Here is a 56609-nt window from a genome sequence, read left to right as displayed (position 1 = left end):
CGGTAAACCTATCCGCAAGTCCGCGAGTTTTCCCAGGGCAGAGTTCGGCATGCCGGTGACGACGGCCAGCCGCGCGCCGTTCTGCTTGGCGGTCCGGGCCGCCCACAGCGTCGACCGCGACCCGCCCGAATAGGAGACGGCGATGGCGATGTCCTTCGGGTTGAGCAGAGCAGCGAGGGTCACCTGCGTGTGATACTCCTCGGCAAAGTTGATCGGCAATCCCAGCCTCACCAACCGCATGTAGATGGCGCTGCAGGTAGCCGCCGATTCGCCCGCCCCGAAGAGCGAGATGGACCCTGCCCCGGCTATCCATTCGACCAGCGTTTCGATTGTGCCATTATCGCCAAGAGTCTCGGCCATCGACTCGGCGCGGGAGGCCACTGCCGACATGATGCGTCGAGCTATGGCAGCGGGGCGTTCAGCGGCGGCCCCGACGCTCGCGGGCCGGCGCCGGTCGCGCGCCTCCTCCAACAGCAGCGCCTTGCGCATCTCCTTGAGGCCTGGATAGCCAAGTTTGCGCGACAGCCGGTCGATGCTGGAGCGGCTGGCGCCGGACCGCTGCGACAGGTCCGACGAGGTCATCGCCCCGAGCTCATACGGCGGTATGGCGAGGAGCTGGGCCACGACGCGCTGTTCGGCCGGAAAAAGGTTCACGGCGCCGGCCCGCTCCCGGAACGGAAGCGCGTCGTCGAACTTGGCTGCCTGGACGTCAGTCACCTGAAGACCTCAAGACACAAAACTTCCCACGTCAAACAAAAATAAACACGTTGCGGGACGTTTTGTATCGCGCTATGAAACGATGGACGGTAGCGGATGACGCCTGCCGGTCAAGCATATCGACAAATTTGGTGGAGGAAAACCAGTATGAGACGTTTTGTGTCGAGGACCCTGGCTGGCTTGCTGTTCGCCGGGACCGCCATCGCGCCGCTTCACGTGGCAACGGCCAAGGATTTGAAATCGGTCGGCGTCACGGTCGTCGATCTCGGCAATCCGTTCTTCGGAGCGATCGCCAAAAGCATTGAGGCGCAGGTCAAGGAAGTCGCCGGCGCGGACGCCAAGGTGCTGGTCGTGTCGGGCGACTATGATCTCGGCAAGCAGTCCGCCCAGTTCGACAACTTCATCCAGGCCGGCGTCGACTTGATCATCGTCTCGGCCGTCGATTCGAAGGCGATTGGCGCCGCCATCAAGCGCGCCCAGGACGCCGGCATCCCGGTGGTCGCCGTGGACAACACAGCCGATGGCGCGCAGGCCACCATCACCACCGACAACGTCACGGCCGGCAAGCAAGCCTGCGAATACATCGCCTCCAAGCTCGGCGGCAAAGGCAACCTGATCATCGTCAACGGCCCGCCCGTCTCGGGCGTGATCGACCGCGTCAAGGGCTGCAAGGAAGTGCTCGCCGCCAGCCCCGACATCAAGATCCTGTCGGAGGACCAGAACGGCATCGGCACCCGCGAAGGCGGTCTCAACATCACGACCGGCTTGCTGACGGCGCATGACGACGTGAATGCGATCTTCACGATCAACGACCCGTCGGCGATCGGCGCCGACCTCGCCGCCAAACAGCTCAACCGCTCCGGGATCATCATCACCACCGTTGACGGCTCGCCCGACATCGAGGCGGCCCTCAGGGGAGAGACCCTGATCGAAGCATCATCCGCTCAGTTGCCCTCAGCCCTGGCTTCTGCAGCGGTCAAGGCCGGCGCCGCCCTGTTGAAGGGCGAGACGCTCGCCGAGCCGTCCATCCTCGTGGCGCCTGAACTCATCACGCGCGAGAACGTCGGCAGCTACAAGGGCTGGAACAGCGGCCAGTAGGTCGAGCCTCCCAGGCGCCGCCGGCCGGACGAGTTCCGGCCGGCGGCTTTTTTCCCATGCCCGCTGATGTCCGGGCCGCATAAGGACTAGCCCATGCCGATCGTTTCCCTGGACCGTCTCCTCAAGCATGCCTCCGACAACCGCTACGCCGTCGGGGCCTTCGTCTCGATGAATATCGAGATCGTCCAGGCCGCAATCGCCGCGGCCGAGCGGCAGAATTCGCCTGTCATCATCCGCATCCATCCGGACTCCCGCCAGATCACGAGCTTCGAGGCGATCACCGCGGTTGCCAAGCTGCTCGGAGGAAAGGCCTGCGTACCGGTCGGCATCAGTCTCGATCACGGCAACACACTCGGCGACACCGTGGACGCCATCCGCGCCGGGGCTACCAGCGTCATGCTCGATGCGGCCGAGGAGCCGCTTGAGGAAAACATCCGCCGCGTCAGGCAGGTGGTCGAGGTCGCCGAGCCGCTCGGCGTTCTCGTCGAGGCAGCCATCGGCCACATGGAGCACGGCGCCGTGCAGACCGCCGACGACCTCGCCGACGTGGCCCAGTCCGTCAAACTTGTGCGCGAGAGCGGCGCTACCATCCTCGCCCCTGCCATCGGTAACGTCCACGGTTCCGCCCACGGCGAGACCAAGGCCACGCCCGATCTCGCGATCGACCGCATCCGCGAACTGCGCGAAGCGACCGGCGTTCCGATCTGTATGCATGGCGGCTCGGGCACGCCGCGCGAGCAGATGCGGCAGGCGACTAAGGCCGGTGTGGCGATGGTAATCCTGTTCTCCGACATCATCACGGCCTACAACACCGAGCTGAAGCGCGTGCTGGACGAGAATTCGATCGGCATCGCCATTATCGACGCCTTGGTGCCGGCGCAGCACGCCGCGCAGGCCGTCATCGAGGAGAAGATGGTCGATCTCGGTTCAGCAGGCCAGGCGCGCGCTTTCAACGAGTGGCTAACGAAGTCTTCTGCCTGATGGCTACATCGGACGTCCTGCTCGTCGGCATCGACATCGGCACCACGAACCTCAAGGCGACGGCCGTGAGGCCATCGGGCCGCGTCGAGGCGGTCGCCCGGCGTCCGATGGTAATCGAGCGGCCCGCCGCGGGCGCGGCCGAATTCGATCTCGATGCACTGGACCGCGATATCGTCGCCGTCCTCACCGAACTCACGGAGGCGCTTGCCGCCAAGGGCGCCGCCCCCCACTCCGTCGCCGGGATCGGCGTCGCCAGTATCGGTGAAAGCTTCGTCGGGCTCGACGGCGGGGACAGCCGCGTCACCCCCTGCCCGACTTGGTACGACCGGCGTACCCGCAACCGGCGCGAAGAATGGGGGCTTTCGCCGTGCGACTGGTTCGATATCACCGGCGTGGTCGACGACGATATCTACACCGGCTATCGCCTCGCCTGGTGGCGCGACGCCGATCCAGGACGCTTCGCCGCCGTGAAGAGTTGGCTGATGGTGGCCGACTACGCCACCTTCCTGCTCAGCGGGCGCAAGGTGTCCAGCCCCTCGCTCGCCGCGCGCAGCGGCCTCGCCGACCGCCGCAACGGCCACTGGTCGTACGATCTGCTTGACCGCCTCGGCCTCCCTGAAAGCGAGCTCGGCGAATTGCTTCCTTCGGCCACCGTCGCCGCCGGCCTGCGCGACGACGTCGCCCGTGCAACCGGGCTGCTCGCCGGAACGCCAATCGTCAACGCGGGCCACGACCATCCCTGCGCGGGGCTTGGCTGCGGGCTTGTCGATCCGGGCCGCATGATCGATTCCACGGGCACTTCGGAAGCGCTGAAGACGGTAGTGGCGATGCCGCTGACCTATGACGAGGCCGGCCGGGGCGCCTACGATTGCTACCCGCATGTGGTGCAGGACCGCTTCCTGCTTTCAGGGCACATCCCCTCCTCGGGCGGCCTCATCGACTGGCTCGTCGATCTCCTCGGCGGCCATCATCCTCGACCGGAGACAGTCGGAGACCTCTGGCGCCGGACCGCGGCCGAGCCGCCCGGCGCACGCGGGGTGCGCATCGCACCTTTTCTCGAGGGCACGGGAGCGCCCTGGAACCAGCGGTCGAGGCGCGCCGACTTCGCCTTTCTTAGCCATACAGCCAATGCCGGCACGCTGCTTCGCGCCGCCGTCGAAGGGTTGGCGGCATGGCTTCATCTCAACCTCGAGCGGTTCGAGGCCATTACCGGCCTGCAGCCGTCCGAGCTGACCCTGACAGGCGGCGGCGCGCGCAACGAGCTGGCAAACACGATCAAGGCCGCGATGCTTCGCCGGCCGCTGGTCATCCCGACTGTCGAGGAGGCGGCAGGCGTGGGCGCTGCCCTGGTCGCGGGCCTCGCAACCGGAGTCTTCGACCATCCTTCCAGCCTGGCGTCGCTGCCTGATGTCTCATGGCGCCGCATCGAGGTGGACGAGGCGCTGGCGGCCGCCTATCGCGACATCGTGCCTTCCCTGCGCGCCCATCTTCTTCCGGCTGGTGGCGGCCTTGACTGAGGCCAAGCCGATCCTGGAGATGCGCGGCATCGCCAAGACCTTCGGCGCGGTCAAGGCGCTGCGCCGCGTGGACCTGCAGGTCTATGCAGGCGAGATCCACGCCCTGATGGGCGAGAACGGTGCCGGCAAGTCGACGCTGATGAAGATCCTCTCCGGCGCCTATCGCGCCGATCCGGGCGGAGAACTGGTCTTCGAGGGAAAGCCGGTCATCGTCGCCAATCCCACCGACGCACGGCGTCTTGGCATCGCCATCATCTACCAGGAGCTCTCGCTGGCGCCCAACCTCACGGTGTCGGAGAATATCGCGCTTGGCCGCGAGATCCACCGGTCCGGCCTCGTCGACCGTGGGGCGATGCGCAGGAAGTGCGCCGGCATCCTTGCAAGGCTCGGCGCACCCTTCGGGCCGGACACGCTGGTCCACACGCTGTCGATCGCCGAGCGGCAGCTCGTCGAGATCGCGCGCGCGCTCTCCATGGACGCCAGGGTGCTGATCATGGACGAGCCGACCACGGCACTTTCGTCGCGCGAGACCGACCGGCTGTTCGATCTCATCCGCAGGCTGCGCGACGAGGGCATCGCGATCATTTATATCTCGCACCGCATGGCCGAGGTCTACGAACTCGCCGACCGCTGCTCGGTGCTGCGCGACGGCCAGTATGTCGGCACGCTGCTGCGCGACGAATTGTCGGCGAAGACGCTCGTGCGCATGATGGTCGGCCGCGAGCTCTTCGACTTCTACCGCAAGCAGCACGGCGCCGCGGCTGACACGACGCGGCCCGCGCTCGTGGTCGACGGCATTGCCGACGGCCGGCGGATCGGGCCATGCAGCTTCGAGGTGAGAGCCGGCGAGGTCGTCGGCCTCGCGGGGCTAGTCGGGTCCGGGCGGACCGAACTCGCGCGGCTCGTCTACGGAGCCGACCGGCCCGCCGCCGGTGTCGTCTCGATCGAGGGCCGCTCCGTGCAGATCACCAGCCCTGCCGACGCCATCGCGGCAGGCATCGTCTACCTGACGGAGGATCGCAGGGGTCAGGGCCTGTTCCTCGACATGACGATCGACGACAACGTCAACATCGGCGTCATGGCGCGCGACGCCGCACCTGGCGGTGTTAGGCGCTTCGCCAAGGCGCGCGAGCGCACCCAGCGCTCCATGCAGGGGCTCTCCATCCGGGCGAGGTCCGGCAGAACCCATGTCGGCAGCCTGTCCGGCGGCAACCAGCAGAAGGTCCTGCTCGCACGCCTGCTCGAGACCGAGCCGAAGGTGCTCATCCTGGACGAGCCGACGCGCGGCGTCGATATCGGAGCCAAGTCCGACATCTACAGGCTGATCGACCGGCTCGCCGCGGCAGGCGCAGCCGTGCTGATGATCTCCAGCGAGCTACCCGAGATCATCGGGCTGGCGGATCGCGTGCTGGTCATGCGCGACGGAGCCATCGCCGGCTCCCTCTCCCGGGGGGAGATAACCCAGGAGGCGATCATCGAAATCGCCACCGGACAGGACGGGACACGATCATGAGCGTTGAGGACAATCAGGCCCGGCCCGCCGGTCCGTCGAACGAAGCTGCCGTCACCCACCCCGAGACCGCGCGGACCCTGCTGCGGGCGCTGGGCATGCTGCCCGTGCTCGTCGCCCTCTGTGTCGCCTTCACCTTGGCCAACGACCGCTTCGCCTCGGTGAGCAATCTGCTGATCGTCATGCAACAGGCCTCGATCAATCTCGTGCTCGCCTGTGGGATGACCTTCGTGATCCTGACGGCTGGCATCGACCTGTCGATTGGCTCGATCCTCGCGGCGGCCGCCATGATCGCGCTGATCGTCTCGCTCGACCCCAACCTCTCGATGCTGGCGATCCCGGCCGCGCTCGCCTGCGGGCTCGGCTTCGGCGTGCTCAACGGCGCGCTGATCGCGGCAATCCGGCTGCCACCCTTCATCGTCACCCTTGGCGCGCTGACCGCGATCCGGGGCGCTGCCCGCCTCATGGGCGGCGACACCACCGTCTTCAACCCCGACCTGCCCTATGCGGTCATCGGCAACGGCAATCTGTTCGGGATCCCGTGGCTGGTCATCATCGCGCTCGCCGTGGTCGTCGCGTCTTGGTTCGTGCTGCGGCGCACCGTGCTCGGCGTCTACATCTACGCCATCGGCGGCAACCCGGACGCAGCCAGGCTGACCGGCATCAAGGTCGGATGGGTTCTGGTCTTCGTCTATGCCGTCTCTGGCCTGCTTGCCGGGCTCGGCGGCGCCATGGCCTCCGCGCGGCTCTACGCGGCCAACGGCCTGCAGCTTGGCCAGGCCTACGAACTCGACGCCATTGCGGCCGTCATCCTGGGCGGCACATCCTTCGTCGGCGGCATCGGTTCGATCTGGGGCACGCTGGTCGGCGCGCTCATCATCGCTGTGCTGTCGAACGGACTGATCCTCACAGGCGTGCCCGACGTCTGGCAATACATCGTGAAAGGCCTGATCATCATAGGCGCCGTGGCGCTCGATCGTTTCAGGCTGGACGGCGGCGCCCGGACTTGAAACCGGCGCGGTTCAGGCTATTCCGCGTTGCAATTTTCAAGCGACTTCAGGCGACAAACGCCGAACAAAGCTTGACGCCTCGCTCTCGTCCTGCGGATTCGCTGCTCAGATAGCCCGATTTGTGCCAGCAGAAGGGATTGTCAGGCGGCCTATTTGGTCGGCCATTCAGCACGACCTGGATGTCGATCATCGGCACCGGGCCGGTGATTTGGTGAAGAAAATCAGCTTGATGTGGGCGTGCCCAGCGCGATGATGTGTCGCTCCAGAAGGTCTCGGCGATGGCTCTCAGCACCTCTGGATGGCGAGGTAATCATTCGCCATTGGCGTCGAACCAATGGCCGTCCCATGGCTCACCATGCGCGGCGCAGAGGGCTCAACTCATACCAGCGGCGGTAGACTTTGACCGCCATCGGCATCGGAACGCCAACGCCAGCGCCGCCAAGCGCGCGGGGCGGATGGCGTTCGCACTGTCGAGAAGCTGGAGCCCAGTCCGAAAGCCGGACGGCAAACACCCGGCCGGCGGTCATGACGTGTCGATGCGTCCCGTGCCGCGAAAGGCCGTTGCGCGCCGCGCCTGCCTTGCGTGGCTCTGCCAGGCAATCGCCGGCACGCTTTGCGCAAGAGGCCGATCCGGCCCGCCGCGAAACGGTCGCCGCCCGGCGGCAGAACCCTGCAAGTCCGCCGTGATGATGGCGGCCAGCACGCGAAAACAGAGAGCAAGGCGCAACGCTTCGGCGCAGCCGTCGCCATCTGGTCCGCAAACCGTAGCCGGAGGCAGCGCGAGCGCGCCGCCCGCCTGTTCCATGGCAAATGCCCGCGCCACGGCCTCGGACGGCCGTAGCAGCGATAGGACAAGGACCCGAACCCGGAACGGCACGATGAAAAGGAGCTCGGCCAGAACGGCCAGGCAAAGCAGCGTCGCCGCGATGCCCTTCAGTTCCTGCTGCTCCTCCTCGTATTCCGCCCTGCCCATTCCAGCCTCCGTCGGAAGGCATAATAGCAGAGCGGCCGGAATGAGCAAGGAAATTTTTCCTATCTACATCTTCTCCGCCCGACATCGCACGATGCCTGCGAGGAAGAACCGGCAGTAGCGGCTGCCGGCGCCGGTCAAATTCAATGGCCGTTGGTATCAGCCCATCTCAGAGCCCCTGGGGACCGGCAGCGTCATGTGCACATCATCCGGCATCAAATGGTCTTCCTCAACACGGCTTTCACGCTGAACAGCCAGCTTGCGCAATACCTCGCCAAGATGCTTCCCCAACTCTCCGTAAAGCGCTTTGCGGCGGCACTGCGGAATGAAAACCACATGATACTTGGACGCCCATCTGCTGTGGCTTAAACTTTCGACTCCGTCCATCGTGACTTGACCTTTCGTGTGCTTGGCGGCTCACAAGCAAGGTCAGCGTCTCCCGGCGGGTCAGGAGCCGCTCGACCACGGTCGTCGAGGCGGTCTGGAAGTCGATCTTCGGCGTCAGGCCCAAATTGTGATAGGCGTCGAGGATACGCTCGCGGCACACAGGCAGGTGGAGGGTCATCGGCTTCTGCGCGAGGTCACCCAGGCTGATTGTGTCCGTGCGGGCTAGCGGATCCTGGTCGGACAGGGCGACGTTCTGCATGCCCTGCTTCTCGAACTGCTTCGTCGCGCGCATCTGCGTAAGGGCAGTCCGACAGCCGCGATTGTGCGAAGCCTCGCCTCCGCATGAATGCCGGTTTTGCGGCCTTACCCCAGAGATACTTTTTACCGGCGATGTGGTTTTTGCTACTCAGTCCACGATCTGCGGGCGAAGCATTGACTGGCATGATCCAATTGACAGAATTGAACCAACGAGTTTCCGGGAAAGAGGGCGAAACATGGTCCGTGCGCGCAAGGTATCCGCGGGAGAAACGCTCTGGGATGAACTCGACGGGGTGAAGAGGGAGCGCATTCTGAAAGAGGCTGCCACCCTCTTCTTCGAACGCGGCTACATGCAGACCACGGTCGATGCCATCGCCGAAAGGGTCGGCGCCACCAAGCCGTTCATCTATTCGCACTTCAAGAGCAAGATCGAGCTCCTTGTCGAGATCTGCGAGCGGGTCAACCAGGACGCTCTGGCGGCGGCGAACAAGGCCGCCGCCCAGAACCTCGGAGCCGTCGACAGGCTCAGTCTTTTCGCCCGCGAATTCACCGACGTCGTGCTCGCCCAGCATCACCATGTCTCGATCTATTTCCGCGAACAGATTCACCTGCCGGCCGCCGATGCCAGACGGATCGCGAACGTCCGCAAGCAGATCGACAGGAAGCTCCAGGAGATCCTGACCGCCGGAAGGAACGACAATGTGTTTCATTTCGACGATCTCGCCATGTGCAGCCTCGTGATCGCAGGCATGCTCAGCTATGCTTTCGCCTGGTACCGTGAGGGCGGACGCTTATCGAACAATGAAATCCGCGAGCAGATGCTTGTCTATGTGCTACGCGTGGCGGGTTGTTGACTGGCTGCGGCATGGTTGGCGTGCAACTGATGCTTCATGATCGGGAACGATTGACGCATCGTATCGAGCTGTAGCTTCCAAGATTATAGGCTATCGGTTTCCTCAGTGGGACGCGTTTCGTCGCCTTCGGCAATCCATGCATTCAGCAATGTATAGGCGACGGCAAGCACGGTGGGCCCGATGAAGATGCCCAGAATACCGAAGGCGATCAGCCCCCCTACTACCCCGGCCAGGATAAGCAGCAGGGGAAGGTCGGCGCCCCGCCGGATGAGGATCGGCCGTATGAACTGATCGATGGTAGTGGCGACAATCGTAAACACGAGCAATACGGTGCCCGAACCGACATCGCCGGAATAGTAGAGCCACACGACCGTGGGAACCAGCACGAGGGCCGGCCCAACCTGAATGAGGCAAAGGACGAACATAAGCGCCGTGAGCAGACCGGCAAACGACACGCCGACCACCGCGAGCCCGATACCGCCGATGACACTTTGCGCCAGCGCCGTCACCACGACGCCAAGCGCCACGCTACGGATAGCCTGGCCGGCCAGGTGAACGGCTTTCTCGCCGCGGGCGCCAGCAAGCCTCTGGCCGAAGCGCACCAGTTGTGCGGCCGCACGTTCGCCACCAGCATACATGACGGCGGCAATAACGGTCGTCAGCAGGAACTGGATGAACATGCCGCCAACACTTCCAGCGGCGGCGGCCAACCATTGCGTAAGTGCTCCGGCGTACGGCATCAGCCGTGAAGCCAGGTCGGTCACGCCGGACTGTCTGATCCGCTCCCACGCCTCCGCGACAGCGTTGCCGAGCAGCGGAATCTGCTTCACCCAATCCGGTGCCGGCGGCACCCGCAGGGAAAGCACTCCGCTGACCAGGTCGCTGATCACATCGATGTTGGCGAGGACAGTGCCGACCGCCAGCCAAAGCGGAATGATCAGCACCAGCAGGATCGCTACCGTCATGACCAGGACTGCCACGGCGCGACGATTGGCGGTATGGCGCTGGACCCATAACATCAGCGGCCAGGTGGCCAGCACCAACGTCGTGGCCCACAGGATCGCCGGAAGGAAAGGCTGCAGGATCCAAAAGCTGGCGAGCAGCAGACCGCCTATGAACAGCACCAGCAGCGTGGCGCGGCCAATATCCTGCTTGTATGGCAACATATCGCTGGCGCCCCTCAGCGCAGAACTGACGATGGCCTCTATTGGCTTGGGTTACCTCGTCGCTGTCAACACCAATGGTTTGGAATCGGCCGTGCTGCCGACGGCCCGCCGTCCTGCTTTCAGGGTGTCATGCATAGTCCGATCCGGGCCCGAGGCTCGTGCGCAAGTTCGACCTCTCCGAAGACATCAGTCGACGATGTGGTATCCGCCGTCGACATAGAGGACGTCACCGGTCATCAGCCGAGCGGCGTCGTGAGCAAGGAAGGCGGTGGCAATGCCGACATCGTCAATGCTGACGAGTTGCCGCAACGGAGCTTTCGTCTTGGCTTTCTCCAGGAGTTCGTCGAATTCGGGGATGCCCGAGGCGGCACGTGTGGCAAGCGGGCCGGGCGAGATGGCGTGGACGCGGATGCCCTTGGGACCGAGTTCGGCAGCCAAATACCGTACCGCGCTCTCCAGCGCAGCCTTCGCGACCCCCATGATGTTGTAGTTCTCGACGACCGCTTGCGAGCCGTAATAGGTCATCGTGAACAGACTGCCGCCGTTCTTCATCAGCGGTTCGGCCAATTGCGCCATGCGGATGAAGGACCAGCACGAGACTTCCATCGTCGCCAGAAAGCCTTCGCGGGGCGCGTCGGTGACACGGCCTTGCAGTGTTTCTTTCGGCGAAAACGCAATGGAATGGACAAGGAAGTCGAGTTCACCCCAGGTGTCCATGATCTGCTCGAACACGGCCTCGATCTGACCCGGCACCCGCATATCCATTGGCGCGACGATCGAGGCTTCGACCTCCCGAGCCAGCGGCTCGACATGGGGCCTGGCCTTGTCGTTGAGATAGGTGACCGCGAGCTCTGCGCCGAAGGCGCGAAAGGCACGTGCGCAGCCCCAGGCGATCGACTGATCGTTGGCGATGCCGACGATAAGGCCTTTCTTGCCTTCCAGGAGCTTGGCCTTGACGGCGGGCAGCGGCATGACGGCTCTCCTATCGGCCCCCGGCGAGATCGCCGAGGAGTGCGTGCGTATGGCGCGCGATCATCAGTTCTTCGTCGGTCGGAATGACGAGAAGCGCGACGCGGCTTGCGGACGTCGAGACCCTGACAGCACCGGCCTGGTTTGCAGCCGGGTCCAGTTCAGCCCCCAGCCACGCGAGGCGGTCGGCGATGCGGGCACGGATCGGAGCCGAATTCTCTCCGACGCCGGCGGTGAAGGCGAAGGCGTCGATCCCGCCGAGCGCAGCAGCGAGCATTCCGACATGCAAGGCGCAGCGATGGACGAAATGCTCTATGGCGAAGGCGGCGCGCGGCTCGCCGCTGGCCAACAGGTCGCGCATGTCGTTGGAGACGCCTGACAGGCCTTTCAGCCCCGAGCCGTGATAAAGGAGGTCGGAAACCTCGCCGACGCTCATGCCCCGTTCGGAGATCAGGTGGAGGACGACGCCCGGGTCGAGCTGGCCGGGGCGGGTTCCCATCGGCAAGCCGTCAAGCGCCGTGAAGCCCATCGTGCTGTCGATGCTGCGGCCATCCCTGATGGCACACATCGAAGCGCCGCTGCCGAGATGCGCCGCGACCACGCTACCGCCGGCCACTTCCGGAGCCACCTGATGCAGGCGCTGGGCGATGTATTCATAGGACAGCCCGTGGAATCCGTAGCGGCGCACCCCCGCTTCGTAGAACGCGTAGGGCAGAGCGTAGCAGTCGGTGTGCTTTGCTTGCCCGCGATGGAACGCCGTGTCGAAGCACGCGACCTGGGGGATCGAGGGGTCGCTTTCCATCGCCAGGCGTATGGGCGCGAGATTGTTCGGCTGGTGCAGCGGAGCCAGAGACTCGAGCGCGGTCAGGCGGGCGAGCACACCGGCGTCGATCCGCACCGGCTGGCTGTAGTCCGGCCCGCCATGTACCACGCGGTGGCCGATCGCGACCAACTCGAACCCAGCCAGTTCGTCCAGCCAGCGGCGGGTTTCTCCGCTCGCGGCCGGGAGATCGGCGATCTCCGAGGCAGCGTATTGCCGGTCGACGAGCGGCGAGCCGTCGCCACTGACGGCGCGCAGGCGCGGTCGCGTGCCGATGCCGTCGATCTGCCCGCGCAGCTGCCGCGTCAGATGCTCGCCGTCGATCGAGAATATCTGGAACTTGAGGCTCGACGAGCCCGCATTGACGACAAGGATCGCCTTCATGCCAATCCCGTCGCCGGTACGGGCGCGTTGCGCCGCCGCGCGGCCGCATAGAGTGCGGCGACCGCGCAGGAAGCCAGGCGGGTGCGGACCGAGTCGGCACGGGAGGTCAGCACGATCGGCACCCGCGCCCCCAGCACGAGGCCCGCGGCGTCCGCATGCGCCAGAAAAATCAGGTTCTTGGCCAGCATGTTGCCGGCCTCGAGATCCGGAACCACCAGGATCTGTGCATGGCCGGCGACGGGAGAGGCGATGCCCTTGATCCGCGCGGCTTCCGGATCGACCGCATTGTCGAAGGCCAGCGGACCCTCGAGTTGGCCGCCGGTGATCTGGCCACGCTCCGCCATCTTGCAGAGCGCAGCCGCCTCGATGGTCGACGGGATCTTCGACGTCACCGTCTCGACGGCGGAGAGGATCGCGACCCGCGGCGTACCAAGGCCTATTCCGGTCCACAGATCGATCGCGTTCTGGATGATGTCGCGCTTCACATCCAGGTCAGGAACGATGTTGATGGCCGCGTCGGTGATAAACAGGGTTTCGGCATGGCCGGGGACGTCCATGATGAAGACGTGGCTGATGCGGCGTTCCGTGCGCAATCCGGTGGCGGAGGCAGTCACCTCGCGCATCAGCTCATCCGTATGCAGGCTCCCCTTCATCAGCAGTTCGCCCTTGCCTTCGCGGATCATGGCGACGGCGCTCGCCGCCGCCGCGTGGCTGTGCGGAGCGTCGACGATCTCCTGCCCGGCGAGATCCATGCCGTGCGCGGCTGCGACGGCGCGGATTTTCGCCTCGGGGCCGACAAGCAAAGGCGCGATCAGTTTCTCGGCGGCGGCCTGGAGGGCGCCCCGCAGCGATGGTTCGTCGCAAGGGTGCACGACTATGGTGGCAGGCGGTCGATCGCTGCGGGCCGCCGCGATCAGCCGATCATATTTCGACTGTACGAGCTCTTGGTCGGTCAGTTCCAGCACCGGGGCATCCTCGTTTGCCTGTCACTTTGCGTTATGCGGCGTTCCGCGGCAACCGTCATGCCAGGGGTTGCGCCGCGGAAGCCGGCCGGGCCACAATGGGCCGCAATCGATCCGGAGATTTTTTTGATGCGCCTCGCCTTCGCCGCCCTCGCCACAGCCCTGCTCTTTCCCCTCGCGACGGCCTCGGCCCAGGACTGCGCCAACGCCACCGACCAGGCGACGATGAGCCAGTGCGCGGGAAAGGCCTTGAACGATGCCGACAAGCAGCTCAATGCCGACTTCAAGGAGATCGAGAAGCGGCTGGCCGACGACGCCGGCGCCCGGAAGCAGCTGGTCGCCGCGCAGCGCGCCTGGATCGCCTTCCGCGATGCCGAATGCGATTTTCAGTCGTCCGGCGCGGCCGGCGGCAGCATCCATCCGATGCTGGTCGCCAACTGCAAGGCGGCGCTGACCAACCAGCGGCTGATGGATTTCAAGAATTACCTTGCCTGCGAGGAAGGCGACATGAGCTGCCCGGTGCCGGCGGCCGAGTAGCCGGACATGGGGAAGGTTTTACGCGGCCCGCCCGAAAACCAGAAAACTGGTTCGGAAGTTTGTGGCCGAGAAAGTGCTAACGCCGGGGACAGTTTACTTTTATCCCCTTGTACCAACCCGTCCCGCGCAGAGCCTTTCCGGGGATAAAAGTAAACTGTCCCCTGTATCCAGCCTCCCCCGCCGCCACGCCCTGCTTCGCAGTCTGGCCATTGAGAAGTCGGGAAGACGGGCGGCCGTTCGATCGCCGATCTGGGTATAAACATGCGACCTTGCGGCCGCCCGTCCGGCGCATGCTTTTGCCATCCCGTTCCGCTACGCAAACCATCGCCTTACGGCTTGCACCTGCGATGTCGTTTCGTACTGGCAGACATACTCCAGGTTGTGTATGTGGGAACTCTTGGGACAGCCCCCGGCCTTCACGGCCACGTTAGCCGTTCTCTCCAGGACGCCGGTCCCTCCCCGCAAATCACCGTCATGACCGGCGTTCCCGCGGGAGGAACTGACGGTGAGTATGGGGCAGGTTTTGGCGAGGGGGATCAGAATTGCCAAAAAAGCGATTCCGCGCCGCGCAGGTCTACCGACGCCGAGGGTCAAGCATCAGAAACGGCTTGCTTTTTTCCTGCCGAAAATCGCAGGCGGCAAAAATTTTCCGCAAAACCCCTCCCCGCCGGGAGCCTCGGCGGCGCCATGGGGCGGCATCAGACATCGCCGTTTCACGCCGGCCGCGAACGCGCTATCGTGCCCTATGCCACTGGCCTTGCTTGTCCTTGCCGCGACATTGGCGCTGCCGGCCCTGTCGGCGGACGACCCGGCCGTGCTCACCTGCGAGATGATGGTGAAGGCGAGCCTGCGCGCACCGCAAAGTTTTGCGCGCGCAGCCGAGCCCCTCGTCGACGAGACCACGGTGACGCTCGCCTTCACCGCGCTCGACGCCCACGACCGGACCGTCCGCCAGACGCGGACCTGCCGGTTCAATCTGGAAGGCGACGGGTTTTTTCATCTGGAGCCGTTCCGCCGCGCCACTCTCGAAGCGCGGCTCGACGCCGCCAAGGCCAGGCTTGGGAAAGCCGCGCCCGGCAACGACCTGATGCTCGCCCGCTCGCAGATCCTCGACATCGGCCGCGAGATGTATGTGAACCACGACCGCATGCTCAAGGCCGAGCGGCAGGCGGCCAGGGCCGGCCTCTATCCGATCGCGCCGGGCCTGACGAGGCTCGGACAATGACACGCCATCGTTTGCTGCCCGGCCGCGGGGCAATCGCCTATGGCGCACTCCGTCCAGCACCCCTCATCCGACCTCGCTTCGCTCGGCCACCTTCTCCCACAGGGGGAGAAGGGGGAGCGCTGCACATCCGCCTCTGCCAATCTCCAATGTTGACGATTGGCGGTGAGGTCGGCGCGAAACTCCACCTTCTCCCCTTGTGGGAGAAGGTGCCGAGCGCAGCGAGGCGGATGAGGGGTGCTGGACGGAGTGCAACGCCCCCGCTGGATGCCTCCCCTTTCAATGCTACTCTCCCTCGTCCCATAGAGAATCGGATCATGAAAAAACAAATCGTCGAAGTGCCGGTGCTGTCGCCGCTGATGCGCGAGTTGGGCATTCCCTGTTCGTCGGTGACGAAGGCCAACGGTTTCGTCTTCGTCGCCGCCACCCCGCCGATCGACATGGTGACGGGGAAAATCGTTCGTGGTGACATCGAGACCCAGACCGAGGCCTCGCTCAACGCCGTAAAACTCTGCCTGGAGGCGGCGGGCACGAGTTTCGACAATGTGGTGATGGTGCGCATCTACGCCGCCAATGTCGGCTTCTACAACGCCATCAACCGGGTCTATCAAAAGCATTTTCCCGACAATTTTCCGTCACGCAGCTTTGTGCCGGTGTCGGGGTGGTTCATGGAGTTTGATATAGAGATCGAGGTGCAGGCGGTGGGGTGACCAAATTCAAGGCACCTAAAGCTCCATAGATCAGTGGTGTTCGGGAGTCACCGAATTATCACGTACAGGATTCTGTCGGATACCATCTAATTTATTCGAAATAGGGACAAGATGTAATGTGGAAATTGTCGTTAAAACCTCTGTTTCGGAAGCTCTGCGCAGTAACCTTGATCGGACTATTCTCTTTTGCTGCGAGCATCGCCATTGCTGCGGAAACGCAAGCAACCGTCAAATTTGCAGTCGTGGGCCCCGGGCCGAGCACTGGAGACTGGTCTATTTATGGCGAGGAAATGCGGGAAGGCGCAGAAATGGCAATAGAAGACATAAATGCAAAGGGAGGGATAAATGGACAAAAAATAGATCTTCAGTTCTTTGATGACAAAGGGAATCGAGAGACTTCCGAAAGCATCGCAAAAAAGATTTCATCCTCGGGGGTAAGATTTGTTGTTGGTCACTATAACTCAACAAGCTCGATTTACGCGTCGCCCATATACTCAAAAAGCGACGTTCTGATGGTAAGCCCCGCAAGCACTAATCCAAAATTTACCGACGATGGTTACTGGAATACAATTCGCACCTCGGGCAGAGACGACGTTCAGGGGACCTTCGCGGGTGAATATATTGCGAAGAAATTTCCTGGTGAAAAGGTTGTGATCTTACATGATGGGTCGACATACGGAAGAGGTCTGGCTACAAAAGTGAAGTCTGCCCTGAACGCGGCCGGCACCCAGGAGGAGATATTTTCTTCAGTAAAATTCAGCCCAAAAGACCTTTCAGCGCTTAGTAAAAGATTACAGGCGAGTCAGGTCAAGATTGTTTACTTCGGAGGTTTGGCCAAGCAATTGGGAGAACTGGCTCGAAAGACAAATGATTCCGGCATGAATCTGCAGTTCGTTACGGGCGACGGCGCGGCCTTTATTCGGGATTTAACTTCTAGTGGAGGCGATGGAATCGAGGGCACCCTTATGACGTTCTCGTACGAAGACAGGATCAACCCTAAAGCGGCGCAGGTCGTTGAAAGGTTGCGAGCCAGAGGCGTTGAACCGATCGCCTATGCGCTCAAGTCCTATGCAGCAGTTCAGGTGATTGCGAAGGGAGCGGAATGGGCCGGCACTAACGATCCGCGAGCGGTAGCAACGGCGATACGATCGGAGCGACCAATTCCGACAATACTGGGGAATCTCAGTTTTGACAAAAAAGGAGATCGCCGCGAACCGGATGTGACGATGTACGAATGGAGAAAAGATTCGTCAGGAAATTGGGGATTCTACAGTTTAGACTAATGAAATGCACGGATAGAGTCGCATGATTTCATGCCGACGCCAGGTTGGCGGCTCGAATCGGCAAATTAAAGCAATTCAAACAATAGATGACACCAAAGTGTCATCTATTGTTCGCCTTATACACCCAAGGTGGAATGGATTCCGCCCCTCACTCCCACACCACCTCCGCCGCGAACTCCGGATCGGCCTTCGCCTCGCCGGCCTTGGCGCAAGCGGCGCTGACGTCGTCGGCCATGGCGGCCAGCTCGCCGCCGACCAGGATGCCGTAGATCACCAGCAAATGCTGGTCGTGGTAATCCTTCTGTGCGTCGGTCATCTTGGCGGCATCGGCCGGCGCCAGTTTCTCGAAGGCTTTTCCGACCTTTGCGCCGTCGAGCGTAAAGCCGTCGCAGGCGGCGGCGATCGCCGCCTGATAGGCGACCAGTTGCAGCGTCGTGGTCTGGTCGGGCGTCAGCGCTCCTTCCAGAAGGTCGACGGCGTGGGCGCGCACGAAGCCGGAATCCGGCTGGTCGTCGGCCAGTGCGGGCTGGGCGGCGAACAGGGCGGCGGCGAGGCCGAAGGCCGGTGCAAACGAAAATCTCATCTGGAAAATCCCTCTCTCGGCCGGATCAGAATACGCGGTTGGTCCATTTCGCCGAGTAATAGCCGGCATTGTCGTAGCAGGCGCCCTGGCGGGGATAGCAGATGATGCCGCCCGCCGGGCTGAAGGGCGCCGACGGCCGGTAGACCGGCGCCGGCGGGATGTACTGGTCGCGGTAATAATGGTCGTGCGAGGAGGCGGCGGCCGCGATGCCGCCGATCGCCACGCCGGCGATGATGGCAGCCGCCGTGTCGCCCGAATTCCAGTGCCGGGCAAGGGTGGGCGTCGCCGCGGTTACGGCGAGCGCGCCCGCCAGAGCCAGTGTGACCAGTTTTCCGCGCATCGATGCCCCCGGAGGTTGTAAAGGATTCGGCGTCACATTAGGCCGGCAGGCGGGATGGCTGCAAGCCGGGAATGGGACGGAATTTGGGGTTCGATTTGATTGGTCGACACGGCGCGGCGACTTACCCTCCCCCTTAAGGGAGGCGGAAGGACGGGCGAGACGGGGTGGAGTCGTCGCAGGATGGAGCACTTCGTCGGCGACCCCACCCGGTCGCTGCGCGACCGACCTCCCCTCAAGGGGGAGGTGGACGGCGACGCTTCAAAAATAGCTCTGCAGCGGGCGCACTTCCAGGCTGCCGGCCTTGAGCGCGGCGATGGCTTCGGCCACCGCGCCCATGCCCGACAGGGTCGTGTAATACGGCACCTTCTGCATCAGCGTGGCGCGGCGCAGCGACTTTGAGTCCGACACCGCCTTCTGGCCGTCGGTGGTGTTGAAGACGATCTGCACCTGGCGGTTGCGGATGGCGTCCTCGATATGCGGGCGGCCCTCCAGCACCTTGTTGATCTTCAGGGCCTCGACGCCATTTTCCGAGAGGAAACGGGCGGTGCCCGACGTCGCCAGCACCTTGAAGCCGAGGCCGGCAAGGCGCTTCACCGCCGGCAGCATGCCCTTCTTGTCCTCGTCGCGCACCGACACGAACAGCGTGCCCGAGCGCGGCAGGTCGATGTTGGCGCCGAGCTGGCTCTTGGCGAAGGCCATGGCGAAATCGCGGTCGAGGCCCATCACCTCGCCGGTGGACTTCATCTCCGGCCCGAGCAGGATGTCGACGCCGGGGAAGCGCGCGAACGGGAACACGGCTTCCTTGACGGCGACGTGGCCGGGATTTCGTGCATCCGGCTTTTCGCCGTAATGGGCGAAGGCGGCGTCGAGGGTTTCGCCGGCCATGATGCGCGCCGCGATCTTTGCCACCGGTTTTCCGATCGTCTTGGCCACGAACGGCACGGTGCGCGAGGCGCGCGGGTTCACTTCGAGCACGAAGATGGTGCCGTCCTTGACGGCGTATTGCACGTTCATCAGGCCGCCGACATTCAGCGCTTTCGCCAGCGCGGCCGTCTGCCGCTCCAGTTCGTCGACGAGTTCGGTGGACAGCGAATGCACCGGCAGCGAGCAGGCCGAATCGCCGGAATGGATGCCGGCCTCCTCGATGTGCTCCATGATGCCGGAGACATAGGTGTTTTTCCCGTCGCACAGGCAGTCGACGTCGACCTCGATGGCGCCCGACAGATAGGTGTCGAACAGCAGCGGGTTTTTTCCGAGCAGCGTGTTGATCTGGCCGGTCTTGTCGTTGGGGTATTTCTGCTTGATGTCCTCCGGCACCAGGCCGGGAACCGTGTCGAGCAGGTAGCTTTGCAGCATGCCTTCGTCGTGGATGATCTGCATGGCGCGGCCGCCGAGCACGTAGGACGGGCGCACCACCAGCGGGAAGCCGAGCTCGCCCGCCACCGTGCGCGCCTGCTCGACCGAATAGGCGATGCCATTCTTCGGCTGCGCAAGGTCGAGTTTTCTGAGCAGCTTCTGGAACCGGTCGCGGTCCTCGGCGAGGTCGATCATGTCGGGCGAGGTGCCGAGGATCGGGATGCCGGCCTTTTCCAGCGCGTCGGCGAGTTTGAGCGGCGTCTGGCCGCCGAACTGCACGATGACGCCGACCAGTTCGCCGTCCGCCTGCTCGGCGCGAAGAATCTCCAGCACATCCTCGGCGGTCAGCGGCTCGAAATACAGGCGGTCGGAGGTGTCGTAGTCGGTCGAGACGGTCTCCGGGTTGCAGTTGACCATGATCGCCTCAAAGCCGGCGTCGCGCAGCGCAAACGCCGCGTGGCAGCAGCAATAGTCGAACTCGATGCCCTGGCCGATGCGATTGGGCCCGCCGCCGAGGATGACGACCTTTTTGCGCGCGCTGACCAGAGCTTCCGAGCGAGTCTCGCCGGCGAAAGGAACCTCGTAGGTCGAATACATGTAGGGCGTCGGCGAGGCGAATTCGGCAGCACATGTGTCGATGCGCTTGAACACCGGGTGGACGTCAAGCTTTTCGCGCAGCTTGCCGACCTCGGCCGGGTCGCGCTTGGCCAGCGAGGCGAGGCGGGCGTCGGAAAAGCCCATGCCCTTCAGCATGCGCAAATTCTCGGCGTCCTGCGGCAGGCCGTGCTCGCGGATACGGGCTTCCATCTGGATGATGCCGTCGATCTGCTCCAGAAACCACGGATCGATGCGGCACATCTGGTGGACTTCTTCCAGCGACGTGCCGAGGCGGATCGCCTGTGCCACCATGCGCAGCCGGTCGGGCGTCGGCGTGCCGAGCGCGGCGCGGATGGCGTTGCGGTCATCGTCGCCGCCGGCGCCGGGGATCTCGATCTCGTCGAGACCGGTGAGCCCGGTCTCCAGCCCGCGCAGCGCCTTCTGCAGCGATTCCTGGAAGGTTCGGCCGATCGCCATCACCTCGCCGACCGACTTCATGGCGGTGGTCAGCACCGGCGACGCGCCCGGGAATTTCTCGAAGGCGAAGCGCGGGATTTTGGTGACGACATAGTCGATCGACGGCTCGAACGAGGCGGGCGTGGCGCCGCCGGTGATGTCGTTGTCCAACTCGTCCAGCGTATAGCCGACGGCGAGTTTCGCGGCGATCTTGGCGATCGGAAATCCGGTGGCCTTGGAGGCCAGCGCCGAAGAGCGCGACACGCGCGGGTTCATCTCGATGACGACGAGGCGGCCGTCGGCGGGATTGACGGCGAACTGCACGTTGGAGCCGCCGGTCTCCACCCCGATCTCGCGCAGCACCGCGATCGAGGCGTTGCGCATCATCTGGTATTCCTTGTCGGTCAGCGTCAGCGCCGGGGCCACGGTGATGCTGTCGCCCGTATGCACGCCCATCGGGTCGATGTTCTCGATCGAGCAGACGATGATGCAATTGTCCGCGCGGTCGCGCACGACCTCCATCTCATACTCCTTCCAGCCGAGCACGCTTTCCTCGATCAGCACCTCGGTGGTCGGCGAGGCGTCGAGGCCGGAGGAGACGATGTCGAAGAATTCGGCGCGGTTGTAGGCGATGCCGCCGCCGGTGCCGCCCATGGTGAAGGACGGGCGGATGATGGCGGGAAGGCCGACATGGTCGAGGGCCTGCGCCGCGATGCCGAGCGCGTGGCCGACATAGCGCTGCTTGCGGTCGCCTTCGCCAAAATTCCAGCGGGTCTCGAGCGCGTCGAGTTCGGCGTCGAGATTGGCAGGGCTGGCGGCCTTCAGCGCAGCCCGCTCCGCCTCGTGCGTCTTGCGGTCGGCGTCCTTGGCGGCAGAGGCGTTGGCCAGCATGGATTTCGGCGTCTCGAGCCCGATCTTGGCCATCGCCTCGCGGAACAGCGAACGGTCCTCGGCCTTGTCGATGGCATGGGCGTCGGCGCCGATCATCTCGACATTGTAGCGCTCCAGCACGCCCATGCGGCGCAGCGACAGCGCCGTGTTGAGCGCCGTCTGCCCGCCCATGGTCGGCAGCAGCGCATCGGGCCGCTCCTTGGCGATGATTTTTGCCACCACTTCCGGCGTGATCGGCTCGATATAGGTGGCGTCAGCCAGTTCCGGGTCGGTCATGATGGTGGCCGGGTTGGAATTGACCAGGATGACGCGAAACCCCTCGGCCTTCAGCGCCTTGCACGCCTGGGTGCCGGAATAGTCGAACTCGCAGGCCTGGCCGATGACGATGGGGCCGGCCCCGATGATCAGGATCGACTTGATATCGGTTCTTTTCGGCATTTTTTACTCGCGGTCCGTCGGCTGCGTGCGCGGAAAACCCGGCGGGCGGTCCCGGCCGGGCGGCTGCACGATTCTGATGTCAGGCTAGGCGCGCCTTATAGGGGAGGATGCCGGGGGATGGAACCCCGGAAATCGACATTGAAACGCGCTTTGCTACTGCCGGCGACGGGGCGGATCGTGGAGCGCAGCCGACTTCCTCCCACCAGTAGAAATCATACAGCACAATGCGCCGTTGGTCCGGCAGACGGCGCTGGCTTGCCGGAACGAAACCAATGCCGGCTTCGCCGCAAGAGGAATCCCAGGAAATCCGATCGTTCAGGCCGGCCAGGTTTGCTGCTGCATGTCGAAACTGCGGCGGACGAACTGCGCGGTCCGGTTCCATTTGCCGTTCGGATCGGGGAAGGCCGCAGCCGCCAATGACGGCGGCAAATAATCACTATGCGCGTAGTTGTCCGCATCGCGGATCTGCCACGGCTTTCGCGTCTTCCCCAGCGGCTTGGCCAGGCCCGCATAGCCGAGAGCGTCCGACCACGGATTGGCGCTCGGATCGAGAACATGTCCAATCATATTCCCGAGCGGGAATGCCATCCGAAGCACATTGTCGCGGCGCGAGGCGAGCAGCGAGACGGCCTCGCAATTGGCGAAGGCGTCGGCATACTCCTGCTCCAGGCAGGTTCGCTCGATTGCCGCCGCCATCAGGCATGCGGCGCGCGCCGGACGGTTCAACCCTCTTATCGTTTCGAGGACAACCCTGCCGCCCAGGCTGTGGCTGGCGAAGGACAGGCTGTCGCTGTCCTTGAGCGTCTTGTTGCAGAACGCGGTGAGGTAGCGCCCAACTGCCGTGGCGGTCGGTTTCTCGACGGGATAGCTGATCGCGCCGAAGGACGAGTCCCCCGGCCAGAGCACGCCGATGAAAATCGCCGTGGAAGGCAGGGCCAGCAGGTTGTCCAGCCTGGAAAGCGCGCACACGGCCTCCGCTTGCGAATTGTTGTAGCCGTGGATGGCGAAAAGAACGTCCATGCCGCGCGCAGCGGATGTCACCTTCGCCACCTCGCGCGCCTTCAGCGCGAAGGACGCATCACTGTCCCATGCGACCGGATCCGGGCGGATAGGCCCACCCACCGTCTGATAGCGGAAACTGAGGAACAGGGTCACGGCCGCCTACCGCTTCACAGCTTTGAAGGCCGCCACCGCGGTGGTCATCGCCGACGTGATATCCTTGGCGATGGGTGCAATCGGCACTGCGACCAGCCCGACAAGAAACGCCTTGATAGCGTTGCCTCCATCAAGGGTACCGAACAATTGGAGGGCGCCGACTTCCGCCAGAACAATCGCCACGACGGCCGCCGCCACCTTGCTGGTATTGCGGTATTTCTGGTCGGCGCGTTCGAACGCGGCGTCAAGTCTTGCGTCGACGACCGCCTCGAAGCGGCCCAGCAACGTGATTTCGGCGTCGGCGAGAACTTGCCCGGCATTGATCTTGACGGCGATGGCCGCCAGGGTGGGACCGTCGATATTGGAGACTGCCGCTGCCAAAGCGGGTGCAGTGTCCTTGGTAAGGCCCAGACGGATCAGGCCTTTCACCATCGTCTTCTGCTCGGTCTTGTCCATGCCGTTGAGCCAGTTCGCCTTGGCTACGGCATACGGATTGGTTTTGTCGACCAGCTCAAGGGCCTCTCTGAACGGCAGGAGGGCACCCCTGAGGAAACCGTATCCAACGTTCGAGATGCCGCCGCGAAACACTTTGCTTGTATCAACCAAGCCGTAGGCCGCCGTACCCAGCGCGGCCACCGCCGCAATAATCTGCCCTATGTCACCCCATTCCATTGCCGTGACTCCCTTTGGAAAACACCCAAGGCATTCATGGCAGATATTCAACTTTTAGTATATAGGAAAAAATACATACAACCAAAATTCCTCGCACTTGAGGCGGAATGGAGGGAGTCACCCGCCGAACGGCAACGTATCGGGAATCTCGAAGCGTTCGGCCTTACCGATGCGGATCATGTTGAGGTCGGCCTCGCGCGTGTAGGTCAGCGGATCGGGCGAGTCGGAATTGTCGGCGCGGCCGTTGGTGAACAGGATGACGCGCTGTCCACCGTCAGGCCATGTCACCGTGACGGTGGCTTCGCCGTCCTCTCCGCGCGTCGCGTGCGCCGAGCAGTGGGTCATCGGCTGGCCATAATAGCGGGCGCAAGGGATGTCGCCGACCGCATCGGCGCCCGGCGTCGCATCCCCGCCGGTGGAAGGCGATGGAACGACAGGCGCATCCTGGCCCGGGAGCGCAGCCTGCTCGGAGGAAGCCCCCTCCCCGGCCGGCGGGTTTTCCGCGGGCAACGATTCCAGGCCGGCGCCTTCCACCGATGTCGCGCGCATGTATCGGGCCGCGACCCAGCCCCTGAGGCCCCGGTCTTCGGTGGATTCGACTTCGCACCAGTTGACGCCGTTGGTTTCGCTGCACCCGTGGTTGCGCAGCAGGACGCCGTTCGGCAAGCGTCCGACGACCTTGCCCATGGCGGACGCCGTCGCCCGGACATTCAGCAGATCGTTGCTGGCGACACCCTCAACCACGAAAAACGCGGCGTTCGGCTCGAACGGGGGCGGCGCGATCGGGGCGGGGATCGCCTCGATCCCGGCGGGCTCCGGCTCGTCATCGGTCTGGGCCGAGGACCCTCCGGCCGAGACCAGAAGCAAAAGAGCGGCAAAGGCGAGAGGCAGTGCTGAGCGCATGGCAGTCCCGAAGCTAAACTGCGGCAGATTTCGCCATGCCGTGGATTTGAGTCAACTCTGCGGCATTCTTCAGGACGATCCCATCGCCACGAACGGCCCCCACCGTGCGACGGCATCTTGCGGCAAACAACCGGGGGATGCAGCCGCGTCAACACCAGATAACCGCGGCGGGGACCTTGCGGCTGCACTTTCACCCCTGAATTTATGGCGCAATTCCCACTGGCATAAAGAAGGCACGCCGGTGCCGCCTCAGACCGGCGCGTGGCTGTCGGCCATCAGGGTTGTATCCACACTGGTCCCCCGCGAGATTCGGTACACGGAAGCCGGCGGAATGTTGCGCAGCGCCCGGCCGATGCGGGTGGCCCGGAGCCCGTGACTCGCGAGGATCGCTGCCGCCACCGGGCAGCGCGGCCCGTAGGTAAACTGATAGAAGGCGCCGTCCGGCCGCAGCGCCGTGAACGCGCCGCCCAGGATCGCCGCGACCTTGTCCTGTGGCATGGACAGCAGCGGCAGGCCGCTGACCACGGCGCCGACCGAGCCGACTTCGAAAAGCCCGGCCTCGACGATCCGGGCCGCGTCGAGCGACACCACCCGCGCTTGCGGAAAACGGCCTGCGAGCAGGCTGGCGAATTCCGGCCCGAACTCGACGAGCGTGAGATCGCTCTCCGGCACGCCCCTTTCGAGCAGGGCGCGCGTGAACACGCCGGTGCCCGGCCCAAGTTCCAGGACCGGGCCGACCGCGGGCGATATTTCGCGCGTCATAAGCCTCGCAAGCACAGGCCCCGAGGGAGCGACCGCGGCCACGCGAAGCGGCGCGGCGACCCAGGAGCGGAAAAAGCGGAAAAAATCGGATTGCGCACAATGCGTGTTCATGAAGTCCCTCAGGTCCAAGCCCCCCGGCTGACGCGGCGGAACCATCGCCCAATCCGTGGCCGGATTAGGGCGAAGCCGTACTTCTGCGAAGAAGAAATACACAACGCATCAAGGATGCCAGTGCAGGATTTCGGCTTTGTGACAGACAGCGGAGGGTGCCGTCCTCCTTACGATTCCCGGGCGTCCATGCCCTTGAAGGGAAGAGGAAAATCCCTGGCGCCGGCGATCACCGAATCGAGCAGGCCGGGAAAGCGGGCGTCGAGATCGTCACGCCTGAGCGTGATCAGCCGGCTGGTGCCCAGGACTTGCGCATGGGTGACGCCCGCCTCGCGCAATTTTGCAAGGTGGTAGCTGAGGTTGGTCTTCGAGCCGAGATCGAGGAACTGGCTGCAGTTCGTCGGCACACCCTCGCGCCGCGCCAGATAAGCGACGATGCCGAGGCGGGTCGGATCGCCCAGCACGGCAAGCACGGTTGCAAGGTTGATCTGATCGGCGACGGGGTGCGGCAGGAACATGGAGCCTAGACTGCAATCGGGACCGGACGGAGTTTGCTGCCGACAACGCTGTCAGCAGTCCTCCTGCACCCTTATTGACATAATCGCGTTTGAAGTTCAATAGTTCAATAACTTTTGAATTAAGGATCGACCATGGACAAACGCCTCATCTGGCTTGCCGTCGGCGCTTTCGCCACGAGCACGGTCGCCTTCGTCTTTGCGGGCCTGCTGCCCCTGATATCGGCCTCGGCGGGCATCTCCGTGTCGGATGCCGGCCATCTGGTCACCGCCTATTCGCTCGCCTATGCGATCGGCACGCCGATCCTGTCGGCGATTGCCGGCGCGGCCGACAGGCGGCGGGTCATCGCTCTGGCACTGGTCTGCTTCATGGCCGGGAACGGGCTGGCGGCCGCCAGCGATTCGTTTTTCACCTTGCTCTGCGCGCAGGTCATCATGGGCATGTCGGCCGGCCTGTTCGCCGCGACCGCACAGGCAACGGCGGTGGCGCTGGCCAGTCCGGAGCACCGCACCCGGGCGGTCGCCACCGTGCTGGGCGGCACGACCTTCGCCGTAGCGCTCGGCGCGCCGCTGGCAGCGCTTGTCGGCAATCTCGCCGGCTGGCGGTCCGCCTATCTGGTCGTCGCCTGCCTCGCCCTGATCTGCCTCACCGTGCTCTGGACGCAGTTGCCGCGCGGATTGCCGGGCCTGAAACTCTCGCTGTCGGAAAGGATCGCGGCACTCGGGCGGCCGGGCATACTGCCGTCGCTTGGCGTGACACTGCTCTATCTGACCGGTGCCTTCATGATCATCGCCTACATGGCGCCGCTCGCGCTGGCAGCGGGACTGCCGGTCGCCGTGCTGCCTGGAATGCTGCTCGCCTTCGGCATCGGCGCGGTTGCCGGCAACTACGCCAGCGGCGTTCTGGCCGACCGGCTTGGACCGTCGCGCATGATCGTCATGGCGCTGCTGGCCTCCGCAAGCATCTGCGTGGCGATGTCGGCGATCATCGAACTCCTGCCGCCCGAACTGGCAGGCCCGCTGCTCGTCGGCATCATGCTGCCCTGGGGGTTCATCGGCTGGACCTTTCCGCCGGCGCAGGCAAGCCGGCTCGTTGGCCACGCGCCGGAGCTTGCCAACCTCACCTTGCCGCTGAACGTGTCGGCGATGTATTTCGGCATCGCTGCGGGAAGCTTCATCGGCGGGCGGCTGCTGGAGATCGCGCCGGCCTCCGAACTCGGCCTTGCGGCGGCCGCCTTCCCGCTCGCGGCCCTGGTCGTCATTGCCCTGACCCGCAAAAGCCGCCGGGCGACCATTCCGGTCGGCTGATCGCCGGAACCCCGTAGCCTTCCCGGCGTTGAGCGTCGGCGGCACCCTGCCGCCTTCGGGGAGATAAAGATGAAAAGCGGCAAGACATCGAATGCAAAGGCCGGCGCCGCGTCCGCGCAGGCATTGAAGCGCGAGACGGCGAAGGAAGAGCGCAAGATCGAAGCGGAAACCGGCCATGACCTGAAAAAGGGCGCGGAGCGCGTCGAGGAGCGGGCTCGGAGTGCCGGCATCAAGGATGCCGCCGCTACCCAGAAAATCCGTTAGAGTCCTGATTTGGGCAGTAGATTTTCTGCCCGATGAAAGTCCTGCTTAAAGTTTGCATGCTATTTTCCACGGTGCACCGCATTTCTTGCGGCTGCCAAGAGTAGCGAGCATTGAACAGGTTCAGCCTCGGTCAGGTTCGGCGAGCCTTGTTTTCGTCAAGCAACTTGCCGGCTGCGATCGCGGCCGGCGTCATTGCCGTGCTCGGCGTTTTTGCCGATCACCAGAACAGCGTGCTCCACGAGCAGGCCGTCCGCGCGGAAGTGCTTGCCAAGGTCAACCTGATCCGCGCCAAGCTCGACGGCAGCATCAACGGCAACATGCAACTGGTGCGCGGCCTTGCCGCGATGATCTCGGCGGAGCCGGATATCGGCCAGAAGCGTTTCGACGAGCTTTCCAGCACCTTGTTCTCCAAGGGCAATCAGCTGCGCAGCGTCGCGGTGGCGCCCGATTTCGTCGTGACGATGGTCTATCCACTGAAGGACAACCTACGGGCCATCGGCCTCAACTATCTGAAGAACGACAGGCAAGCAGCCTCCGCGCTGCGGGCTCGCAGCACGGGGGAGCTTGTCCTGACCGGGCCGGTCGCCCTCGTGCAGGGCGGCCAGGGCTTGATCGGGCGCTTCCCGGTATTCACAGGCAACGACACCGACAGGAAATTCTGGGGGCTGGTGTCGGCGGTCGTCGATGTCGATCGCCTTTACCGCGACAGCGGGCTGCTTGAACATCACGACATCGACATAGCGCTGATCAGCAGGGATTCGCCGGAGGAAGCAAGCCTCCCGTTCTTCGGGCGGGCCGGGGTGCTTGCCGAGCGGCCGGTGTCCGCCATTGTCACCCTGCCGTCGGGCGCTTCGTGGCAGATCGCGGCGGTTCCTCGGGACGGCTGGGACAGCACGCCCGAGAATGCGTGGCTGCTGCGCAGCTTGATCGTCATTGCCGGCGCACTTGTCGCCATTCCGATCGGCTTCGCCGGCCGCTTCTACGCGGAACGGCAGAGGAATTATGTGGCGCTGCACAGCCGGGAAGCAGAGCTCCGGAAACTGTCGAAGCGTCTCGAACTGGCGCTCGACGCCTCGCGCATCGGCGTCTGGGAACTCGATCTCGCCACCAATGACGTGATCTGGGACGACCGTCTCTACGAGATCTATGGCAGCCAGCGGAAGAAAGGGGCTCGCACCTATCAGGACTGGTCGAGCGCCATCCATCCCGACGACCTGAAGAGGGCCGAGGACGATTTCCATAAGGCGGTGCTGGACGACAGGGCCTACTCTTCCGACTACCGCATCATCCGGCCCGATGGGCGGATCCGCAACATCCGCACCCATGCCACGATCTTCCGCGACCCCGCCGACACGCCCAAGATGATCGGCGCCGAATGGGACGTGACCGCCGATGTCGCGCTGAACAAGGATCTGGAACGCGCCAAAATCCTCGCCGAGACGCGGACCGCCGAACTGGAGACGGTCAAGGCCCGTATCGAGCACAACTCCCTGCACGATTCGCTGACCGGTCTGCCCAACCGCCGCTATCTCGACGAAGAGCTCGAACGGCTTGCCGTGAAGGCCGCCGAGGATGGTCGCGACATCGCCCTCCTGCATATCGATCTCGACCGCTTCAAGCAGATCAATGACACGCTCGGCCACTCGGCCGGCGATGCGATGCTGGTGCATGCGGCACAGGTGCTCAGGCAGCATGTGCGCAAGGATGATTTTGTCGCCCGCATCGGCGGTGACGAATTCGTGGTCGTCTGTCTGGTTGACCCCGGCCAGCACCACCTCGAAGAAATAGCGGGCCGTATCATTCGCCAGATGCGGCGCCCGGTCACCTACCAGGGACATCAGTGCCGCTTCGGCGTCAGCATAGGCATTGCCGTAAGCGCCGCGGCCGACCTCGACGCCGGCCAACTCCTGGTCAATGCCGACATCGCGCTCTACCGAGCCAAGAGCCGTGGCCGCAGCCGGCACGAATTCTTCACCGAGGCGCTGCAGGCAGAGATTGTCCGCAACAAGAAGGTCGCGGACGACATTTTGGGCGGCCTGGAGCGCAACGAGTTCGTCGCCTATTACCAGCCGCAGTTCGATGCCAAGACCCTGGAGATCGCAGGTGTCGAGGCGCTGGTGCGATGGGCGCATCCGACCGAGGGGTTGCTGACGCCCGACGCCTTCCTCTCGACCGCCGAGGAACTGAACGTCGTCTCGACCATCGACCGGCTGGTACTTGAGCAGACGCTCGCCAATTTCGAGCGCTGGAACAGGACAAGCCAGCTCGTGCCGAGGATTTCCGTCAACGTATCGGCCCGCCGGCTCCGCGACGAGGAACTGATCGGCAGCCTGCGCCGTCTCGACATAAAACCGGGCATCCTGTCGTTCGAACTGCTGGAATCCATCTTCCTCGACAACACCGACGAGATCGTCACCTGGAACGTCGACCGCATCAAGGAATTCGGCATCGATATCGAGATCGACGATTTCGGCACCGGCTATGCATCCATCGTCAGCCTGCTCAAGCTGCAGCCACGCCGGCTGAAGATCGACCGCCAGTTGATCTTGCCGATCGTCAAGTCGGTCAAGCAACGGCAACTCGTCGCGTCGATCATCGAGATCGGCAAGACGCTCGGCATCGAGGTCGTGGCCGAGGGCGTCGAGACGATGGAACATGCGCGCATCCTGAAGAAGCTCGGCTGCGACAAGCTGCAGGGCCACGCCTTTGGTAAGGCGATCGGCGCAGCGGCGCTGGAGGATTTCATCCGCGGCGAGCGCTGGCGGGCCGCGTCCTAGCATCGGCCCGCCGGACAGGAAGCATGCCGGCTGCGCATCCGCGCTGAAAGTTTGTGACTTGCCGCAACGCTTCGGCTAGTTTCCGGTTAAGGGACAGGCTGGCATCGAACCGCCTGCCGCGCAAACACAGGTGGAGCGCAAGATGCTTTGGAAGGGCCGCAGGCAGAGCGACAACGTCGAGGACAACCGCAGCGGCGGAGGTCTTGGCGGCCAGCAGGGCGGCCCGTTCGGCCGGCCGGGCGGCGGCGGAATGCGCATCCCGATTGGCCGGGGCGGCGCCGGCGGCGGCCTGTCGACCATAATCATCCTCGTCGTCCTGTTCTTCGTGCTGAAGGCTTGCGGCATCGACCCGCTCGAACTCCTGTCGCAGAATGGCGGCCAGTCGGTTCCCGGCGGCGGCGGACAGGTTACGGAACAGAGCCCGCCGGCCAATGACGAGATGAAGCAGTTCGTCTCCACCATCCTTGCGGAGACAGAGGAAGTCTGGGGCGGCATCTTCAAGGCCGAGGGCGCGACCTACGAGGAGCCGAAGCTGGTGCTGTTTTCCGGCGGCATCGCGTCGGCCTGCGGTTATGCCCAGTCGGCGTCCGGGCCGTTCTATTGCCCCGGTGACCGCAAGGTCTATCTCGATACCGCCTTTTTCGACCAGCTTGCCCGCCAGTTCGACGCCGCCGGCGACTTCGCCGAGGCCTATGTGATCGCCCACGAGGTCGGCCATCACGTCCAGAACCTGATCGGCGTGCTGCCCAAGTTCAACCAGATGCGCCAAGGCATGTCGGAGGCGGACGCCAACCACATGTCGATGCAGGTCGAACTACAGGCAGACTGTTTTGCGGGCGTCTGGGGCCACTTCACCGCGCAGAAAGGCATTCTGGAAAAAGGCGATCTCGAAGAGGCGTTGAACGCCGCCGCGCAGATCGGCGACGACACGCTGCAGCGCCGCACACAAGGCTATGTCGTGCCCGAGAGCTTCAACCACGGCACCAGCGCCCAGCGCCAGAAATGGTTCGCGGCGGGTTTCAAGAGCGGCAAGCTGTCGGATTGCGATACGTTCAACAATCCTATCTGAACAGTCCGCCACGAAAATTGCGCCGGCGGTCTGAAAGCCCACCGGTTGCCATCGCCAAGGAACGATCTTTACGCCCGCTCGGCGATTGCCGGTTCACCCTTGCGGGCGCGGATTAGGTTGACGAAGCGGCGGAACAGATAGTGCGAATCCTGCGGTCCGGGTGAGGCTTCTGGATGGTGCTGCACCGAAAACACCGGCTTGCCGGCAAGCGATATACCGCAGTTCGAATCGTCGAACAGGGAGACATGCGTCTCCTCCACGCCGGCCGGCAGGCTCTTCGAATCCACCGCGAAACCGTGATTCATCGAGACGATCTCGACCTTTCCGGTCGTATGGTCCTTCACCGGGTGGTTGGCGCCATGGTGGCCCTGATGCATCTTCACCGTGGTCGCACCCACCGCCAATGCCAGCATCTGATGGCCGAGGCAGATGCCGAACACCGGAATGCCGGTGTCAAGCAGGCCGCGGATGACCGGCACCGCGTATTCGCCGGTGGCCGCCGGATCGCCAGGACCATTGGACAGGAAGATGCCGTCGGGCTTCAGCGCCAGGATGTCCTCGGCGCTGGTCTGGGCCGGAACCACGGTGACCTTGCCGCCGAGCCCGGTGATCAGCCGCAAGATGTTTCGTTTGACGCCATAGTCGACGGCGACCACGTGAAATTCCGGCGCATCCTGCCGGCCGTATCCCTCGTTCCACACCCAGGGTTCCTCCGTCCACACCGACGACTGGCCGGAGGTGACGTCCTTGGCAAGGTCGAGGCCGACGAGGCCGGACCAGGATTGCGCCTGCCGCTTCAGGTCGTCCAGGTCGAAACGGCCGTCCGGCGCGTGGGCGATCACCGCGTTGGGCATGCCCTTCTCGCGGATCAGCGCGGTGAGCGCGCGCGTGTCGATGCCGCTCATCGCCACGATGCCGCGCCGCTTCAGCCAGCGGTCGAGGTGCTCGGCGGAGCGATAGTTGGAGGGATTGGTGACGTCGGCCTTGAATACCGCACCGACCGCCCCTGCCCTGGCCGCGGGGTTCAGATCCTCGATGTCCTCGTTATTGACGCCGATGTTGCCGATATGCGGGAAGGTGAAGGCGACGATCTGGCGGGCGTAGGACGGGTCGGTCAGGATTTCCTGATAGCCGGTCAGCGCCGTGTTGAAGCAGACCTCCGCCACCGCGCTGCCGGTCGCGCCCAACCCTCGCCCGCGGATCACGGTGCCGTCGGCCAGCACGAGAGCGGCGGTCAGCAGTTCGGGTCCCCAGGGGGCGGTCGAGGCGGTCATGGCGGGCTCCGTCAAAAGGTCCGGCGCTTGCGAACAAGCGATCGAAAGGCCATATAGCGCTGCGAGACGCGATCCATCGGCGCAAGACGCCAGGACCGTGAACCAAGTCGCAATCTATGCAAGGCACGCACATAGGCGATGCCTCCCGGTGGGTCAACAATCGCAGCCCTGCCCGAGACCATTTAATCTTCCGCAGGGAGGACGGTCGGCGCGGCTGGATTTTGTGCGGCCGGGCAGGTAGCGCTATCGTGCGGCCGCGAAAAGGAGAACCGCCATGCGCATGGCAATCGCCGAGGCCCTCAAGGCATCCCTCAAGGCCCAGGACAAGCAGCGTACATCGACGCTGCGGCTGATCAACGCCGCGATCCAGGACCGCGATATCGCCAATCGCGGCAATGGCAAGGACCCCGTCAACGACGAGGAGATCCTGCAGATTCTTGCCAAGATGGTGAAGCAGCGCGAAGAATCGGCGACGGCCTTCGAGCAGGGCAACCGGCTGGAGCTTGCCGAGCAGGAGCGTCAGGAGATTGTCATCATCCGCGAGTTCATGCCGAAGCAGCTTGGCGAGGACGAGACCAAAAACGCCGTGCGCGCCGTCATTGCCGAGGTCGGCGCCGAGGGCCTGCGCGACATGGGCCGCTGCATGAACGCGCTGAAGGAAAAATTCCCGGGCAAGATGGACTTCGGCAAGGCCAGCGGCATCGTCAAATCGATGCTGCAGTAGGGCTGGCTTCCCTCCCTCTCGAGGGCAGGAATGCCGCAAAGCGGCCGGGTGGGGTCGCTGCGGCCAAACACCAACGTTGCTTTGCGTCAGAACACTGCCGCACGGCCCCTCGCCGTCTCGCTCAACTTCACTTCGTTCCGTTGGCTCGCCGACCCTCCCCTCAAGGGGAGGGTTAAGCCGGCGCTCACCCCAAAAACGTCACCTTGCCCGTTTCCACGTCGTGCATTGCGCCGACGATGCGCAGTTGGCCGTCCTTGACCAGGCCGGCAATCACGTCGCTGCGCTCGGTCAGATGGGCAATTGTCTGATGCACGTTCTCCTCGGCGACCGCCTGAACGAATTTGTAGTTCGCGGAGGTATGCTCTCCGTCCGTCTTCACCGCGTCGACGGCCGGCCGGATGTTGGCGAGCATGGCGGTGATGTTGCCGAGCTTCACGTCGTCGATCGCGCCCTTGATCGCCCCGCAGGACGAGTGCCCGAGCACGACGATGGCCCGGGCGCCCGTCACCTTGGTCGCGAATTCAAGGCTGCCAAGAATGTCCGTATCGACGAAATTGCCGGCGATGCGGGCGCAGAACACGTCGCCGATGCGCTGGTCGAAGACCAGTTCCGGCGGCACACGCGAATCGATGCAGCCGAGGATCGCCGCGAACGGCGCCTGGCCGTGCGCGGATTCGTGGACCTGGGCGAGAAGATCGCAATTAAACGAGGTACCGGCCAGAAAACGCTCGTTGCCGGCCTTCAGCCGCTCGATCGCCTCGTCCGGGCTGACCGCCTTCTGGCGTTCCGGCGTGAAGATGGCGCAGTCCAACCCGACGGCGAAAGCGTTCGAAGCAACGAAGGTAGCTGCAAGCGGCAAGCAGCCGCAGAAAAGTCGACGCGTAAGCATAGATCCCTCAATCATGCCCGGAGCCCACACGATGCAGGCTCATCTTTTATTGCATTAGCAAAGCATAATTAAGTATCGGTTTGAAGACGACGTCGGATTTTAAGGAGTTAACCCGCCTTCAGGCGCGAGCCGGTCAAAAGGCCAGCCTCCTCCAGCACCGGATAGACCATGGAGGCCAGCAGCGAGTTGATCTGCTTCAGGTCGCGGATCGTGTCGAGATGGATGGAGCTGGTCTCGACGCTCTTGGCGGCGCCCTCGCGCAGCCGGTCGAAATGGCTCTGGCTGGACTGTTTTTCCAACGCTCGCAGTCGGTCCTTTTCCTGCACCAGTTGCCGCGCCGTCTCCGGGTCGCGCGACACCAGCACATTGAAGGCGAGCCGCGCATTGACCAGCACGGAATGATGGAACGCGGTGAGCTCGCGCCAGCCCTGGTCGGTGAAGGTCAGGCCTCGGTCGAGCTTCTTCTGCACATGTGCCAGCATGTTGCGTACGATGATGTCGCCGACCTGCTCCAGTTTCACGCAAGCACCCAGCAGTTCCTGGTAGCGTAGCGCTTCGCTCGCCGAGAGCTGGCCTGGCGTGATCCTGGAGAGATAGAGTTTTATCGCCGCATGCTTGCGGTCGACACGGTCGTCCAGCGCTGCAAGCTCGTCGATCTTGTCCTGGTCGGCATGATCGTAGAGCTCGATCACCCGGCTGAGCATGATGTCGATGGTCTCACAGACCCGCATCACCTCGCGGGTCGCATTGGCCAGCGCGAGGCTCGGCGTGCCGAGCGCCGCATCGTCCAGCGCGGAAAACTCCATCTCCGCCAACGCCTTGCCCTGCTCCGGCTTGCCGCCGAGCGCGACGATGCGTTCCGAGGCGCGGTAGACGAGGCCGGCGAGCGGAATGCCGGCGACGAGGATGACGCAGTTGAATAGGATGTGGGCGTTGATGATCTGGTCGCCGACGCTGGTCCCCAGAAAGGCGACCGGCGGCCTGGCGAACAGGAACAGCGCCAGCATGACGATCGACCCGGCGCCGCGCATCAGCAGGTTGCCGACCGGCACGACTCGGACGCCGGGCGCGGCGCTGCGGGTCAGAAGCGGCGCGATGACCGAGCTGCCGAGATTGACGCCAAGCACGAGAACGATGCCGAGTTCGGGCGGGATGAAGCCCCTGCCCGCCAGCGTGACCAGAAGCAGCACGGCGGCGATGCTGGAATGGAACAGCCAGGTCATGACGGCGGCGAGCAGGAAGGCCGTGACCGGATCGCTGGCGAGATAGGAGATGATGACGGGGAGCAATTTGCTCTGGCGAAGCGGCTCGGAGGCTTCGCCGATCATCTCCAGCGACAGGATGAGCAGGCCGACGCCGACGAGGATGCGCCCGATCTGGCGCCAGTCGCGGCGTTCCGTGGCCATGAACATGACCGTGCCGGAAGCGATGCAGATGGGTACCAACAGGCTGAGATCAAAGGATAAAAGTTTTACGACCAGCGCCGAGCCGATCTCCGCGCCGCGCACCGCGAGCTGGCCGGACATGCCGCTGACGATGCCGGCGCCGGCGAAGGAACCGACCAGCAGGGTGACGGCGGTGGAACTCTGCAAGGCGATGGACAGGCCGGCCCCGGTCAGCACCGCCAGCACCGGATTGCGCATGGTGCCGCGCAATTTCTGTTTCAAAACGTCGCCATAGGCGCGTTCGACGCCAGTGCGCACCATGCGGGTGGCGAACAGAAGCAGCGCGATCGCGCCGGCCAGATGGATGAGGACGACGGAGCCGCTCACGGCTCTGCCGAAACGGCGAGCGACCGGACCGCGCGGGACAGCCGGCGGCGGAGGGGTCGGCAGAGGGTGGCGAGCGCTTGCATGACATGCCCTTCGTATATTAGCCGGATAATAAAATCCAGAGATCGTGCGGGACTGTCCGGAGCCGACATCCCGTGTCGGAAACCGGTCTTTCCCAACGATGCCAGCGGCGGCAGCGGCTCAAAATCAGGCTCGCTAAATTGCTTCATATTCCTAAGCATCACTTTGTAATCATTACACAAGTTTAATTTTGCATTCAGATTCCGTTCATCCGCCGGGGCCTAGTTTCCCTCTCGCCAACCCGAAAGGACCCCCCATGAAACGTCTCATCCTCGCCGCCGTCGCCTTCTCGATGCTGGCCGTTCCGGCAGCCTATGCCGACCACAAACCTGTGCATCGCGAAGTCCACAAGGTGCAGAAATTCGACGGACCGAACCGCACCGTGGTTCGCAAGGTCGACAAGAAGGTGGTGCGACGCGGCGACCACAAGGTGGTGGTCAAGAAGGTGAACCGGACGCACTGGACACGCGGAAACCACGTGCCGAACTGGAACACGCGCTACGTGGTTCGCGATTACAACCGCTACGGCCTTTACCGGCCCGCCTACGGCCAGCGCTGGATCAAGGTCGACAACGACTACCTACTGATCGCGGTGACCACCGGCGTGATCATCGGCATGGCCGCGGCGAACTGATCGAACGAAATCAACATATTGACGGAGGCGGCCGCAAGGCTCCGCCTCCGTCGCGACATTGCGTGAAGTCCGGAAGATCGAACTGTTTCAATGATTTATCGGAAACGTCGCGGTCGAGGACGCTGAATCGCTTCAATAAACGCCCGAAAATGCGGGAACGCACACGCCGGCAGCCTCGTCCAGCTTGATCGCGGCGTCGATTTCCTTCACGCGCCGACGCTTCCTTCGCTGCCCTGCTCCTACCTCCGGGCATGTGACAAGCAGCAGAGAGACGAGCCGAAAATCGCCCCGCCCGTCACGCCGGCACGGCGCGCGCCGGCGGCGTCTCGCCGCTTCGCTGTTCGGCAAGGTGGGAGCAGAGCGCGACGAGTGCGCCGACCAGCATGGTGAATATGCCCAGCACCGGCAGGGCGCGATAACCGAAACCGCCGGTGAGCATCATGGCGCCGATGAAGGCGGCGAGTGCGATGCCGACGTTGAAGCCGGACGGGATCAGCGACGAGGCCAGGTTGGGCGCGTCCGCCGTCCAGCCCAGGATGCGGGTCTGGATCGGCGTGCCGATGGAAAAGTTGATCGCCCCCCAGAGGGTGACGATGACGATCATCGGCAGCGGATAGGGGCTGAAGAAATACATTGCCGCCAGGACGCAGGCCTGCACGACCATCAGCACGATGATCGACGGCATCGGATTCCAGTCGGCCAGTTTTCCGCCGATGAAGACTCCGGCGGTGGCGCCGATACCGTTGAGCAGCAGCACCAGCGGCACATAGGCAGCATCGAGGCCGGTGACGTCCCGCAGCATCGGGGCGATGTAGGTGAAGGGCACGAACTGGCACATCATCAGCATCAGCATGATGATCAGCGAGGTCCAGACTTGCTGGCGGCCGAGCACCCGCACCTCCTTGATCAGGCCGGCCGGCGGAGCAACCGCGCCGGTGGCGCGCGGCAGGAGCGCGATCATGGCGGCCAGCGAGACGATGCCGAGCAAGAACATCGCCCAGAAAGTGGCGCGCCAGCCGAAGACATTGCCGATGGCGGCACCCGCCGGCACGCCGACGATGTTCGACACGGTCAAGCCCGCCAGCACCAGCGCCACCGCCATGCCGCGCTGGTCCTCGCGCACCAGGCCGGTGGCCACCACCATGGCGACGCCGAAATAGACACCGTGTGCGACCGCCACCAGCACGCGGATCACCAGCATGGAGGCAAAACCGGGTGCCAGCGCGCAGGCCAGTTGCCCGGCGATGAAGACCAGGGCCAGCCAGACCAGCAGCGTTTTTCGTGATAGTTTCGCGGTGGCAATGGTCATCAGCGGTCCGCCGATGGCAATGCCCAGCGCGTAGCCGGAGACGAGGTAACCCGCAGTCGGCACCGAAACATCAAGCCCCGCCGCCACCTGCGGCAGCACGCCGGCAATGACGAATTCGGTGGTGCCGAAGGCGAAGGCGGCGATGAACAGGGCAATGAGCGGAAGCGGCATGGCGACTCGGGAACACAGCGGCTGAAGCGGCGTCGAAACACGGACCGCGGCGGCAGGCAATCCAGAAAATGGTGGGTTGAGTTTAGCTTTTCTTCAACCTCGAAGGCCTGATTGCCCCACAATCGTTGCTATGGCGGTCCCTGGCAGCAGCCATTGCTCCCTAGGATGCAGGGCCTATTGTTCCTCGACGCACAAGGTGCCGCCGGTTCGCGGCGACGCGGCAACCGAACGGCTCAGGAGGGAGCGGGCCTTGGCGGCACGGTATCTCGCCCTGCAACACCCAACCGGCACCCGATCTACTCCAAGAGGTATCGCAACAAGCTCAAGTTCGACGGACTTGTCCGCACCTTGCCATAACCGAAAATCGGCCTTGCCAAGGCGCTCAGGCCCAGCCGGGCGACGCGGCTGCTGTTTGCCGTCCGGGCGGAGTTTGACGGCCGCTAGGCGTTTTTCCTGGCGCGGGGTTTTGGCGGGACCTTCTCCGCCGCGACTGCCTTTGCGCGTGGGGCGCGTGGTTTTTTCTCTGCGGCCGCCGAGGCTGTTGCCGGCTGTGGCGAACCCGCCAGATCCTCGGCATCGATTTCGCTTGTGGCCCGGTACCAATGCTGTTCGTGCAATCCGTGCGGCCGACCCTCGCGTTCCCAGATCGCGTGGGCACGCTGACGGATGCGTTCATGCCTTTCACTGCTCATGGCTATCTCTCCACCGGTCGCAACGGATTGGACCGGACGGCGCCGTGACCGTCAAGAAAAAAGGCCGGACGGATGTCCCGCCCAGCCTTGAATATCGGCTGACCCCGGTGGAAAGGCGCTGAGGGTGGATCGCCGGCGGCCATTCGCAATAGATCTTCTTCACCGGCGATCGATGAACGCCCGGGTTCTTTCGGACAGGAATGAGAAGAACGGGTTCCAGTGCTGGCGGGTCATCGCGGTGTTGGGGATCGCCAATGTCCGGTTCTCGCCACGCAGATCCAAGCGGCCAAGCCTGATGCCCGGGTTTTCCGGCCCGTCACCCTCGCCGTAGAGCGGGTCGTCCGGCGGGAACGGCAGGGCGATGTGCGACAGCGAATAGACATCGCCAGGCCAGGACAGGCCGAGGTCGGTCACAGTAGCCGCCGTCTCGCCCGCCGCCCGTTCGCGCGCGACAGTCGATGCACTGGCGCTATCCCGATTGGTGAGGATCGAAACCCGATAGGAACGGGCCGGCCCGGCGAGCAGGCTTTCCACGTCCAGCGACGTCGTCAGCAGGCCTTGCGCCGCGTACACACGATTGACGTCGAAGACGACCAGGTGATGCGCCCCCGGCTTCAGCCGGTCGAACAGTTTGGTGAGCAGCGCCTGGGCTTCCACGGTGGCGTCGGCGGCCGACTGGAACGCGAGAATGGGCGGGATCTCAGCTAGGCTGCCCTGCTTTTCCAGGCGGTCCAGCTGGGACTGTATTTCGACGGTCGCCTGATAAGCCTGGTAGCCCGCATTGACGGCGAAGGAGTTGTATTTGTACGGGTCGTATTCCGGCTGCACCGCGTTCCAGGCGAGCTTGTCGAGGCCGAGCAGATCGCCCAGGCGCGCCTGCCAGTCCGAATAGGCCGCGATCTCCGCTATCCCTATTTCCGGCGAGATCAGGACAATTCCGGCCGGCCGTGGCAACGAAGGGTCCTCCACCGACGCCAAGGCATAGTGCGTGGCCAGCGCGGCGCCGTTCGAATAGCCGACGATGAAGATGGGTTTGTCGCCCACCTTGCCTGCCAGGTGCTTCATGCCGATGCGGACGGCCGCCGCCATGTCGTCGAATGTCGTTTGGATGAGGGCGCTCGGCGCGGTTCCATGTCCCGGTATGCGCAGCCCCAAGACGTCGCCACCCTCCGCATGGAGTTGCCCTGCCAAGACCCTCAGGCTGTAGGGACTATCGGAATAGCCGTGCAGCATGAGGACGCCGAACGCCGGCGTGTCGCCGGCGAGTTCGTAGGTGCGATTCCAGTTCTGCGGCCATGTGGCCGGATCCGATTTGCTGCCCTGGTTGTAGCGGTTGAACAACGTGCGTTCGCCATCGTCGATCTTGGCGTAGACCTTGCTTTGCAGCTGCGCGAACAGCCTGTCCTCGAGGGACAAATACCCTTCCAGGGATGTCACCGGCGCGTTCTTCGTGAACTCCTCATCGAGATGGACGAGATGCCAGACGCTGAGGTCGGGTTTGTTGTTCAGCACCACGACCGCCACGATCAGGCCCGCCGCGACGGCGCCGAGCACGGCGGATATGACCACCAGCAACGCCCTGGGTATGTGCCGCGTTATCCGCCTGAGGCCATGTGCGATCATTGCTCGTCCCCCATCCTATGTGCCCAACCGGACCTTGGAGCCTGTTTGAAAACTCCGTCGGGTCGGTCCGCCTGGTCTTTTCGGGGCCTGTACGTCGCCGATCCTCGCCGATGCAACCAGCATCGACTGCGGTCGGCTCCTGCCAGGCCCTCGAAAATCCCTCGTCGGCCCTCTACCGAGGAGTTTCCAAACAGCCTCTTAGATCATTCTTTCCAATATTTGGCGCTCTCCCACTGAAAATGGGGCCGGCTTTCTCGTCCATCGGTGTCCGCCGACGCGCCTCGAACTCAAATCGGCCGACCGCCGCTGGCTGCCACGACATCGCGGCGACGCGACATGCCTGTGAATCCCGGGCACTCCGGCCTTCGACCCTTCGCATCACCGCCGCTTCGCGCCTATATAGGTTCTCAACCCACAGCGAGCCCGATGCGTTTTCCACCTTCCTTCCTCGACGAGATTCGCGACCGCGTGCCGATTTCCTCGGTCATCGGTTCTCGTGTCTCGTGGGACCGCCGCAAGACCAATGCGGCGCGCGGCGATTTTTGGGCATGCTGCCCGTTCCATGGTGAAAAATCGCCGTCCTTCCACTGCGAGGACAAGAAGGGCCGCTACCATTGTTTCGGCTGCGGCGTCTCGGGCGACCATTTCCGCTTCCTGACCGAGCTCGACGGGCTGGGCTTTCCCGAAGCGGTGGAGCGCATCGCCGACATGGCCGGCGTGCCGATGCCGGCGCGCGACGAGCAGGCCGAACAGCGCGAGCGCCAACGTGCCAGTCTGCACGACGTGATGGAACTGGCGACGGGTTTCTTCCAGCAGCAGCTGCAGTCGGCGGCCGGCGCGAAGGCCCGCGCCTATCTTCGCGACCGTGGCATGACCCCGGCAACGCAGCAGAAGTTCCGGCTGGGGTTCGCGCTGGACAGCCGCAACGCGCTGAAGGAATTTCTGGCCGGCAAGGGCGTGGCGAAAGACCAGATCGAGGCCTGCGGGCTGGTGCGCCACGGCGACGACATTCCCGTCTCCTACGACTGGTTCCGCGACCGCATCATGTTCCCGATCGAGGACCGAAGAGGCCGCGTCATCGCCTTCGGCGGCCGCGCCATGTCGCCGGAGGTGGCGGCCAAATACATGAACTCGCCGGACACCGAACTCTTCCACAAGGGCGAGATGCTCTACAATTTCGCCCGCGCCCGACAGGCGATGGGCAAGGACGGCGCGGTGATCGCCGTCGAGGGTTATATGGACGTGATCGGGCTGGCGCAGGCCGGCTTCGAGAACGCGGTGGCGCCGCTGGGCACGGCGCTGACCGAAAACCAGATGGAGCTTTTGTGGAAGATGGCGCCGGAGCCGGTGCTGTGCTTCGACGGCGACCAGGCCGGCCTGCGGGCGGCGTGGCGGGCGGCCGACATGATCCTGCCTTCCGTGCAGCCGGGGCGCACGGCGCGCTTCGCGCTGCTTCCCGAGGGCAAGGACCCCGACGACCTGGTGCGCGAGCAGGGCGCCGACGCGTTCCGTCCGGTGCTGGCCGAGGCCCGGCCGCTCTCCGAACTCCTGTGGATGCGCGAGACGACCGGCGGGGTCTTCGACACGCCGGAGCGCAAGGCCGAGCTGGAGAAGACGCTGCGCGAGCTGACCGGCCGGATCAAGGACGAAAGCGTGCGCTTCCACTATGCGCAGGACATGCGCGAGCGCGTTTTGGCCTTCTTCGGCGCTGCGCGCACGCCGCCGAGACGCCAGGGCGACTTCAACAACAAGCGGCCGGCCGCGCAGGGCGGCCAGTTCGTGCGCGGCGCCGGCGGGCGCACAGCCATGTCCGAAAGCCTGAACCGCTCGGCGATGGTCAAGCGCGGCGGCGAAGGCATGCCGCTACGCGAGACCGTGCTGCTGGTGGCGCTGGTCAACCATCCGCAGCTGATCGACGAGAATTTCGACCATGTCGAAACGCTGGACCTCAGCAACGCCGACCTGAAGCATCTGCATTTCGCCATCATCGACGCGGTCGCCCACGGCCATGCCGGCGACCGAGACAGCCTGCGGGCGGCGATCGGAGCCTCGGGACTGGACGAGATCTGGCAGCGCGCCGTGCTGCTCGTTCGCCGCGCACGGCAGTGGCCGGCCCTGGAGGAAGCAGCCATCGAGGATGCGCGCGAGGCGTTTGCCCAGGCGCTGCACTTGCAGCGCAACGCGCGCACCTTACATAAGGAGCTGAAACTTGCCGAGACGGCTCTTGCCACGGAAACGACGGACGAGAACTATCGGCACCTCATCGAAATCCAGGCGCAGTTCCGCGACTTTCAGGCGACGGAAGCCTTGATCGAGGGTTTTGGCATACCGTCGGGTCGGGTTGATCGCAGCTGAACAGGCGCTGCAAGGAGTTGTGTCCGTGACGAACAGAATGCACCCGGAGCTTGGGGGCGCAATTGCACGTTTCTCGCTTTGGGTCGCTAATGGCAGCGTCGGCCATCCCCTTCTTCAGGGAGTCGACTATTCAGACGTTCGCGATGAGCCGAGTGCCATGGAGATGCTCTACACAGTGTTCACCAACAACCTGGAGCTCGATCGGGACGGAGCACCGCTCAACGCACGCTATTGCGAGCAGCGCGCGGCGCAATGGCTGCGAAGTTATTGCGATGACTCATACAAGGTGGAGCCTCCGTTCGAGGAATTCGAATGTGAGGGTCACTGGCCGCCGGTTCTCAAGGACGCTCCGGAATGGAAGAAGACATGATGGGTCGCTCAAGCACGAGCTCGGGACAGAGAGGAAACGTCTCAATTGATTCGCTTTTTTAACGCGAATCATGCGAGAGGCGCTTGACCTTCCGCTCGTTTGGCGGAATCAGGGCGATTCGAGACGTTGATCCACAGGATGAACCTCTGCAATCGCGGAAACGATTGGATCGAACACTGGACGGGACGCAACGTCGCTCCAGATAAAGTGGTTGACCGAAACCTGGACAGGACTGGCGGCGGCCGAGACTAGCGGTGCGGTGATTTTACGGGCGGCGCAAGCGCCCGAGAAAATCGGAGCCCCGCGCGGCAGTGCCCATTTGGAGTAGGCAAAGAATGGCGACAAAGGAAAAGGAAGAAGTCGAGACCGAACGCGAGGGCACGACCGACGGTCCCCTGCTCGACCTTTCCGACGACGCTGTCAAGAAGATGATCAAGGCCGCGAAGAAACGCGGCTATGTGACCATGGACGAGCTGAATTCGGTGCTGCCTTCCGAGGAAGTGACCTCGGAGCAGATCGAGGACACCATGTCCATGCTGTCCGACATGGGCATCAACGTCGTCGAGGACGACGAGACCGGCGAGGAGGCGGAAGCCGAGCCGACGGCCGCCGACGCCGAGGAAGACGCCAACGAGCTTGCCGAGCAGACCGGCACGGCGGTTGCGGCCACGACCACCAAGAAGGAGCCGACCGACCGCACCGACGACCCCGTGCGCATGTATCTGCGCGAGATGGGATCGGTGGAATTGCTGTCCCGCGAAGGCGAGATCGCCATCGCCAAGCGCATCGAGGCCGGCCGCGAGACGATGATCGCCGGCTTGTGCGAGAGCCCGCTGACCTTCCAGGCCATCATCATCTGGCGCGACGACCTGAACGAGGGCAAGGGCCTGCTGCGCGAGATCATCGATCTCGAGGCGACCTATGCCGGCCCCGAGGCCAAGCAGGCGCCGACGCCCGAACGACAGGAAGAGCTGGAACGGCCGAAGACGCCGGAGGACCGTATCCGCCGCCCTTCGATCCGCGAGGACGACGACATCACCAATGTCGGCGGCGAAAGCCGCATGGAGGACGACGAGGACGAGGACGACGAGGCCTCGCTGTCGCTAGCCGCCATGGAGGCCGAGCTCAAGCCGCAGGTGATGGAGACGCTGGACGTCATCGCCGACACCTACAAGAAGCTGCGCAAGCTGCAGGACCAGCAGGTGGAGAGCCGTCTGGCCGCCACCGAGATGCTGTCGCCGACGCAGGACAAGCGGCTGAAGGAACTGAAGGACGAGCTGATCAAGGCGGTGAAGTCGCTGTCGCTCAACAACGCCCGCATCGAGGCGCTGGTCGAGCAGCTCTACGACATCAACAAGCGGCTGGTGCAGAATGAAGGCAAGCTGCTGCGCCTGGCTGAAAGCTACGGCGTGCGCCGCGAGGAGTTCCTGCGCGAGTACCAGGGCTCGGAGCTCGATACCAACTGGGTCGGCCGCGTCGCGACGCTGACGACGCGCGGCTGGAAGGAGTTTTCCAAGAACGAGGCGGCCAATGTCGGTTCGCTGCGTTCGGAGATCCAGAGCCTCGCCACCTTGACCGCGATCTCGATCCAGGAATTCCGCAAGATCGTCAACCAGGTGCAGAAGGGCGAGCGCGAGGCGGCGATCGCCAAGAAGGAGATGGTGGAAGCCAACCTTCGCCTGGTGATCTCGATCGCCAAGAAGTACACGAACCGCGGCCTGCAATTCCTTGATCTGATTCAGGAAGGCAACATCGGCCTGATGAAGGCGGTGGACAAGTTCGAGTACCGCCGCGGCTACAAGTTCTCGACCTATGCGACGTGGTGGATACGCCAGGCGATCACCCGCTCGATCGCCGACCAGGCGCGCACCATCCGCATCCCGGTGCACATGATCGAGACGATCAACAAGATCGTGCGCACCTCGCGCCAGATGCTGCACGAGATCGGCCGCGAGCCGACGCCGGAGGAGCTGGCCGAGAAACTGGCCATGCCGCTGGAGAAGGTGCGCAAGGTGCTCAAGATCGCCAAGGAGCCGATCTCGCTCGAAACGCCGGTCGGCGACGAGGAGGATTCGCACCTCGGCGACTTCATCGAAGACAAGGGCGCGATCCTGCCGATCGACGCGGCGATCCAGGCCAATCTGCGCGAGACGACGACGCGCGTGCTCGCCTCGCTCACCCCGCGTGAAGAGCGCGTGCTGCGCATGCGCTTCGGCATCGGCATGAACACCGACCACACGCTGGAGGAAGTCGGCCAGCAATTCTCGGTGACCCGCGAACGCATCCGCCAGATCGAGGCGAAGGCGCTGCGCAAGCTGAAGCACCCGAGCCGGTCGCGGAAGCTGCGGAGCTTCCTGGACAGCTGATCGTCAAAAGCCCGGTTCGCCGGGCTTTTTTGTTGGAGGGACAGTTGGGCAATTTCTACGTGAACTTCAGCGTGAAGGGTGTGGCGCAGACCGAATTGATCGAGGACTTTCGGCGCAACGCAATTGATGCTTTTGTTGGTCCCGACGAGCGCGGATGGTGCTGCTTCGCCGAAGAGGTGACCGACAGCCAGGACCAGTCTGCAATCACAGCCTTGGGGTCATCGCTTTCCCTCCGCACCGGACAGCCGGTGCTTTCTGTCCTCAATCACGACGACGACATGCTGTCCGTCGATCTGTTCGTTGCCGGGGAGACGGTCGGCGATTACAATTCATGCCCCGGCTACTTCGATGACGACCCTGACCCGGAGCGGCTGATGCCGAGGCTGTTGCATGCAGAGGAATTTGCAAAGCTGCGCGAGGGGCTCACCGTAAGCAATCTACGCGACGCCCTGACAACCGACCAATCGCTCGACGCGATTTCATCGCACGAACGGGTTGTCGAACAGCTCGCCCTGCCCGGTTACAGCATCGGTTTCGGCTTCGGATATGCATCACGCGGTGAATTGCCTGGTGAGGGGTCTTTCGTGCGCACTGGCTGACAGTGCCTGGTAAATGAACCCGGTCCGCCGGGCTTTCTTTACCTTCGCGCGCATCCCGCGATCTGCTAGGATGATAACGTCATGAACGAGCACGTCATCGCATTTCCGCCGGAGCCTGCAACGACGCAGGCTGCCGATGGCATGCCACGTCGTGCCTGGACCGTCGCCGAAATCGAAGCGATGCAGGTGGCGGGGATCATCGGCGAGGACGAGCGTTTCGAGCTGATCGGCGGCGAGGTGGTGCCCATGCAGGCCAAGGGCGGCCGCCATGAAATGGTGAAGGTCGAACTCAACCGGCATTTCCAGAAGACGATCGCCGACGACCTGCACATTGCTCCCGAAACGACGTTGCGGCTTGATCCAAAAACCTTTCTGGAGCCGGATTTCTGCGTTTTCCCCCGCTCGGTGTTTCCGGGCGACATGCGCGGGCACGATGTGCTGCTCGCCGTCGAGATTTCCGATTCCAGCCTTGCTTATGACCGCGGCCGCAAGATCGGGGTCTATTCCGCCTTCGGCATTCCGGAAATCTGGGTCATCAACGCCAATACGCTGGTGACCCATGTCTACCGGAAGCTCGGGGCGGAGGGCTATCGCGAAGTGATCGACCTGCCGGGCGCACAAAGCCTCACGGCCGTGCGTGTGCCTTCGATTTCGATGTGCCTGGCCGAGCTAGGACTAAAGCCGTTGTAGGATTCGACGTCGATGGCCGCCGCGGCTGAGTATCCGTCCACGACGACGTATCTTGCCGCCGCCAGAACCATCGACGGCCGCTGCGTGGCATCCGGCCGCCTTACCGGCAAAGCATTTATTGACGTTCGCATGGTAGGCCTGCCTCATCGAAGCGGGAGGCCGCCGGCGTGAGCGCCATGACAGACCCTGCGGGCGTTCGGGGAACGCAGTCGATCACCATAGCCACGCTCTGGCTGGCCGGAACCCTGGTGACCGCGATCTATGCGGTGTGGGGGCTGATCCAGGCCTATCTCGGCAGCAGCGGCTATCTCAGTGTTCCCAACCAGCCCTTCGGCGCGGACTTCGTCAACGTCTGGACGACCGGGCGGCTTGTACTCGCCGATGCCATCGACACCATTTACCGGCATCAGGATTTCATGACGTATCAGCAGACGTTCATGAACGAGGATATCGGGCTCAGAATGTGGGCCAACCCGCCGCATTCCCTGCTGTTTGTCTGGCCGTTCGGCCTTACCGGATATTATGCCGCGTTCCTGTTGTGGAGCGTGCTGGGCCTTGCGCTGCTGGGTTTCGGCGCCCGCAGGTTCGGCTTCACCTGGACCGAGACCGCCATACTGGTGTTCTCGCCGGCCGCTATGCGCTGCATTGCCGGCGGCCAGACCGGCAATCTGGCCTGCGGGCTCCTGCTCGCCGCTCTCGCCGGGACCTCGCTGCGGTCGAGATCGTCGATCGCCGCCGCGGCGATCCTGACGGTCAAGCCGCAGATCGGATTCCTGTTGCCTCTGCTGTGGATCGTGCGCGGGAAATGGGCGCTGATCGCCGCGACCGGGCTGCTGACCGCCTGCCTCGTCCTGCTGTCGGTGTTCCTGTTCGGGGCGCAAGCCTGGCGGGATTACCTGGGTGACACGCTGCCGGCGCTCGCCGACCTGGAGAAGCGAGGCCAGGGTCCGTTCATGTTCATGATCCCGTCGATGTTCATGTCCATGCGGCTGGCGGGCCTGGGGGCGGACGCCGCGTCGGCGGTGCATTTCGCCTTTGCCGGGGCCGTCATGGTCTTCCTGATCTGGCGGCTGAACCGCGAGCCCAATGCGATGCGACAAGTCGCCTTGCTGCTGATCGGTACCTGCCTGGTGACGCCATACCTGCACATCTACGATCTCAGCATCCTGCTGGCAGGCGCGCTGCTTGTCCTGCGCGGCGTCGATACGTTGCAAGGGTGGGTTCGAGCGGTCATCATCCTCGCGGCCGGCCTGGCCTGGGCGCTGCCGGAACTCGTGATGCAACTCGGCAACCACGGCGTGCCGATCTCGCCCTTGATCATCCTGGCGATCTTGCTGGTCGCCTGCCTGCCGCAGGCCTGCCGGGAAGACGTCGCCGCCGGCAACGGGTGACGAGGCCGGCGCCGCTGATATACGCCGTACGAATTGGTCCGAGGCGGGTTGTCCGGGAATGGGCGGACGCCCGCCACAACCGGGGAGACAATCGATGAGCATCAGGCCTGCAAGCCTCTCCGCCTTATGCGTTCTGCTGCTCGCGGGTGCCGGCTGCGCTCCGGCGGACGGAGCCGCCAGGACCGGCATGGCCAATCCGGCCTCGGTTCACTGCGGCGAGATCGGTGGTCGCTCCGAGATCAGGACAGCCGCGGACGGCAGCCAATATGGCGTCTGCAACATGCCCGACGGGCGCGTCTGCGAAGAATGGGCGCTGTTTCGCGACAACAAATGTGTACCGCCCAAGGCGTGAGATGGAGTATCGATTGGCCACCCGCGCCAGACACGCACGGGCCTGACCGCCCCGTCCCTAAGGACCGTCCGGAATGCGCATCGTGCCGAAGGCCGCATCCAAGGGTAGCCAGAAATGGCTGCAATATTGCGTCGAGCATCGGCCCGACCTGTTGCAGGTGGAGGCTCTCGGGCCGGTCGGCTGGGTCTCGCCGATCCGCGGGGACGATTTTGCCGAATACCGAGACGGACAGTTTCTCGGCAAGGTCAAGCTATCGCGCCTTTCCGACGAACTCGCCGCCTTCTGGCCGGCGCGCGGCCCGCAATGGGACGGTCTGGGGCTGGCCGATGGCAAGGTCGTGCTGGTCGAGGCGAAATCGCATCTGCGGGAATTGCTGAGCCCGCCCAGCGCGGCTGGCCCTGTGTCACGCCTGCGTATCGAGGCGGCGCTCAAACGGGCTCGCGGCTCGCTCGGCAACACGGGGAGCGTGTCATGGGTCAGCAACTACTACCAGTTGGCGAACCGGCTGGCGCACCTGGATTTCCTGAGATCGCATGGCATCGACGCGCATCTGCTGCTCGTCGGGTTCATCAACGACCATGAGATGACGGGCCCGAGAAGTACCGGTGAGTGGGCCAGGGCCTACGCTACCGCGTTTCAGGTGCTCGGCCTCGATGCATCCAGCACGGCCTCGTTTGTGCATCACGTCCACCCGGACGTCGCGGAGTTGCGGGAAGGAATGGCGCGCTGACATTTCCGCGCGGTATCCTGCCGCCTCAGAATCCGCCGTTGCGCCCCGGCGCAGGACCCACATAGCGCGCGCGAGGGCGGATGAGCGCTCCCGACGCAAGCTGCTCGATCGCATGCGCCGCCCAGCCCGCCGAGCGGGCCATGGCGAACAGCGCGCTTTCATGGCCGATCGGCAGGCCGAACATGCGCATCATGACGGCGAGCGCAAAGTCGATGTTGGGGTGCAGGCCGGTGGCGTCGCTGATTCTTGCCGGCACCTCGACGGCGAGGCGCGGGTCGGCGCCGGCGGCGGCAAGGGCGGCCAGCAGGCTGTCGGCGCGCGGGTCGCCATTCTGATAGATCGCATGGCCGAAGCCGGGAATGCGATCGCCGAGAGCGATGCGCTCGCGCACCTTGGCGGCGAAATCGCCGCTCGCGAGATCGGCGACCATATGGGAGGCAAGCGGGCCGGCGCCGCCATGCCTGGGTCCCTTGAGCGCGACGAGACCGGCGACCACCGCGTCGTAGAGATTGAGCCCGGTCGAGGCGGCGCAGCGCACCGCATAGGTCGAGGCGTTCAGCTCGTGGTCGGCAAGCAGCACGAGCGCGCGCCGGAACAGGTCGGCCGACGCCCTGTCGCCTTGCGTCCAGCTTTCCGCGACCTGGCGGTGCAATGGCGTGGCCGAGGGCGCGACCCCGAGGATGCTTGCGGCGAGCAGGCGCATGACACGCGCGCCCACCTCGGCGCGGCCGTCGCGCGAGCGGTTGAAGGCGCGCGGATCGGCATCGCCGGCCAGCGCAAGGATCGAGGCGGCGCGCGACATCGACTGTTCCCCCGCGGTGGCAGCGGCCACGGCACGCATCGCCGGGCTCAGCACCGGCAGGTTGCCGGCGGAGAAGGGATCGGTGGCGCCGACATCCCACAGCAGCGTCGCCGTCTGTTCCAGCGTCGCGTGTTCGGAGAGGGCGACCGCATGGACGCCGCGATAGATAGAGCCCTGGTCGGTGATGGTGCAGATGGCGGAATCGAGCACCGGCGGATCGGCCTCCCCTGCCCTCGCCGCGCCGCCCGGCGCGCGGCGGTTGCGCAGCGCCCGCACATCGTCGGCGCGGTAGCGCCGGGCGCGGGAATCGGCGGAAGGTTCGGAACGGACCAGGCCTCGGCTGACATAGGCATAGAGCGTGGCGGCCGAGATAGAGAGTTCGGACGCCGCTTCCTGCGCGGTGAGATAGAGCGGATCTGAAGATTTTTTCATATTGATCAGGCTAATCAAGATTGATCAAGATGAAAAGCCCGCCATTCTTGTTGCATCGCAGCAAGGAGACGATCGCATGACCATCCACCAGACTTCCACGGCCGGCCTCGACGGTGTCTCCGCCGCGGTGACGATGCTGTCGCATGTCGACGGCGAGGCGGGCGAACTGATAATCGCCGGGAGCCGCGTCGACGATCTGGCGGCCACCACCAGCTTCGAGGGCGTGGTGGCGCGGCTGTGGTCGGCCGCCGGCGCCGCCACGCTGGACGAGGCCGAGGTGCGCGTAAAACTGGCGGAGGCGCGGCTGCACGCCTTCCGGCGGCTTGCCGCCATATTGCCGGCGACGGACGGGCTTTCGATCGTCGACGGGTTTCGCGCCGCGGTGGCGGCGATCGGTCCGCAGGACGGCATCGCGCCGGAAGCGATGTCGGTCGGCGCCATGCCTGTGCTGGCCGCCGCCCTCGTGCGCCGTGCCGCCGGCCAGGCGGCGGTGGCGCCCGACGCTTCGCTCGGCCATGCGGCGGACACGCTGAAAATGCTTCGGGGCGAGGCCGCGACCGGCGCCGAGGCAAAGGCGCTCGACGCCTATCTCGTCACGGTCAGCGACCATGGCATGAACGCCTCGACCTTTGCCGCGCGGGTCGTCGCGTCCACCCAGGCCGACCTGTTCATGGTGGTTACCGCGGCCTATTGCGCACTCAGCGGCCCGCTGCATGGCGGCGCGCCGGGGCCGGTGCTGGACATGCTGGACGCCATCGGCACCAGCGCCGACATCGCGCCTTGGGTGGATGCCGCGCTGGCGCGCGGCGACCGGCTGATGGGTTTCGGCCACCGCATCTACAAGGTGCGCGACCCGCGCGCCGACGTGCTGAAGCGGGCGGTGGATGCGCTGGGCGGCGACAAGGCCGATCTCGGTCTCACGGCGGAAGTGGAAGCCTATGCGCGCGAGGCGCTGGCGAAGGCAAAGCCCGGGCGGCGGCTGGACACCAATGTCGAATTCTACACGGCGATCCTGCTGGACGCGCTGAAGATTCCGCGCAATGCCTTCACGCCGATCTTCGCCGCCGGCCGATCGGCAGGATGGACGGCGCATGCGATCGAGCAGCAGCGTACCGGACGACTGCTGCGGCCGACCTCCGTCTATGCAGGGCCGATGCCGGCGTAGAGGTGGTGTGGCTGGCGGAGGCGATCGTCTGCGCTCCGCCAGAACCTTCCTCGGCCGTCCCTCCCTCGCATCGCACAGGGAGGTCGAGGGTGACCTGCCGAGAGGATGGTCACGATTGGAAGCCGGCACGTCACTTCTGCGCACGCCGGCCGCGTGCACGGCCGCCTAGAAGACGGTGAAGTCCGCGGCGCTGAGGCTGAGGCCCGCCGTCAGCATCGCGAACTTCACTGCCGCCGCGCCTCCAATTCCGTCCGCGTCATAGAACAGCGAACCGGTATCGGAATTGTAGATGATGCGGTCGTCGGCATCCCTCGGTGCGGAGGCGTTGTCCTTGAAGGCGGAAGCGCTAAGCGCGCCGAAAGCCAGCGTTGTGAAGATCGAGCCGCCCAACGCGATCTGGTCGTCCTCCACTCTGAAATCACCAATCCGATCGACATTGCCGGTCCCGAGTGCGGTCGAAAAGCGGAACGTGTCCTGCCCGCCCATGCCGTACAAAGTGTCGTTTCCGCGGGCTCCATCAATCACGTTGACGCCATCATTGCCGCGCACCAACTGATTGAGTTCATTGCCGGTCAGATTGACCGCGTAGGTCGCGAGCAGCGAAGTTGTGTTGAGGAGTTCAATGCTGGCGCCGACTCCCAGCGTATAGTCAACGCCAGCGGCGACGCGATCGCTTCCACCGCCAGTTGCCTCGGTAGTGACGTCCCCGGCATTGTAGACGACGTAGGTGTCGTTGCCGTCACCTCCGATCAGCGTATCGGCAGCAGTCCCGACGCCACCGTCGTGCAAGATATCGTTGCCGTCCTGGCCATTCAACGTATTGGCAACGGCGCTGCCCTTGAGAAAGTCGTTGTTGTTCGAGCCGAGCAGGTCGACGATGCCGACCATATAGTCGCCCTGGGCGTCGCCGCCGAAGCCTTGAGAGGCCCCGGTGAGTTCGACGTTGAGGCCCAGGATCGGCAGGACGAGGTTGACGACCGTCGATAGATCGACGGTCACGCCGGCGGCGGAGTCCGTGTAGTCGGCCGCGTCGACGCCCGAAAGCGTAATCACGCCTGAGGCATTGAGCAGGCCGCCGACGATCACGTCCGCGCCGGAGCCTCCGCGGATCACGTCGTCTCCGGACCAGCCGATGGCGATGTCGTTGCCGCCGAGCGCGTCGACGAAGTCGTTCCCGATGGCCTGGATTGGACCCAGGATAAGGTTCGGTAAGATTTCCGCGCCATTGGTGCCGGTGAAGGTAGGCATCTTTATTCTCCCTGTGGTTGTTGCCGTCAGGGAATTCTGTTCCGTCACCACTGACGAAAACGAGAATACAAAATACATGCAGCGGTTGTATGAGGTTGCATCTTCGCGGGCCGGCCGACCACCGCGCGCTCGGCAAAGACCTTCTACCCAGGGCTATCGCCTGAAAGGGGTGTTGCTGCCCCTCATCGCCCTGCCGGGCACAAATGGAATTGCCTTTCCGGCGCCGTTTGCGATTGGAGAGATCATTGCCGAAGGCGTGACTTCTCCCCGTTCTGGACGGGGAGAAGTGCCCGGCAGGGCGATGAGGGGCAGCGAATCCGGCGGAAAGGTGGGACGCAACCGACAGGACAGACACCCGGGTTGGTTCAAGCGATTGCCCTGACCTTCTACCAATCGGCAATTGCGCCTATCTTCGGTTGTGACATGTTGCGAGAATGGCGAGGCTGACCTTCATCATCTGCCTGATGCTGTCCATGCTCACGTTCCCTGCCGGGGCGCAGGAGCGGGAGCCGGTGGACGTCGAACTGGTGCTGGGCGCCGACATATCGTCCTCGATGACGCCGGACGAACTGACGATCCAGCGCGAAGGGTATGCCGCGGCACTGACCGATCCCGCCGTGCTGAGGGTCATCCGGTCAGGCGCCTACGGCAAGATCGCCATCGCCTATTTCGAATGGGCCGGCGTGACGTCGCAGACGATAGTCGTGCCATGGACGATCATCGAGACGCCGGCAGATGCCGAGGCCGTGGCTCGAAAAATCGCCGTGCCGCCGGCATGGCAGTCACGGCGGACGTCGATTTCCGGCGCGATGAATTTCGCCGCCGATCTGCTGGAAAGCAGCCCTTACAAGGGCTTGAAGCGGGTGATCGATCTTTCCGGCGACGGCGCCAACAATGAAGGCCCGCCACTGGTGGAGACACGCGACGCCATCGTCGCGCAAGGCATCACCATCAACGGCCTGCCGGTGATGACCGCCGACGCAGCGCCGCAACCCTACGACGTGCCGAACCTCGACGAGTATTTCAGCGAATGCGTGATCGGCGGACCGGCCGCCTTCGTCATGCCGGTGCGTGAATGGGAACAGTTTCCCGAAGCGATCCGCCGAAAGCTCCTTCTGGAACTGGCGAACCGCCCGGAAGGGGTCAAGCCCGGCGCGCCGGTCGTGCTGATCCAGGCCAAACCGCCTTACGACTGCCTGATCGGCGAGAAACGGTGGCGCCAGGACGACAGGCAGCATTTCTTCAACCCGGAGAATGACTACCGCCGCCGCGGCACACCGTGACGCTCAGGTCGCGAAACGCTTGCCGGCGAACGGCGGGAGGATCATAGTTACCCGCGGCAGGTGGCGATGAAACGGCGCCGGGCCTGCCTTTTCCACTGTGTCGCGGCGCCGGAGGGAGGTGCAACGTGACCACTTATGTGCTTCTGATGAACTGGACCGACCAGGGCGTGAAGACAGTGCGCGAGTCGCCGAAGCGGCTTGACGCCGCCAGGAAGGAACTGGCCGACATGGGCGGCTCTTTCAAGCAGTTCTTTCTCACGATGGGCGACTGCGACATGGTCGGCGTCTGCGAGGCGCCGGACGACGCGGTGATGGCGCGCTTCGCGCTGAAAGTCGGGTCGGCCGGCAATGTCCGCACCCGCACGCTCAAGGCATTTCCGGAAAACGCCTATCGCGAGATCATCAACTCGCTCGGCTAAGCATGCCGAACAGCAGGGGTTTGACGGCATGAAATTGGCCGTGTCTACTGCGGCTCGACCACGCGCGAGACCGCCATGTCTATCGAATTCCTGCTGACCACGCTGATCATCGTCGCGTCGCCGGGCACCGGCGTCGTCTATACGCTCGCCGCCGGCCTGTCGCGCGGCGGGCGCGCCAGCGTACTTGCGGCGTTTGCCTGCACGCTGGGCATCGTGCCGCACCTGATCGCGGCTTTCACCGGACTGGCTGCCCTGCTGCACGCCAGCGCACTGGCTTTCGAGATCGTCAAATATGCGGGCGTCGCCTATCTTCTGTGGATGGCCTGGCAGAGCCTGCGCGAGCACGGTGTCCTGAAGATCGACGAGAAGCCGGACCACCGCACGGCCCGGCAGGTGATCGTCGACGGCATATTGCTCAACCTGCTCAATCCAAAGCTGTCGATCTTCTTCGTCGCCTTCCTGCCGCAGTTCATCGCACCGGGCGAACCCAATGTGCTGATGCGCATGCTGGAACTGTCGGGCGTGTTCATGGTCGCCACATTCGTGATCTTCTCCATCTACGGCCTCTGCGCCGCGGGGGTGCGCGACAAGGTCGTCGGCAGCCGCCGGGTGATGACCTGGATGCGCCGCACCTTCGCGGCGGCATTCGTGATGCTGGGCGCGAGACTGGCGCTGACGGAGCGGTGAGGTGGTCGCGGCTTCACGCAATCTGTGCTAGGCTCCGCCCATGAACGAGCGCTTTCATCATGACATGGTGTGGCCGGCGACCACGCAGGCCGCCGATGGCATGCCGCGGCGGCCGTGGACGGTGGCCGAGATCGAGGCAATGGTGGCGGCCGGCATCATCGATGGGGACGAGCGGTTCGAACTGATCGGCGGGGAGGTCGTACCGATGTCGCCCAAGGGCGCGCGCCATGAGTTGGTGAAAAGGGATCTGAATGAACTTTTTCAACCCGCAAGGCCAACGGGCATAAGCATCGTCCCAGAAACAACCCTTCGCCTGGATGAGAATGCGTTTCTTGAACCCGATTTCTGCGTCTTCCCGCGTGAAATCGCGCCGGGTGATGTGCGTGGTCATGACGTGCTTTTGGTCATCGAGATCGCCGACACCAGCCTGCGCTACGACCTCGGCCGCAAGATCGGCATCTACGCCACCTTCGGTATTCCGGAAGTCTGGGTGATCAACGCCAACACGCTGGCCACGCACGTGCATCGCGCGCTTGACGCCGAGGGTTATCGTACCGTGTTCGAAGCTGGCCCGGCCGACGAGATCGCATCTGTGCGCGTGCCAGAGATCAAGATATGCCTGTCTGGATTGGGCCTGAAGCCGGTCTGACTCGCATTTGCAATGCCGCAAGCAATCATCACCATTTCTACCCGAGGCCCCGGCCTCTACGAATTCACCGACCGTGCCGAAAATTTCGTGCGCGAGGCTGGCGCCGAGAGCGGCCTGCTCACCCTGTTCGTGCGCCACACATCCTGCTCGCTGCTGGTGCAGGAGAACGCCGATCCGGATGTGCGCCGCGACCTCGACGCCTTTTTCAAGTGGCTCGTGCCGCCCGCCGACGACCCGTCGATGGATTTCCTCGTCCACCGGCTGGAGGGGCCGGACGACATGCCGGCGCATATCAAGGCGGCGCTGACGGCGGTGTCTCTGTCGATCCCGGTGATGCGGGAAAGACTGGCGCT

The 56609-nt window shown here is 64.2% G+C and carries 52 protein-coding genes and 1 pseudogene (2 of these 53 cut by a window edge); 30 read left to right on the top strand and 23 right to left on the bottom strand.

Annotated features, from left to right (window positions below; translation table 11 throughout):
- Positions 1–717 carry the 5' portion of a MurR/RpiR family transcriptional regulator gene (locus ACSBOB_RS12965; RefSeq protein WP_442582796.1) on the bottom strand. The gene continues 156 nt to the left of window position 1, outside the view, so 717 of the gene's 873 nt are visible here — the first part of the coding sequence; the start codon lies at positions 715–717; its stop codon lies off the left edge, out of view.
- A gap of 147 nt (positions 718–864) precedes the next feature.
- On the opposite strand from ACSBOB_RS12965, the gene ACSBOB_RS12960 reads away from it, so the two are divergent.
- The 5 genes from ACSBOB_RS12960 to ACSBOB_RS12940 all read left to right on the top strand — a co-directional run bounded on the left by ACSBOB_RS12960 (position 865) and on the right by ACSBOB_RS12940 (position 6833).
- Positions 865–1815 carry an ABC transporter substrate-binding protein gene (locus ACSBOB_RS12960; protein WP_442582795.1) on the top strand — a complete coding sequence of 317 codons (951 nt, stop codon included), beginning with the start codon at positions 865–867 and terminating at the stop codon, positions 1813–1815.
- A gap of 93 nt (positions 1816–1908) precedes the next feature.
- Complete coding sequence (locus ACSBOB_RS12955; protein WP_442582794.1) at positions 1909–2796, top strand: class II fructose-bisphosphate aldolase; 888 nt, start codon at positions 1909–1911, stop codon at positions 2794–2796.
- Positions 2796–4313: an FGGY-family carbohydrate kinase gene (locus ACSBOB_RS12950; RefSeq protein ID WP_442582793.1), complete on the top strand. Its 1518-nt coding sequence runs from the start codon at positions 2796–2798 to the stop codon at positions 4311–4313. The genes ACSBOB_RS12955 and ACSBOB_RS12950 overlap by 1 nt, the downstream gene beginning before the upstream one ends.
- Positions 4314–4332: 19 nt before the next feature.
- Positions 4333–5826: a sugar ABC transporter ATP-binding protein gene (locus ACSBOB_RS12945; RefSeq protein ID WP_442583723.1), complete on the top strand. Its 1494-nt coding sequence runs from the start codon at positions 4333–4335 to the stop codon at positions 5824–5826.
- Positions 5823–6833, top strand: a complete 1011-nt coding sequence (locus ACSBOB_RS12940; RefSeq protein ID WP_442582792.1) for an ABC transporter permease subunit — start codon at positions 5823–5825, stop codon at positions 6831–6833. Before ACSBOB_RS12945 ends, ACSBOB_RS12940 begins: the two co-directional genes overlap by 4 nt.
- Positions 6834–7356: 523 nt before the next feature.
- On the opposite strand, the gene ACSBOB_RS12935 is transcribed toward ACSBOB_RS12940, so the two are convergent.
- Both ACSBOB_RS12935 and ACSBOB_RS12930 read right to left on the bottom strand, forming a co-directional pair.
- Positions 7357–7806: a hypothetical protein gene (locus ACSBOB_RS12935; RefSeq protein WP_442582151.1), complete on the bottom strand. Its 450-nt coding sequence runs from the start codon at positions 7804–7806 to the stop codon at positions 7357–7359.
- A 177-nt stretch (positions 7807–7983) separates the two neighbouring features.
- Positions 7984–8190 (bottom strand): annotated as a pseudogene (locus ACSBOB_RS12930) (transposase); the annotation flags it as partial.
- A 320-nt stretch (positions 8191–8510) separates the two neighbouring features.
- Here ACSBOB_RS12930 and ACSBOB_RS12925 point away from each other — a divergent pair.
- A complete protein-coding gene (locus ACSBOB_RS12925) occupies positions 8511–9302 on the top strand; it encodes a TetR/AcrR family transcriptional regulator (RefSeq protein ID WP_442582791.1) in 792 nt (263 codons plus the stop codon).
- 83 nt (positions 9303–9385) lie between these two features.
- Here the strand turns inward: ACSBOB_RS12925 and ydiK are convergent, their stop codons facing one another.
- The 4 genes from ydiK to ACSBOB_RS12905 form a co-directional block, all read right to left on the bottom strand.
- Positions 9386–10468, bottom strand: coding sequence for an AI-2E family transporter YdiK (gene ydiK / locus ACSBOB_RS12920; protein WP_442582790.1), 1083 nt, complete (start codon positions 10466–10468; stop codon positions 9386–9388).
- A 186-nt stretch (positions 10469–10654) separates the two neighbouring features.
- Positions 10655–11440, bottom strand: coding sequence for an enoyl-ACP reductase FabI (gene fabI / locus ACSBOB_RS12915; RefSeq protein WP_442582789.1), 786 nt, complete (start codon positions 11438–11440; stop codon positions 10655–10657).
- A gap of 10 nt (positions 11441–11450) precedes the next feature.
- The gene (locus ACSBOB_RS12910) at positions 11451–12641 is read right to left on the bottom strand and encodes an acetate/propionate family kinase (RefSeq protein ID WP_442582788.1); all 1191 of its coding nucleotides are present in this window, start codon (positions 12639–12641) and stop codon (positions 11451–11453) included.
- Positions 12638–13606: a phosphate acetyltransferase gene (locus ACSBOB_RS12905; protein WP_442582787.1), complete on the bottom strand. Its 969-nt coding sequence runs from the start codon at positions 13604–13606 to the stop codon at positions 12638–12640. The genes ACSBOB_RS12910 and ACSBOB_RS12905 overlap by 4 nt, the downstream gene beginning before the upstream one ends.
- A 126-nt stretch (positions 13607–13732) precedes the next feature.
- Between ACSBOB_RS12905 and ACSBOB_RS12900 the strand changes: the two genes are divergently transcribed.
- The 4 genes from ACSBOB_RS12900 (at position 13733) to ACSBOB_RS12885 (ending at position 17355) form a co-directional block, all read left to right on the top strand.
- Complete coding sequence (locus ACSBOB_RS12900; protein WP_442582786.1) at positions 13733–14140, top strand: lysozyme inhibitor LprI family protein; 408 nt, start codon at positions 13733–13735, stop codon at positions 14138–14140.
- A gap of 745 nt (positions 14141–14885) precedes the next feature.
- Positions 14886–15365: a hypothetical protein gene (locus tag ACSBOB_RS12895; RefSeq protein WP_442582785.1), complete on the top strand. Its 480-nt coding sequence runs from the start codon at positions 14886–14888 to the stop codon at positions 15363–15365.
- A 314-nt stretch (positions 15366–15679) separates the two neighbouring features.
- On the top strand, positions 15680–16072 hold the full coding sequence (locus ACSBOB_RS12890) for a RidA family protein (RefSeq protein ID WP_442582784.1): 393 nt from the start codon (positions 15680–15682) through the stop codon (positions 16070–16072).
- 116 nt (positions 16073–16188) lie between these two features.
- Positions 16189–17355: a branched-chain amino acid ABC transporter substrate-binding protein gene (locus ACSBOB_RS12885; RefSeq protein ID WP_442582783.1), complete on the top strand. Its 1167-nt coding sequence runs from the start codon at positions 16189–16191 to the stop codon at positions 17353–17355.
- Between the two features lie 148 nt (positions 17356–17503).
- On the opposite strand, the gene ACSBOB_RS12880 is transcribed toward ACSBOB_RS12885, so the two are convergent.
- The 8 genes from ACSBOB_RS12880 to ACSBOB_RS12845 all read right to left on the bottom strand — a co-directional run bounded on the left by ACSBOB_RS12880 (position 17504) and on the right by ACSBOB_RS12845 (position 26134).
- Positions 17504–17938 (bottom strand): hypothetical protein, encoded by a 435-nt coding sequence (locus tag ACSBOB_RS12880; RefSeq protein WP_442582782.1) that lies wholly within the window; start codon positions 17936–17938, stop codon positions 17504–17506.
- A gap of 25 nt (positions 17939–17963) precedes the next feature.
- Positions 17964–18278 (bottom strand): hypothetical protein, encoded by a 315-nt coding sequence (locus ACSBOB_RS12875; RefSeq protein WP_442582781.1) that lies wholly within the window; start codon positions 18276–18278, stop codon positions 17964–17966.
- A gap of 258 nt (positions 18279–18536) precedes the next feature.
- Entirely contained in the window at positions 18537–22016 is a 3480-nt protein-coding gene (carB, locus tag ACSBOB_RS12870; protein ID WP_442582780.1) for a carbamoyl-phosphate synthase large subunit, read from the bottom strand.
- A gap of 315 nt (positions 22017–22331) precedes the next feature.
- Positions 22332–23171 (bottom strand): alpha/beta hydrolase, encoded by an 840-nt coding sequence (locus ACSBOB_RS12865; protein WP_442582779.1) that lies wholly within the window; start codon positions 23169–23171, stop codon positions 22332–22334.
- A 6-nt stretch (positions 23172–23177) separates the two neighbouring features.
- Entirely contained in the window at positions 23178–23843 is a 666-nt protein-coding gene (locus ACSBOB_RS12860) for a hypothetical protein (RefSeq protein WP_442582778.1), read from the bottom strand.
- 117 nt (positions 23844–23960) lie between these two features.
- Complete coding sequence (locus ACSBOB_RS12855; RefSeq protein ID WP_442582777.1) at positions 23961–24746, bottom strand: SH3 domain-containing protein; 786 nt, start codon at positions 24744–24746, stop codon at positions 23961–23963.
- 249 nt (positions 24747–24995) lie between these two features.
- Positions 24996–25619, bottom strand: coding sequence for a class I SAM-dependent methyltransferase (locus ACSBOB_RS12850; protein ID WP_442582776.1), 624 nt, complete (start codon positions 25617–25619; stop codon positions 24996–24998).
- Positions 25620–25786: 167 nt separating this feature from the next.
- Positions 25787–26134 carry an ArsR/SmtB family transcription factor gene (locus ACSBOB_RS12845; RefSeq protein WP_442582775.1) on the bottom strand — a complete coding sequence of 116 codons (348 nt, stop codon included), beginning with the start codon at positions 26132–26134 and terminating at the stop codon, positions 25787–25789.
- A gap of 132 nt (positions 26135–26266) precedes the next feature.
- On the opposite strand from ACSBOB_RS12845, the gene ACSBOB_RS12840 reads away from it, so the two are divergent.
- The 4 genes from ACSBOB_RS12840 (at position 26267) to ypfJ (ending at position 31549) form a co-directional block, all read left to right on the top strand.
- Positions 26267–27439: an MFS transporter gene (locus ACSBOB_RS12840; RefSeq protein ID WP_442582774.1), complete on the top strand. Its 1173-nt coding sequence runs from the start codon at positions 26267–26269 to the stop codon at positions 27437–27439.
- Between the two features lie 69 nt (positions 27440–27508).
- On the top strand, positions 27509–27703 hold the full coding sequence (locus tag ACSBOB_RS12835) for a hypothetical protein (RefSeq protein WP_442582773.1): 195 nt from the start codon (positions 27509–27511) through the stop codon (positions 27701–27703).
- A gap of 164 nt (positions 27704–27867) precedes the next feature.
- Entirely contained in the window at positions 27868–30480 is a 2613-nt protein-coding gene (locus ACSBOB_RS12830) for a bifunctional diguanylate cyclase/phosphodiesterase (protein ID WP_442582772.1), read from the top strand.
- A 142-nt stretch (positions 30481–30622) separates the two neighbouring features.
- Complete coding sequence (gene ypfJ / locus ACSBOB_RS12825) at positions 30623–31549, top strand: KPN_02809 family neutral zinc metallopeptidase (protein ID WP_442582771.1); 927 nt, start codon at positions 30623–30625, stop codon at positions 31547–31549.
- A gap of 68 nt (positions 31550–31617) precedes the next feature.
- Here ypfJ and carA read toward each other — a convergent pair whose 3' ends face one another.
- Positions 31618–32823 (bottom strand): glutamine-hydrolyzing carbamoyl-phosphate synthase small subunit, encoded by a 1206-nt coding sequence (gene carA, locus ACSBOB_RS12820; protein WP_442582770.1) that lies wholly within the window; start codon positions 32821–32823, stop codon positions 31618–31620.
- Between the two features lie 274 nt (positions 32824–33097).
- On the opposite strand from carA, the gene ACSBOB_RS12815 reads away from it, so the two are divergent.
- The gene (locus ACSBOB_RS12815) at positions 33098–33547 is read left to right on the top strand and encodes a GatB/YqeY domain-containing protein (RefSeq protein WP_442582769.1); all 450 of its coding nucleotides are present in this window, start codon (positions 33098–33100) and stop codon (positions 33545–33547) included.
- 184 nt (positions 33548–33731) lie between these two features.
- On the opposite strand, the gene ACSBOB_RS12810 is transcribed toward ACSBOB_RS12815, so the two are convergent.
- Together ACSBOB_RS12810 and ACSBOB_RS12805 are read right to left on the bottom strand one after the other, a co-directional pair.
- Positions 33732–34436, bottom strand: coding sequence for a carbonic anhydrase family protein (locus tag ACSBOB_RS12810; RefSeq protein WP_442582768.1), 705 nt, complete (start codon positions 34434–34436; stop codon positions 33732–33734).
- Positions 34437–34543: 107 nt separating this feature from the next.
- Positions 34544–36208: a Na/Pi cotransporter family protein gene (locus tag ACSBOB_RS12805; RefSeq protein ID WP_442582767.1), complete on the bottom strand. Its 1665-nt coding sequence runs from the start codon at positions 36206–36208 to the stop codon at positions 34544–34546.
- Positions 36209–36545: 337 nt separating this feature from the next.
- On the opposite strand from ACSBOB_RS12805, the gene ACSBOB_RS12800 reads away from it, so the two are divergent.
- Positions 36546–36923, top strand: coding sequence for an RcnB family protein (locus tag ACSBOB_RS12800; RefSeq protein ID WP_442582766.1), 378 nt, complete (start codon positions 36546–36548; stop codon positions 36921–36923).
- Between the two features lie 295 nt (positions 36924–37218).
- On the opposite strand, the gene ACSBOB_RS12795 is transcribed toward ACSBOB_RS12800, so the two are convergent.
- From ACSBOB_RS12795 to ACSBOB_RS12785, 3 genes are all read right to left on the bottom strand, one after another.
- Positions 37219–38403 carry an MFS transporter gene (locus ACSBOB_RS12795; RefSeq protein WP_442582765.1) on the bottom strand — a complete coding sequence of 395 codons (1185 nt, stop codon included), beginning with the start codon at positions 38401–38403 and terminating at the stop codon, positions 37219–37221.
- A 440-nt stretch (positions 38404–38843) separates the two neighbouring features.
- Positions 38844–39095 carry a DUF2934 domain-containing protein gene (locus tag ACSBOB_RS12790; protein WP_442582764.1) on the bottom strand — a complete coding sequence of 84 codons (252 nt, stop codon included), beginning with the start codon at positions 39093–39095 and terminating at the stop codon, positions 38844–38846.
- Between the two features lie 159 nt (positions 39096–39254).
- Complete coding sequence (locus tag ACSBOB_RS12785) at positions 39255–40718, bottom strand: alpha/beta hydrolase (RefSeq protein WP_442582763.1); 1464 nt, start codon at positions 40716–40718, stop codon at positions 39255–39257.
- 426 nt (positions 40719–41144) lie between these two features.
- Here ACSBOB_RS12785 and dnaG point away from each other — a divergent pair, with 426 nt between their 5' ends.
- From dnaG to ACSBOB_RS12745, 8 genes are all read left to right on the top strand, one after another.
- Positions 41145–43073: a DNA primase gene (gene dnaG / locus ACSBOB_RS12780; RefSeq protein ID WP_442582762.1), complete on the top strand. Its 1929-nt coding sequence runs from the start codon at positions 41145–41147 to the stop codon at positions 43071–43073.
- Between the two features lie 25 nt (positions 43074–43098).
- Positions 43099–43443, top strand: a complete 345-nt coding sequence (locus ACSBOB_RS12775) for a DUF7677 family protein (RefSeq protein ID WP_442582761.1) — start codon at positions 43099–43101, stop codon at positions 43441–43443.
- Between the two features lie 335 nt (positions 43444–43778).
- The gene (rpoD, locus tag ACSBOB_RS12770; protein WP_442582760.1) at positions 43779–45809 is read left to right on the top strand and encodes an RNA polymerase sigma factor RpoD; all 2031 of its coding nucleotides are present in this window, start codon (positions 43779–43781) and stop codon (positions 45807–45809) included.
- A 44-nt stretch (positions 45810–45853) separates the two neighbouring features.
- The gene (locus ACSBOB_RS12765; RefSeq protein ID WP_442582759.1) at positions 45854–46408 is read left to right on the top strand and encodes a hypothetical protein; all 555 of its coding nucleotides are present in this window, start codon (positions 45854–45856) and stop codon (positions 46406–46408) included.
- An 81-nt stretch (positions 46409–46489) separates the two neighbouring features.
- Positions 46490–47098 (top strand): Uma2 family endonuclease, encoded by a 609-nt coding sequence (locus ACSBOB_RS12760; protein ID WP_442582758.1) that lies wholly within the window; start codon positions 46490–46492, stop codon positions 47096–47098.
- 176 nt (positions 47099–47274) lie between these two features.
- Positions 47275–48489, top strand: a complete 1215-nt coding sequence (locus ACSBOB_RS12755) for a glycosyltransferase family 87 protein (RefSeq protein WP_442583722.1) — start codon at positions 47275–47277, stop codon at positions 48487–48489.
- 94 nt (positions 48490–48583) lie between these two features.
- On the top strand, positions 48584–48841 hold the full coding sequence (locus ACSBOB_RS12750) for a putative hemolysin (protein WP_442582757.1): 258 nt from the start codon (positions 48584–48586) through the stop codon (positions 48839–48841).
- 73 nt (positions 48842–48914) lie between these two features.
- Positions 48915–49571, top strand: coding sequence for a hypothetical protein (locus ACSBOB_RS12745; protein WP_442582756.1), 657 nt, complete (start codon positions 48915–48917; stop codon positions 49569–49571).
- Positions 49572–49596: 25 nt separating this feature from the next.
- Here ACSBOB_RS12745 and ACSBOB_RS12740 read toward each other — a convergent pair whose 3' ends face one another.
- On the bottom strand, positions 49597–50805 hold the full coding sequence (locus ACSBOB_RS12740) for a citrate synthase family protein (RefSeq protein WP_442582755.1): 1209 nt from the start codon (positions 50803–50805) through the stop codon (positions 49597–49599).
- Between the two features lie 76 nt (positions 50806–50881).
- On the opposite strand from ACSBOB_RS12740, the gene ACSBOB_RS12735 reads away from it, so the two are divergent.
- Positions 50882–51970, top strand: a complete 1089-nt coding sequence (locus tag ACSBOB_RS12735; protein WP_442582754.1) for a citrate synthase/methylcitrate synthase — start codon at positions 50882–50884, stop codon at positions 51968–51970.
- Positions 51971–52135: 165 nt separating this feature from the next.
- On the opposite strand, the gene ACSBOB_RS12730 is transcribed toward ACSBOB_RS12735, so the two are convergent.
- A complete protein-coding gene (locus ACSBOB_RS12730; protein WP_442582753.1) occupies positions 52136–53218 on the bottom strand; it encodes a calcium-binding protein in 1083 nt (360 codons plus the stop codon).
- A 434-nt stretch (positions 53219–53652) separates the two neighbouring features.
- On the opposite strand from ACSBOB_RS12730, the gene ACSBOB_RS12725 reads away from it, so the two are divergent.
- From ACSBOB_RS12725 to ACSBOB_RS12705, 5 genes are all read left to right on the top strand, one after another.
- Entirely contained in the window at positions 53653–54501 is an 849-nt protein-coding gene (locus tag ACSBOB_RS12725) for a DUF1194 domain-containing protein (RefSeq protein WP_442582752.1), read from the top strand.
- A gap of 125 nt (positions 54502–54626) precedes the next feature.
- A complete protein-coding gene (locus ACSBOB_RS12720) occupies positions 54627–54920 on the top strand; it encodes a GYD domain-containing protein (protein ID WP_442582751.1) in 294 nt (97 codons plus the stop codon).
- 75 nt (positions 54921–54995) lie between these two features.
- Positions 54996–55607, top strand: coding sequence for a LysE family translocator (locus ACSBOB_RS12715; protein ID WP_442582750.1), 612 nt, complete (start codon positions 54996–54998; stop codon positions 55605–55607).
- A gap of 40 nt (positions 55608–55647) precedes the next feature.
- Positions 55648–56256: a Uma2 family endonuclease gene (locus tag ACSBOB_RS12710; RefSeq protein WP_442582749.1), complete on the top strand. Its 609-nt coding sequence runs from the start codon at positions 55648–55650 to the stop codon at positions 56254–56256.
- 12 nt (positions 56257–56268) lie between these two features.
- Positions 56269–56609 carry the 5' portion of a secondary thiamine-phosphate synthase enzyme YjbQ gene (locus ACSBOB_RS12705; protein ID WP_442582748.1) on the top strand. 79 nt of this gene lie beyond the right edge of the window, so 341 of the gene's 420 nt are visible here — the first part of the coding sequence; it begins with the start codon at positions 56269–56271; its stop codon lies off the right edge, out of view.

This window comes from Mesorhizobium sp. KACC 23794 (genome assembly GCF_052180275.1).
Taxonomy (GTDB): domain Bacteria; phylum Pseudomonadota; class Alphaproteobacteria; order Rhizobiales; family Rhizobiaceae; genus Kumtagia.
The sequence above is the reverse complement of the archived record's forward strand: the minus strand, read 5'-3'. Positions and strand labels throughout refer to the sequence as shown.

What these genes read in the sequence shown, in the direction of transcription:
- ACSBOB_RS12960 (WP_442582795.1), top strand. Translation starts at nt 865, where the DNA reads ATGAGACGTTTTGTGTCGAGGACCCTGGCTGGCTTGCTGTTCGCCGGG.
- ACSBOB_RS12955 (WP_442582794.1), top strand. Translation starts at nt 1,909, where the DNA reads ATGCCGATCGTTTCCCTGGACCGTCTCCTCAAGCATGCCTCCGACAAC.
- ACSBOB_RS12950 (WP_442582793.1), top strand. Translation starts at nt 2,796, where the DNA reads ATGGCTACATCGGACGTCCTGCTCGTCGGCATCGACATCGGCACCACG.
- ACSBOB_RS12945 (WP_442583723.1), top strand. Translation starts at nt 4,333, where the DNA reads ATGCGCGGCATCGCCAAGACCTTCGGCGCGGTCAAGGCGCTGCGCCGC.
- ACSBOB_RS12940 (WP_442582792.1), top strand. Translation starts at nt 5,823, where the DNA reads ATGAGCGTTGAGGACAATCAGGCCCGGCCCGCCGGTCCGTCGAACGAA.
- ACSBOB_RS12935 (WP_442582151.1), bottom strand. Translation starts at nt 7,806, where the DNA reads ATGGGCAGGGCGGAATACGAGGAGGAGCAGCAGGAACTGAAGGGCATC.
- ydiK (WP_442582790.1), bottom strand. Translation starts at nt 10,468, where the DNA reads ATGTTGCCATACAAGCAGGATATTGGCCGCGCCACGCTGCTGGTGCTG.
- fabI (WP_442582789.1), bottom strand. Translation starts at nt 11,440, where the DNA reads ATGCCGCTGCCCGCCGTCAAGGCCAAGCTCCTGGAAGGCAAGAAAGGC.
- ACSBOB_RS12910 (WP_442582788.1), bottom strand. Translation starts at nt 12,641, where the DNA reads ATGAAGGCGATCCTTGTCGTCAATGCGGGCTCGTCGAGCCTCAAGTTC.
- ACSBOB_RS12900 (WP_442582786.1), top strand. Translation starts at nt 13,733, where the DNA reads ATGCGCCTCGCCTTCGCCGCCCTCGCCACAGCCCTGCTCTTTCCCCTC.
- ACSBOB_RS12895 (WP_442582785.1), top strand. Translation starts at nt 14,886, where the DNA reads ATGCCACTGGCCTTGCTTGTCCTTGCCGCGACATTGGCGCTGCCGGCC.
- ACSBOB_RS12890 (WP_442582784.1), top strand. Translation starts at nt 15,680, where the DNA reads ATGAAAAAACAAATCGTCGAAGTGCCGGTGCTGTCGCCGCTGATGCGC.
- ACSBOB_RS12885 (WP_442582783.1), top strand. Translation starts at nt 16,189, where the DNA reads ATGTGGAAATTGTCGTTAAAACCTCTGTTTCGGAAGCTCTGCGCAGTA.
- ACSBOB_RS12880 (WP_442582782.1), bottom strand. Translation starts at nt 17,938, where the DNA reads ATGAGATTTTCGTTTGCACCGGCCTTCGGCCTCGCCGCCGCCCTGTTC.
- ACSBOB_RS12875 (WP_442582781.1), bottom strand. Translation starts at nt 18,278, where the DNA reads ATGCGCGGAAAACTGGTCACACTGGCTCTGGCGGGCGCGCTCGCCGTA.
- carB (WP_442582780.1), bottom strand. Translation starts at nt 22,016, where the DNA reads ATGCCGAAAAGAACCGATATCAAGTCGATCCTGATCATCGGGGCCGGC.
- ACSBOB_RS12860 (WP_442582778.1), bottom strand. Translation starts at nt 23,843, where the DNA reads ATGGAATGGGGTGACATAGGGCAGATTATTGCGGCGGTGGCCGCGCTG.
- ACSBOB_RS12855 (WP_442582777.1), bottom strand. Translation starts at nt 24,746, where the DNA reads ATGCGCTCAGCACTGCCTCTCGCCTTTGCCGCTCTTTTGCTTCTGGTC.
- ACSBOB_RS12850 (WP_442582776.1), bottom strand. Translation starts at nt 25,619, where the DNA reads ATGAACACGCATTGTGCGCAATCCGATTTTTTCCGCTTTTTCCGCTCC.
- ACSBOB_RS12845 (WP_442582775.1), bottom strand. Translation starts at nt 26,134, where the DNA reads ATGTTCCTGCCGCACCCCGTCGCCGATCAGATCAACCTTGCAACCGTG.
- ACSBOB_RS12840 (WP_442582774.1), top strand. Translation starts at nt 26,267, where the DNA reads ATGGACAAACGCCTCATCTGGCTTGCCGTCGGCGCTTTCGCCACGAGC.
- ACSBOB_RS12835 (WP_442582773.1), top strand. Translation starts at nt 27,509, where the DNA reads ATGAAAAGCGGCAAGACATCGAATGCAAAGGCCGGCGCCGCGTCCGCG.
- ypfJ (WP_442582771.1), top strand. Translation starts at nt 30,623, where the DNA reads ATGCTTTGGAAGGGCCGCAGGCAGAGCGACAACGTCGAGGACAACCGC.
- carA (WP_442582770.1), bottom strand. Translation starts at nt 32,823, where the DNA reads ATGACCGCCTCGACCGCCCCCTGGGGACCCGAACTGCTGACCGCCGCT.
- ACSBOB_RS12815 (WP_442582769.1), top strand. Translation starts at nt 33,098, where the DNA reads ATGCGCATGGCAATCGCCGAGGCCCTCAAGGCATCCCTCAAGGCCCAG.
- ACSBOB_RS12810 (WP_442582768.1), bottom strand. Translation starts at nt 34,436, where the DNA reads ATGCTTACGCGTCGACTTTTCTGCGGCTGCTTGCCGCTTGCAGCTACC.
- ACSBOB_RS12800 (WP_442582766.1), top strand. Translation starts at nt 36,546, where the DNA reads ATGAAACGTCTCATCCTCGCCGCCGTCGCCTTCTCGATGCTGGCCGTT.
- ACSBOB_RS12795 (WP_442582765.1), bottom strand. Translation starts at nt 38,403, where the DNA reads ATGCCGCTTCCGCTCATTGCCCTGTTCATCGCCGCCTTCGCCTTCGGC.
- ACSBOB_RS12790 (WP_442582764.1), bottom strand. Translation starts at nt 39,095, where the DNA reads ATGAGCAGTGAAAGGCATGAACGCATCCGTCAGCGTGCCCACGCGATC.
- ACSBOB_RS12785 (WP_442582763.1), bottom strand. Translation starts at nt 40,718, where the DNA reads ATGATCGCACATGGCCTCAGGCGGATAACGCGGCACATACCCAGGGCG.
- dnaG (WP_442582762.1), top strand. Translation starts at nt 41,145, where the DNA reads ATGCGTTTTCCACCTTCCTTCCTCGACGAGATTCGCGACCGCGTGCCG.
- rpoD (WP_442582760.1), top strand. Translation starts at nt 43,779, where the DNA reads ATGGCGACAAAGGAAAAGGAAGAAGTCGAGACCGAACGCGAGGGCACG.
- ACSBOB_RS12760 (WP_442582758.1), top strand. Translation starts at nt 46,490, where the DNA reads ATGAACGAGCACGTCATCGCATTTCCGCCGGAGCCTGCAACGACGCAG.
- ACSBOB_RS12755 (WP_442583722.1), top strand. Translation starts at nt 47,275, where the DNA reads ATGACAGACCCTGCGGGCGTTCGGGGAACGCAGTCGATCACCATAGCC.
- ACSBOB_RS12750 (WP_442582757.1), top strand. Translation starts at nt 48,584, where the DNA reads ATGAGCATCAGGCCTGCAAGCCTCTCCGCCTTATGCGTTCTGCTGCTC.
- ACSBOB_RS12745 (WP_442582756.1), top strand. Translation starts at nt 48,915, where the DNA reads ATGCGCATCGTGCCGAAGGCCGCATCCAAGGGTAGCCAGAAATGGCTG.
- ACSBOB_RS12740 (WP_442582755.1), bottom strand. Translation starts at nt 50,805, where the DNA reads ATGAAAAAATCTTCAGATCCGCTCTATCTCACCGCGCAGGAAGCGGCG.
- ACSBOB_RS12735 (WP_442582754.1), top strand. Translation starts at nt 50,882, where the DNA reads ATGACCATCCACCAGACTTCCACGGCCGGCCTCGACGGTGTCTCCGCC.
- ACSBOB_RS12730 (WP_442582753.1), bottom strand. Translation starts at nt 53,218, where the DNA reads ATGCCTACCTTCACCGGCACCAATGGCGCGGAAATCTTACCGAACCTT.
- ACSBOB_RS12725 (WP_442582752.1), top strand. Translation starts at nt 53,653, where the DNA reads ATGGCGAGGCTGACCTTCATCATCTGCCTGATGCTGTCCATGCTCACG.
- ACSBOB_RS12715 (WP_442582750.1), top strand. Translation starts at nt 54,996, where the DNA reads ATGTCTATCGAATTCCTGCTGACCACGCTGATCATCGTCGCGTCGCCG.
- ACSBOB_RS12710 (WP_442582749.1), top strand. Translation starts at nt 55,648, where the DNA reads ATGAACGAGCGCTTTCATCATGACATGGTGTGGCCGGCGACCACGCAG.